This window comes from Geodermatophilus sp. SYSU D00079, assembly GCF_054050635.1.
This window is the reverse complement of sequence record NZ_JBJGZS010000020.1, coordinates 1-56,707: the sequence shown is the minus strand read 5'-3', so window position 1 is coordinate 56,707 and position 56,707 is coordinate 1. Positions and strand designations below refer to the sequence as shown.

50 protein-coding genes (1 of these 50 cut by a window edge) are annotated in these 56,707 nt (G+C 74.4%); 32 read left to right on the top strand and 18 right to left on the bottom strand.

What is annotated here, in order from left to right:
- The 7 genes from ACI79E_RS15985 to ACI79E_RS15955 form a co-directional block, all read left to right on the top strand.
- Positions 1-81, top strand: partial view of an NAD(P)/FAD-dependent oxidoreductase gene (locus ACI79E_RS15985; protein ID WP_456933553.1) — the 3' end only. Its footprint begins 1,158 nt before the window's first position; the window shows 81 of its 1,239 coding nt (coding positions 1,159-1,239); its start codon lies off the left edge, out of view; the stop codon is at positions 79-81.
- A 111-nt stretch (positions 82-192) separates the two neighbouring features.
- Positions 193-1,533, top strand: coding sequence for a type I glutamate--ammonia ligase (gene glnA / locus ACI79E_RS15980; RefSeq protein WP_456933552.1), 1,341 nt, complete (start codon positions 193-195; stop codon positions 1,531-1,533).
- Between the two features lie 65 nt (positions 1,534-1,598).
- A complete protein-coding gene (locus tag ACI79E_RS15975) occupies positions 1,599-2,330 on the top strand; it encodes a type 1 glutamine amidotransferase (RefSeq protein WP_456933551.1) in 732 nt (243 codons plus the stop codon).
- 5 nt (positions 2,331-2,335) lie between these two features.
- Positions 2,336-5,437 (top strand): bifunctional [glutamine synthetase] adenylyltransferase/[glutamine synthetase]-adenylyl-L-tyrosine phosphorylase, encoded by a 3,102-nt coding sequence (locus ACI79E_RS15970; RefSeq protein WP_456933550.1) that lies wholly within the window; start codon positions 2,336-2,338, stop codon positions 5,435-5,437.
- Between the two features lie 110 nt (positions 5,438-5,547).
- Positions 5,548-6,357 carry an MIP/aquaporin family protein gene (locus ACI79E_RS15965; RefSeq protein ID WP_456933549.1) on the top strand — a complete coding sequence of 270 codons (810 nt, stop codon included), beginning with the start codon at positions 5,548-5,550 and terminating at the stop codon, positions 6,355-6,357.
- A gap of 85 nt (positions 6,358-6,442) precedes the next feature.
- Complete coding sequence (locus ACI79E_RS15960; RefSeq protein WP_456933548.1) at positions 6,443-6,730, top strand: hypothetical protein; 288 nt, start codon at positions 6,443-6,445, stop codon at positions 6,728-6,730.
- A gap of 60 nt (positions 6,731-6,790) precedes the next feature.
- Positions 6,791-7,102, top strand: coding sequence for a CDGSH iron-sulfur domain-containing protein (locus ACI79E_RS15955; RefSeq protein WP_456933547.1), 312 nt, complete (start codon positions 6,791-6,793; stop codon positions 7,100-7,102).
- A gap of 9 nt (positions 7,103-7,111) precedes the next feature.
- On the opposite strand, the gene ACI79E_RS15950 is transcribed toward ACI79E_RS15955, so the two are convergent.
- Entirely contained in the window at positions 7,112-8,668 is a 1,557-nt protein-coding gene (locus ACI79E_RS15950) for a methyl-accepting chemotaxis protein (RefSeq protein WP_456933546.1), read from the bottom strand.
- 104 nt (positions 8,669-8,772) lie between these two features.
- Entirely contained in the window at positions 8,773-9,783 is a 1,011-nt protein-coding gene (locus tag ACI79E_RS15945) for an iron-containing redox enzyme family protein (protein WP_456933545.1), read from the bottom strand.
- Positions 9,784-9,857: 74 nt separating this feature from the next.
- Between ACI79E_RS15945 and ACI79E_RS15940 the strand changes: the two genes are divergently transcribed.
- From ACI79E_RS15940 to ACI79E_RS15910, 7 genes are all read left to right on the top strand, one after another.
- Complete coding sequence (locus ACI79E_RS15940; protein ID WP_456933544.1) at positions 9,858-10,718, top strand: SDR family oxidoreductase; 861 nt, start codon at positions 9,858-9,860, stop codon at positions 10,716-10,718.
- A gap of 60 nt (positions 10,719-10,778) precedes the next feature.
- The gene (locus ACI79E_RS15935) at positions 10,779-12,512 is read left to right on the top strand and encodes a bifunctional metallophosphatase/5'-nucleotidase (RefSeq protein WP_456933543.1); all 1,734 of its coding nucleotides are present in this window, start codon (positions 10,779-10,781) and stop codon (positions 12,510-12,512) included.
- A 58-nt stretch (positions 12,513-12,570) separates the two neighbouring features.
- Positions 12,571-12,918, top strand: coding sequence for a cupin domain-containing protein (locus tag ACI79E_RS15930; RefSeq protein ID WP_456933542.1), 348 nt, complete (start codon positions 12,571-12,573; stop codon positions 12,916-12,918).
- Positions 12,919-13,032: 114 nt separating this feature from the next.
- Positions 13,033-13,893: an FAD binding domain-containing protein gene (locus ACI79E_RS15925; RefSeq protein WP_456933541.1), complete on the top strand. Its 861-nt coding sequence runs from the start codon at positions 13,033-13,035 to the stop codon at positions 13,891-13,893.
- The gene (locus ACI79E_RS15920; RefSeq protein WP_456933540.1) at positions 13,893-14,357 is read left to right on the top strand and encodes a (2Fe-2S)-binding protein; all 465 of its coding nucleotides are present in this window, start codon (positions 13,893-13,895) and stop codon (positions 14,355-14,357) included. The genes ACI79E_RS15925 and ACI79E_RS15920 overlap by 1 nt, the downstream gene beginning before the upstream one ends.
- A complete protein-coding gene (gene pucD, locus ACI79E_RS15915) occupies positions 14,354-16,636 on the top strand; it encodes a xanthine dehydrogenase subunit D (protein ID WP_456933539.1) in 2,283 nt (760 codons plus the stop codon). The genes ACI79E_RS15920 and pucD overlap by 4 nt, the downstream gene beginning before the upstream one ends.
- 63 nt (positions 16,637-16,699) lie before the next feature.
- The gene (locus tag ACI79E_RS15910; RefSeq protein ID WP_456933538.1) at positions 16,700-17,254 is read left to right on the top strand and encodes a DUF1353 domain-containing protein; all 555 of its coding nucleotides are present in this window, start codon (positions 16,700-16,702) and stop codon (positions 17,252-17,254) included.
- A 4-nt stretch (positions 17,255-17,258) separates the two neighbouring features.
- Here ACI79E_RS15910 and ACI79E_RS15905 read toward each other — a convergent pair whose 3' ends face one another.
- Positions 17,259-17,849, bottom strand: a complete 591-nt coding sequence (locus ACI79E_RS15905) for a ComF family protein (protein WP_456933537.1) — start codon at positions 17,847-17,849, stop codon at positions 17,259-17,261.
- A gap of 278 nt (positions 17,850-18,127) precedes the next feature.
- Here ACI79E_RS15905 and ACI79E_RS15900 point away from each other — a divergent pair, with 278 nt between their 5' ends.
- The 3 genes from ACI79E_RS15900 (at position 18,128) to ACI79E_RS15890 (ending at position 21,855) form a co-directional block, all read left to right on the top strand.
- Positions 18,128-19,255: a 5-methyltetrahydropteroyltriglutamate--homocysteine S-methyltransferase gene (locus tag ACI79E_RS15900; RefSeq protein WP_456933536.1), complete on the top strand. Its 1,128-nt coding sequence runs from the start codon at positions 18,128-18,130 to the stop codon at positions 19,253-19,255.
- Between the two features lie 186 nt (positions 19,256-19,441).
- Positions 19,442-21,664, top strand: coding sequence for a carbon starvation CstA family protein (locus ACI79E_RS15895; RefSeq protein WP_456933535.1), 2,223 nt, complete (start codon positions 19,442-19,444; stop codon positions 21,662-21,664).
- Entirely contained in the window at positions 21,661-21,855 is a 195-nt protein-coding gene (locus ACI79E_RS15890; RefSeq protein WP_456933534.1) for a YbdD/YjiX family protein, read from the top strand. The genes ACI79E_RS15895 and ACI79E_RS15890 overlap by 4 nt, the downstream gene beginning before the upstream one ends.
- Positions 21,856-21,902: 47 nt before the next feature.
- On the opposite strand, the gene ACI79E_RS15885 is transcribed toward ACI79E_RS15890, so the two are convergent.
- Genes ACI79E_RS15885 through ACI79E_RS15870 form a run of 4 tightly spaced genes read right to left on the bottom strand, consistent with a single transcriptional unit; the run spans position 21,903 to position 27,460 of the window.
- A complete protein-coding gene (locus ACI79E_RS15885) occupies positions 21,903-23,606 on the bottom strand; it encodes an AMP-binding protein (protein WP_456933533.1) in 1,704 nt (567 codons plus the stop codon).
- Positions 23,603-24,034, bottom strand: a complete 432-nt coding sequence (locus ACI79E_RS15880; RefSeq protein WP_456933532.1) for a hypothetical protein — start codon at positions 24,032-24,034, stop codon at positions 23,603-23,605. The genes ACI79E_RS15885 and ACI79E_RS15880 overlap by 4 nt, the downstream gene beginning before the upstream one ends.
- On the bottom strand, positions 24,031-25,941 hold the full coding sequence (locus ACI79E_RS15875) for a primary-amine oxidase (RefSeq protein WP_456933531.1): 1,911 nt from the start codon (positions 25,939-25,941) through the stop codon (positions 24,031-24,033). Before ACI79E_RS15875 ends, ACI79E_RS15880 begins: the two co-directional genes overlap by 4 nt.
- 34 nt (positions 25,942-25,975) lie before the next feature.
- Positions 25,976-27,460: an APC family permease gene (locus ACI79E_RS15870; RefSeq protein WP_456933530.1), complete on the bottom strand. Its 1,485-nt coding sequence runs from the start codon at positions 27,458-27,460 to the stop codon at positions 25,976-25,978.
- 237 nt (positions 27,461-27,697) lie between these two features.
- On the opposite strand from ACI79E_RS15870, the gene ACI79E_RS15865 reads away from it, so the two are divergent.
- A complete protein-coding gene (locus ACI79E_RS15865; RefSeq protein ID WP_456933529.1) occupies positions 27,698-29,182 on the top strand; it encodes an APC family permease in 1,485 nt (494 codons plus the stop codon).
- Positions 29,179-29,934 (top strand): IclR family transcriptional regulator, encoded by a 756-nt coding sequence (locus tag ACI79E_RS15860; RefSeq protein WP_456933528.1) that lies wholly within the window; start codon positions 29,179-29,181, stop codon positions 29,932-29,934. The genes ACI79E_RS15865 and ACI79E_RS15860 overlap by 4 nt, the downstream gene beginning before the upstream one ends.
- 6 nt (positions 29,935-29,940) lie before the next feature.
- Here ACI79E_RS15860 and ACI79E_RS15855 read toward each other — a convergent pair whose 3' ends face one another.
- The gene (locus ACI79E_RS15855) at positions 29,941-31,530 is read right to left on the bottom strand and encodes an acyl-CoA synthetase (protein ID WP_456933527.1); all 1,590 of its coding nucleotides are present in this window, start codon (positions 31,528-31,530) and stop codon (positions 29,941-29,943) included.
- Between the two features lie 241 nt (positions 31,531-31,771).
- On the opposite strand from ACI79E_RS15855, the gene ACI79E_RS15850 reads away from it, so the two are divergent.
- Genes ACI79E_RS15850 through ACI79E_RS15835 form a run of 4 tightly spaced genes read left to right on the top strand, consistent with a single transcriptional unit; the run spans position 31,772 to position 35,728 of the window.
- Complete coding sequence (locus tag ACI79E_RS15850) at positions 31,772-32,800, top strand: iron-siderophore ABC transporter substrate-binding protein (protein WP_456933526.1); 1,029 nt, start codon at positions 31,772-31,774, stop codon at positions 32,798-32,800.
- Positions 32,797-33,840, top strand: coding sequence for a FecCD family ABC transporter permease (locus ACI79E_RS15845; protein ID WP_456933525.1), 1,044 nt, complete (start codon positions 32,797-32,799; stop codon positions 33,838-33,840). Before ACI79E_RS15850 ends, ACI79E_RS15845 begins: the two co-directional genes overlap by 4 nt.
- The gene (locus ACI79E_RS15840; RefSeq protein ID WP_456933524.1) at positions 33,837-34,889 is read left to right on the top strand and encodes a FecCD family ABC transporter permease; all 1,053 of its coding nucleotides are present in this window, start codon (positions 33,837-33,839) and stop codon (positions 34,887-34,889) included. The genes ACI79E_RS15845 and ACI79E_RS15840 overlap by 4 nt, the downstream gene beginning before the upstream one ends.
- Positions 34,886-35,728, top strand: a complete 843-nt coding sequence (locus ACI79E_RS15835) for an ABC transporter ATP-binding protein (protein ID WP_456933523.1) — start codon at positions 34,886-34,888, stop codon at positions 35,726-35,728. The genes ACI79E_RS15840 and ACI79E_RS15835 overlap by 4 nt, the downstream gene beginning before the upstream one ends.
- Positions 35,729-35,884: 156 nt before the next feature.
- On the opposite strand, the gene ACI79E_RS15830 is transcribed toward ACI79E_RS15835, so the two are convergent.
- Entirely contained in the window at positions 35,885-36,409 is a 525-nt protein-coding gene (locus tag ACI79E_RS15830; RefSeq protein ID WP_456933522.1) for a DUF421 domain-containing protein, read from the bottom strand.
- 71 nt (positions 36,410-36,480) lie between these two features.
- Here ACI79E_RS15830 and ACI79E_RS15825 point away from each other — a divergent pair, with 71 nt between their 5' ends.
- A complete protein-coding gene (locus ACI79E_RS15825; RefSeq protein ID WP_456933521.1) occupies positions 36,481-37,347 on the top strand; it encodes a potassium channel family protein in 867 nt (288 codons plus the stop codon).
- Between the two features lie 9 nt (positions 37,348-37,356).
- Here ACI79E_RS15825 and ACI79E_RS15820 read toward each other — a convergent pair whose 3' ends face one another.
- Positions 37,357-38,613: a cation:proton antiporter domain-containing protein gene (locus ACI79E_RS15820; RefSeq protein WP_456933520.1), complete on the bottom strand. Its 1,257-nt coding sequence runs from the start codon at positions 38,611-38,613 to the stop codon at positions 37,357-37,359.
- Positions 38,614-38,931: 318 nt separating this feature from the next.
- Positions 38,932-40,296, bottom strand: a complete 1,365-nt coding sequence (locus ACI79E_RS15815; protein WP_456933519.1) for a DUF2254 domain-containing protein — start codon at positions 40,294-40,296, stop codon at positions 38,932-38,934.
- Between the two features lie 151 nt (positions 40,297-40,447).
- Between ACI79E_RS15815 and ACI79E_RS15810 the strand changes: the two genes are divergently transcribed.
- From ACI79E_RS15810 to ACI79E_RS15790, 5 genes are all read left to right on the top strand, one after another.
- Positions 40,448-42,898: a molybdopterin oxidoreductase family protein gene (locus ACI79E_RS15810; protein WP_456933518.1), complete on the top strand. Its 2,451-nt coding sequence runs from the start codon at positions 40,448-40,450 to the stop codon at positions 42,896-42,898.
- Complete coding sequence (locus ACI79E_RS15805) at positions 42,895-43,377, top strand: hypothetical protein (protein ID WP_456933517.1); 483 nt, start codon at positions 42,895-42,897, stop codon at positions 43,375-43,377. Before ACI79E_RS15810 ends, ACI79E_RS15805 begins: the two co-directional genes overlap by 4 nt.
- A gap of 2 nt (positions 43,378-43,379) precedes the next feature.
- Positions 43,380-44,045 carry a hypothetical protein gene (locus tag ACI79E_RS15800; RefSeq protein ID WP_456933516.1) on the top strand — a complete coding sequence of 222 codons (666 nt, stop codon included), beginning with the start codon at positions 43,380-43,382 and terminating at the stop codon, positions 44,043-44,045.
- A 144-nt stretch (positions 44,046-44,189) separates the two neighbouring features.
- Positions 44,190-45,104, top strand: a complete 915-nt coding sequence (locus ACI79E_RS15795; RefSeq protein WP_456933515.1) for an ATP-binding cassette domain-containing protein — start codon at positions 44,190-44,192, stop codon at positions 45,102-45,104.
- Positions 45,101-46,741: a hypothetical protein gene (locus tag ACI79E_RS15790; protein WP_456933514.1), complete on the top strand. Its 1,641-nt coding sequence runs from the start codon at positions 45,101-45,103 to the stop codon at positions 46,739-46,741. The genes ACI79E_RS15795 and ACI79E_RS15790 overlap by 4 nt, the downstream gene beginning before the upstream one ends.
- Positions 46,742-46,808: 67 nt before the next feature.
- On the opposite strand, the gene ACI79E_RS15785 is transcribed toward ACI79E_RS15790, so the two are convergent.
- The gene (locus tag ACI79E_RS15785) at positions 46,809-47,216 is read right to left on the bottom strand and encodes a four-helix bundle copper-binding protein (protein WP_456933513.1); all 408 of its coding nucleotides are present in this window, start codon (positions 47,214-47,216) and stop codon (positions 46,809-46,811) included.
- Positions 47,217-47,661: 445 nt separating this feature from the next.
- On the opposite strand from ACI79E_RS15785, the gene ACI79E_RS15780 reads away from it, so the two are divergent.
- Positions 47,662-48,444, top strand: coding sequence for a hypothetical protein (locus ACI79E_RS15780; protein WP_456933512.1), 783 nt, complete (start codon positions 47,662-47,664; stop codon positions 48,442-48,444).
- Positions 48,445-48,702: 258 nt separating this feature from the next.
- On the opposite strand, the gene ACI79E_RS15775 is transcribed toward ACI79E_RS15780, so the two are convergent.
- The 3 genes from ACI79E_RS15775 to glnA (ACI79E_RS15765) all read right to left on the bottom strand — a co-directional run bounded on the left by ACI79E_RS15775 (position 48,703) and on the right by glnA (ACI79E_RS15765) (position 51,872).
- Positions 48,703-49,410 carry an ANTAR domain-containing protein gene (locus tag ACI79E_RS15775; protein ID WP_456933511.1) on the bottom strand — a complete coding sequence of 236 codons (708 nt, stop codon included), beginning with the start codon at positions 49,408-49,410 and terminating at the stop codon, positions 48,703-48,705.
- Between the two features lie 286 nt (positions 49,411-49,696).
- Positions 49,697-49,897, bottom strand: a complete 201-nt coding sequence (locus ACI79E_RS15770; protein ID WP_456933510.1) for a hypothetical protein — start codon at positions 49,895-49,897, stop codon at positions 49,697-49,699.
- Positions 49,898-50,438: 541 nt separating this feature from the next.
- A complete protein-coding gene (gene glnA / locus ACI79E_RS15765; RefSeq protein WP_456853161.1) occupies positions 50,439-51,872 on the bottom strand; it encodes a type I glutamate--ammonia ligase in 1,434 nt (477 codons plus the stop codon).
- A 157-nt stretch (positions 51,873-52,029) separates the two neighbouring features.
- Between glnA (ACI79E_RS15765) and ACI79E_RS15760 the strand changes: the two genes are divergently transcribed.
- A complete protein-coding gene (locus ACI79E_RS15760) occupies positions 52,030-52,449 on the top strand; it encodes an RDD family protein (RefSeq protein ID WP_456933509.1) in 420 nt (139 codons plus the stop codon).
- A 67-nt stretch (positions 52,450-52,516) separates the two neighbouring features.
- Here the strand turns inward: ACI79E_RS15760 and ACI79E_RS15755 are convergent, their stop codons facing one another.
- The 3 genes from ACI79E_RS15755 to ACI79E_RS15745 form a co-directional block, all read right to left on the bottom strand.
- A complete protein-coding gene (locus ACI79E_RS15755) occupies positions 52,517-53,380 on the bottom strand; it encodes a DUF4191 domain-containing protein (RefSeq protein ID WP_456933508.1) in 864 nt (287 codons plus the stop codon).
- Between the two features lie 54 nt (positions 53,381-53,434).
- Positions 53,435-54,409, bottom strand: a complete 975-nt coding sequence (lipA, locus tag ACI79E_RS15750; protein WP_456933507.1) for a lipoyl synthase — start codon at positions 54,407-54,409, stop codon at positions 53,435-53,437.
- A 72-nt stretch (positions 54,410-54,481) separates the two neighbouring features.
- Positions 54,482-55,597 carry a hypothetical protein gene (locus ACI79E_RS15745; protein ID WP_456933506.1) on the bottom strand — a complete coding sequence of 372 codons (1,116 nt, stop codon included), beginning with the start codon at positions 55,595-55,597 and terminating at the stop codon, positions 54,482-54,484.
- Positions 55,598-55,678: 81 nt separating this feature from the next.
- Between ACI79E_RS15745 and ACI79E_RS15740 the strand changes: the two genes are divergently transcribed.
- Positions 55,679-56,608 (top strand): LLM class F420-dependent oxidoreductase, encoded by a 930-nt coding sequence (locus tag ACI79E_RS15740; RefSeq protein ID WP_456933505.1) that lies wholly within the window; start codon positions 55,679-55,681, stop codon positions 56,606-56,608.
- The last annotated feature ends 99 nt before the right edge of the window (positions 56,609-56,707 follow it).

The following is a 56,707-nucleotide window of genomic DNA, read 5'->3' as shown; positions in this document are numbered from 1 at the left end:
CGGTCCCGGCGCCCGGTCGACCCGGCCCGGCTGGCCGACCCCGGCGTCCCCCTGGCCGAGGTGGGCGCAGCGGCGGGCTGAGCGCGACACGACGACGATCCCGGGGCCCCGACCCGTGTGTCCGCCGCCGGCAGGGGGCAGGCTGGACACGACGTCACACCCCGGAAACGACTGGACGCGAACATGCCGAGCATGGACCGACAGCAGGAGTTCGTCCTGCGCACCCTGGAAGAGCGCGACATCCGCTTCGTGCGGCTGTGGTTCACCGACGTGTCGGGCTACCTCAAGGCGGTGGCCGTCGCACCGGCCGAGATCGAGGCGGCCTTCGCCGAGGGCATCGGCTTCGACGGCTCGGCCATCGAGGGCTTCGCCCGCGTCTACGAGTCCGACATGCTGGCCAAGCCCGACCCGGGCACCTTCCAGGTGATGCCGGCTGCCAAGGGCGAGCCGAGCGACACCGCGCGGATGTTCTGCGACCTCACGCTGCCCGACGGCTCGCCGTCCTGGGCCGACCCCCGGCACGTGCTGCGCCGGACCCTGTCCAAGGCCGCGGACATGGGCTTCACCTTCTACACCCACCCCGAGGTGGAGTTCTTCCTGCTCAAGGACCTCCCCACCGACGGCAGCCCGCCGCAGCCGGCCGACAACGGCGGCTACTTCGACCTGTCGACCCACAACGTCGCCCACGACTTCCGGCGCGAGGCGGTGTTCGCGCTGGAGGCGATGGGCATCTCGGTGGAGTTCAGCCACCACGAGGTCGCCCCCGGCCAGCAGGAGATCGACCTGCGCTACGCCGACGCGCTGTCGATGGCCGACAACATCATGACCCTGCGGCACGTCGTCCGGGAGGTGGCGCTGGCCCAGGGCGTGCACGCCACGTTCATGCCCAAGCCGTTCACCGACCTGGCCGGCTCGGCGATGCACACCCACCTGTCGCTGTTCGAGGGCGACCGCAACGCCTTCCACGACCCGGCCGACCCGATGAAGCTGTCGACGACCGGCCGGCAGTTCATCGCCGGCCTGCTCGCCCACGCCAAGGAGTACACGGCCGTCACCAACCAGACGGTGAACTCCTACCGGCGGCTGCTGGCCGGCACCGAGGCGCCGACGGCCGCGACCTGGGGCCGGGCCAACCGCTCGGCGCTGGTGCGGCTGCCCTCGTACAAGCCGAGCAAGGCGCAGTCGGCGCGGGTCGAGGTGCGCTCCCCGGACTCCGCGTGCAACCCCTACCTCACCTTCGCCATCCTGCTGGCCGCCGGGCTGCGTGGCATCGAGAAGGGCTACGAGCTCCCGCCGGAGGCCGAGGACGACGTCTGGTCGCTCACCGACACCGAGCGGCGCGCCGCCGGCTACGAGGACCTCCCGGTCTCCCTCGGTGAGGCCCTCACCGCGATGCAGGGCAGCGAACTGGTCGCCGAGACCCTCGGCGAGCACGTGTTCCAGTTCTTCCTGCGCAACAAGTGGGCCGAGTTCAACGCCTACCGGCAGAACGTCACCCCGTGGGAGCTCACCCGCTACCTGCCGGGCCTGTGAACGGTCGCCGAGGGGCGTTGACGGCCGTCTCCGCCCCTCGGCTCGGGGCTGACTACGCTCGTCCGGTGGCCCGCCTGCTCGTCGTCGTCCCGCACGAGACCGACCCGCCCGCCCGCCTCGCCGAGTGGCTGCGCGAGGCCGGGCTCGAGCTCGACGAGCGCCACCTGGGCACCGGCGACGAGCTGCCCGAGACGCTCGCCGCCGTCGACGGGCTGCTGGTGCTCGGCGGCCCGCAGTCGGCCATGGACGACGAGGAGACCAGCCCGGAGCTGGTCGGGGTCCGCCGGCTCCTGGCCGAGGCCCTGCAGGCCGACGTCCCCACGCTGGCGGTCTGCCTCGGCGCGCAGCTGCTGGCCGAGGTCGGCGGCGGACGGGTGCGCACGGGCGTCGAGGGCCCCGAGGTCGGCGCCCTGCTGGTCGCCAAGCGCGACGCCGCGGACGCCGACCCGCTGTTCCGGCCGCTGCCGCTGAGCCCCGACGTCATCCAGTTCCACCACGACGAGATCGCCGAGCTGCCGGCCGGCGCCACGCTGCTGGCGAGCAGCCCGGTGTACCCGCACCAGGCCTTCCGCGTCGGCCGGCACGTCTACGGGGTCCAGTTCCACATCGAGACGACGCCGGAGATCGTCGCCGAGTGGGCGCAGCGCGACGTGGTCGGCGTGGCGGCCAGCGGTCTGGACCGGGAGACCATCTGCGCCCGGTCGGCCGCGGTGCACCCGGACCTGGCGGAGGTGTGGGCGCCGTTCGCCGGCCGCTTCGCCGACCTGGTGCGCGCCCGCGCCCGCGCGGCGGCCTGAGCGCCGTGACGACGAGCGACGCGACGGAGGTGCCGCGCCGGGCCGTGGTGCGGCTGGTCCGGTTCGGGTTCCTGGACGGCGAGCGGGCCGCCCGGCTGCTGTCCGAGCCGGCCATGGGGCTGTGGGACCTCGAGCGCAACGAGCCCGCCGACCCCGAGGCCGGCCCCGTGGTGTCGGCGCTCGCGCGCACCGGCGACCCCGACCTCGCCGTCCGGTCGCTGCGCCGGCTCGTGGAGTCCCTGGACCGGGAGGACCCCGCCGGCGGCTCGGCCGCCGCGCTGCTGGCCCGCCTGCGCGGCTCGGCGGCGCTGCGGGCCCGGCTGCTGGCGGTGCTGGGCGCCAGCTCCGGCCTCGCCGACCACCTGGCCGCGCACCCCGGTGACTGGACGGTGCTGGACTCCGACGGCCGCGGCCCGTCCCGGCCCACCCCGCAGGCGCTGGAGCGGCAGATGCTGATCGCCGTCGGCGCCGACCCCGACGACCCGCCGTGGGGCGTGCGCCTGGGCAAGGCCGCGCCCGACGCGAGCCCGCAGCGCATCGGCGAGCTGCGGCTGGCCTACCGGCGGGCGATCCTCTCCCTCGCCGGGCGGGACCTGGGCGAGGGCCTCACCGCCGACGAGGTCGCCGCGGAGCTGGCCGACATCGCCGCCGCCGTCCTCACCGCCGGGCTGGCCCTGGCCGTCGCCGAGCAGCCGGCCGACGCCGCGGCCTGCCGGCTGGCGGTCATCGCGCTGGGCAAGACCGGCGGTCGCGAGCTGAACTACGTCAGCGACGTCGACGTGGTCTTCGTCGGCGAGCCGGTCGACCCCGCCGAGGCCGAGACCGGGGCGATCCGCAGCGCCACCCGGGTGGCCGCCGCGCTCATGCGCATCTGCCGGGAGGCCGCCTGGGAGGTCGACGCCGCCCTGCGCCCCGAGGGCAAGGCCGGCGCGCTGGTGCGCACCCTCGCCGGGCACGCCGCTTACTACGCGCAGTGGGCGAGCACCTGGGAGTTCCAGGCGCTGCTGAAGATGCGCCCGGTCGCCGGCGACCCGGACCTCGGCCGCTCCTACGTCGAGGAGCTGTGGCCGCTGGTGTGGAAGGCCGGCGACCGGCCTGGTTTCGTCGCCGAGGTGCAGGCCATGCGCCGCCGGGTGCTGGAGAACATCCCCCCGGCGCAGGCCGAGCGCGAGCTCAAGCTGGGTCGCGGTGGGCTGCGCGACGTCGAGTTCGCCGTCCAGCTGCTGCAGCTCGTGCACGGCCGGGTCGACCCGTCGCTGCGGGTGGGCGGCACGGTGCCGGCGCTGATGGCGCTGTCGGCCGGCGGCTACGTCGGCCGGGACGACGCCGCCACCCTGATCGCCTCCTACCGGTTCCTGCGCACCGTCGAGCACCGGCTGCAGCTGCTGCGGCTGCGGCGCACCCACCTGCTGCCCACCGACGAGCAGCAGCTGCGCTGGCTGGCCCGCTCGCTGGGGTACAAGCCCGACCACCGGGGGGAGGCCGTCGACGTCCTGGACGCCGAGCTGGCCCTGCACACCCGCGAGGTCCGCCGGCTGCACGAGAAGCTCTTCTACCGGCCGCTGCTCTCGGCGGTGGCGCGGGTGCCCGGCGACGCCGCGCAGCTGGGTTCGAAGGCGGCCGGCGACTGGCTGCGCGCGCTCGGCTTCGCCGACCCCGACGGCGCCCTGCGGCACATGGGCGCCCTCACCGGCGGGGTGTCCCGGTCGGCGTCGATGCAGAAGTACCTGCTGCCGGTGGTGCTGCAGACCCTCGCCGACAGCGCCGACCCCGACGCCGGGCTGCTGGCCTACCGCAAGGTCAGCGAGGCCCTCGGCGGCAACCAGTGGTACCTGCGGCTGCTGCGCGACGAGGGGCAGGTCGCCGAGCGGCTGGCGCAGCTGCTCGGCTCCAGCCAGTACGTCGCCTCGCTGCTGACCCGCACCCCCGAGGCGCTGCGGATCCTCGCCGACGACGCCGAGCTGCAGCCGCGCAGCGCCGCGACCCTGGCCGGGGCGTGGCGGCAGGCCTCGGCGCGGGCGGCCGACCCGCAGGACGGCGTCCGGGTGCTGCGCGGGCTGCGCCGCTCCGAGCTGCTCCGGGTCGCCGCCGCGGACCTGCTGGGGATGCTCGACGTGCAGCAGGTCGGGCAGGCGCTCACCGACATCGCCGTCGCCACGCTGCAGGTGGGCCTCGACGCCGCGATCCGCGTGCACGCCGCGGAGGCCGGCACCGACCCGGCCGACGTGCCCACCGACGTGGCGGTCATCGGCATGGGCCGGCTCGGCGGTGGCGAGATGGGCTACGGCTCCGACGCCGACGTCCTGTTCGTGCACCGGCCCCGGGAGGGGGCCGAGGACGCCAGGGCCACCGCCGCGGCCAACGCGATCGCGCACACCCTGCGCCGGCTGCTCGGTGAGCCGGCGCCCGACCCCGCCTTCGAGGTCGACGCGGACCTGCGGCCGGAGGGCCGGCAGGGCGCGCTGGTGCGCAGCCTGGACTCCTACCGCGAGTACTACCAGCGCTGGATGTCGGTCTGGGAGGTGCAGGCGCTGCTGCGCGCGGTCCCGGTCGCCGGCGACGAGGCCCTCGGGACGGCGTTCGTGGAGCTGGTCGACCCGATCCGGTACCCCGCCGACGGGCTGACCGCCGAGCAGGTCGCCGAGATCCGCCGGATCAAGGCGCGTGTCGAGCGGGAGCGGCTGCCCCGCGGCGCGGACCCCGCCACGCACACCAAGCTCGGCCGCGGGGGGCTGGCCGACGTCGAGTGGACCGTCCAGCTGCTGCAGCTGCAGCACGCCGCCGAGGTGCCCGCGCTGCGGCTGCCCTCGACGGTCGGTGCCCTGGTGGCGCTGCGGGAGGCCGGCCTGCTGGGCGCCGACGACGCCGACGCCCTGCGGACGGCGTGGGAGCTGGCCTGCCGGGCGCGCAACGCGGTGTTCCTGGTCCGCGGCCGGCCCAGCGACCAGCTGCCGCGGCCGGGGACGGAGCTGGCCGGGGTGGCCCGCGCCAGCGGCTACGGCCCCGACGCCGATCCCGGGCAGTTCCTCGACGACTACGGCCGCGCGACGCGGCACGCGCGGGCGGTCGTCGACGCGGTCTTCTACGGCCGGCCGGCCGGGGGCTGAGGGACGGAGGTCCCTGGTCGCCGACTGCGGACCGGAGCAGCCTGGTCACCATCCGCACCGCGGTCGTGGGGAGCACGGGGGCGTGGATGCGGCCGCACGGAGGAGAGCTGGTGCCCGCCACCTTGACCCGGTCCCTGTTCGCGGAGTTCCTCGGCACCGCGCTGCTGGTGTTCATCGCCGTCGGCTCGGCCGTCGCCGGCATCGAGCAGCTGGGCCCCACCGGCGTCGCGCTGGCCTTCGGCCTGGTGCTGCTCGCCCTCGCCTACGCCATCGGCCCGGTCTCGGGCTGCCACATCAACCCGGCGGTGACCCTCGGCGTCCTGCTGTCGCGGGGGATGACGCTGCCCGAGGCCGTCGGCTACTGGGTGGCCCAGTTCGCCGGCGGCATCGCGGGGGCGGCGCTGCTGCGGCTGCTGGCCAGCGACTTCGGCGGCGTCACCGACCAGACCGGGGCGCTGGGCAGCAACGACTACGGGGCCACGATCAGCGCTGGGGGCGCCTTCGTCCTCGAGGCGCTGCTCACCGCCGCGTTCGTCCTGGTCATCCTGCTGGTGACCGGCAAGACCGCCACGCCCGGCTTCGCGGGCCTCGCGATCGGCCTGACCCTCACCGCCGTCCACCTGGTGGCCATCCCGCTGACCGGCACGTCGGTCAACCCCGCGCGCTCCCTGGGCCCGGCGCTGTTCGCCGGAGGGGACCCGTTGTCCCACGTGTGGCTGTTCGTCGTCGCCCCGCTGGTGGGCGCGGTCCTGGCCGTCCTCGCGGCGCGGGCGTTCACGGTGCCGCTGGCACCGGAGGAGGCGGGGACGGAGGAGGGTGCCGCGGTGGACCGGACCGGGGTGGAGCTGCCCGCGGAGACGGCGTCGTCGACACGTACGCCGTCCGGGTCCGAGCGGTCCGAGCGGGGGCGCCGGGAGTGAGGGCCGCGGTGGTTGCCCCCTCCGGACGAGCAGGCGGACCATGGGGCCACGGGGGCAGGCGCACCGACCCGGAGGAGTGAGCGTGATGTCAGACCCCGCCCGCCGCACGCCGGAGCGGCCGTTCGTCGACATGTCCCCGGCGGAGAAGCTGATGTGCGAGTGGGAGGCCCGCCACGACGTGGCCGCCCGAGGCGGCCGGTTCGACCCCGCGGCGGCACTCCTGCACCACCTGAGCTCCACCCGCCGGGAGGAGATCATGCACCACCACGAGCACCCCGAGCGCCGGGCGCGCCAGCGCCAGGCGCGGGAGGCGTTCGCCGCGGAGCACCCGCTCCTGGCGTCGTGGGTGCGGTGGGGCGAGGACCCGCGCTGACCGGTTCCCCGGGTGGGTGACCCGGGTGTGACGCCCGGCCGGGCGGGGCAGGGGAGCGGGGTGCCGCAGCCCCTGCCCGCCCGACCCGACCCGACCCAGCCGGACGACGACGTCCCGGCCCGCGGCGACGGCGCCACCATCACCCCGTACCGGGACGGCCCGCTGATCGTGCGCGGCGACTTCCGGCTGGTCGACCAGGACGGCGTGGAGATCGACCCCGGTCGCGACACGGTGGCGCTGTGCCGCTGCGGGCGGTCCGGCATCAAGCCGTTCTGCGACGGCACGCACAAGCGTGCCGGCTTCACCGCGCCGAGCGCGCCGGCCCGACCCCGGCCGGCCGCGCGCATCGGGCGCGCGGGCCGGCCGGGGTAGCCCGCGGGTTCAGCCGCGGGCGTCGAACGCCTTGGCCATCCGCTCCTGCTCCTCCAGCACCTCGCCGATGCGGGCCTGGACGGCGTCGAGCTGACCGATCACCTCGCTGGTGGCGTGGATGCCGGCCGACACCGACGCGGTGCTGGTCTGGATGCCGGTGATCTGGGTGGCCACCCGCTGCGTGGCCGCTGCGGTCTCGCGGGCGAGGTCCTTGACCTCCCCGGCGACGACGGCGAACCCGCGGCCCAGCTCCCCGGCGCGCGCGGCCTCGATGGTCGCGTTGAGCGCCAGCAGGTTGGTCTGGTCGGCGATCGAGGAGATGATCCGGATGACGTCGCTGACCGACGCCGACGCCCGGCCCAGGGCCTCCACCTCCTCGGTCATCGACGACGCCTTGCCGACGGCGCTCTCGGCCACCCGGCCGGCGTCCGCCGCGGCGTCCCGCAGGCGGGCCACGGTCTCCAGCAGCTCGCGGGAGTTGGCGGCGTCGGCCTCGGCCCGGCGGAGGATGTCCAACCGCTGCGACACCAGCTGCTGCACGTTGCGCAGCGCCGAGGCCCGCGACGCCGACAGGTCGATGGTCTCGGTGACGAAGAAGTCCATCGTCCCGATGACCTGGCCGTCGGCCATGATCGGGAAGCACACGCCCGAGCGGACGCCGGCCCGCTGCGCAGCGGGAGCGCGGACGCAGTCGGTGACCTCGGCTAGGTCGCGGACGAAGACCAGGTCCCGCGCGCGCCAGGCCCGCCCGGAGAGCCCGACGCCCTCGGCGAAGCTGGCGCTGAGGGTCACCCGGCGGAACTCCTCGCCGGCGGAGCCGGACTCCACGCTGAAGCGGAGCACGTTCTCCTGCGGGTCCAGGGCCCAGAACGAGCCGTAGGCCCAGCCGAACGCCGTCCGCACCGTCTCCAGCGCGGTCCGCAGGGCCGAGGCCTGGTCGTGGGCCTGGCCGACCTGACCGACGACGGTGGTCACCGCCTCGCGGTCGTCGAGGGTCTCCTTGAGCTGGGCGGCGGCCAGCGCCTGGCGGCGGGCGTGCGCCGCGACCCGCGAGATCGCCCGCCACTTCTCCGCCCGGCCGCCGAAGAAGGGCAGCTCCCCGCGGGTGTAGTACTCCTGGACGGCGATCACGCGGCCGTCCTCGACGATGGGCAGGAAGCAGCCGCGGGTCGCCCCGGCCGCCGCGGCGGTGGTCCAGCGCAGGCAGCTGCTGGCCCGGCTGGACCCGTCGCACAGCACCTCGCGCTGCTCGCGGACCGCCTGGCCACCGAAGCCGTCGCGGCTGGTCATCACGTCGTCGGCCGCCCAGCGGCGCGACATCGCGGGCACCAGCTCGCCGAGCTGCGCCTCCAGCCGGAACCCGCCGTCGGCCGGCAGCCACACCGCGCCGTAGGCCATGTCCAGGGCGTCGACCAGGGCGGTGACCACCTTGACGTGGGCGTCGGTCTCACTGGTGACGCCCTGGTCGAGGACGTCGAGCACCTTCTCCAGCGCCTCGACGTCGCGGGGCATCGCGACGGGGGCCACGCCCGTGGAGGGGGGCTGGGGGTCGGTGCGCCGCCACATGGGAGTCCTCCGTGGTCCGGGCCGGGTGCGGCCGCAGCCGCCCGGGGGTGTCCCGGTTGACTTCGGCAGCGCACAACCGGAATCCAGTCGGGGCGCCCCCGGGTTCAGGCGGCGAGGGCCCCCTGTCCGCGCAGCCCCGAGCGGCCGGCCTCCCAGGCCGCCAGCAGGTGGCGCGCCGCCAGCCCGTCGACGGCCAGCGCGCAGGCGGCGCCGAACAGGACGTCGCCGGCCAGGTGCGGCTCCTCGTCGACCAGCGAGCCGCACATGTCCACCGACGCGATCTGCTCGTGCACGGCGTCGGCCTCGACGTGCTCGTCGTAGAAGACGCGGGTGGCCTCGCCGTACCCGAGGCGCCGCAGGCCGGCCGAGTAGCGGCGGGAGGGCTCCGAGGAGGTCATCTCCACCGCGGTGAGGTGGCCCAGCGCGGCGCCGCGCCACCGCCGGTGCAGGCCGAACAGCGACATCGTGTTCACCGAGGCGAACGCGCAGGCCGGCGCGTCGTCCCACAGCGCGCCGTACGTGGCGTCGAGGTCGAGGTCGCGCAGCAGGCCCGCGAACAGCTCGCTGTGCATGCGGGCGGGCGCCCCGCCGCCGTACTCGTCGGCCTGGATCTCCACCATGGCCGCCTTGGCCCGGCCGCTGAGCCGGGGGACGGCGAAGGTGTGCGGGTCGCCCTCCTTGAGGTGGTACACCGACCGCAGGGTCAGGTACTCCCGCCACTGGGTCAGGGAGCCGGAACGGGCCAGGTACGACGACAGCGACGGGCTGTCGTCGGCGGCGATGAGCTCGGTGAGCTGCCGGTCGATCGGCTCGCCGGTGGCCTGCGGGTCGCCGACGAGCCCGCGCAGCGCCGTGGTGTGCCGGCGCTCGAGGTGCGCACGCAGGGTGAGCAGCGCGGGGTCCCACTCCCAGGCCTCGTCGACGCCGTCGAAGCCGCGGTAGTGCAGCTCGTAGCAGACGGCGAGGGCCAGCTGGAGGTCCTCGTCGGCGAGGGGGTCGGCCGAGGCGTCCGCGGTGCGGGCGGCCAGCTGGACGGTGCCGTCGGAGAGGGCGCCGGCACGCAGGTCGGCGGACAGGCCGGCGGTGAGCGGGCCCCGGGGCGCGGGCAGGTGCATGGGCCCAGCATGCCCACGCCCTGCCGGTTCGATGCACCCGCGCGTGCGGTGTCGCCCGGGGGTAGGACACCGGCATGAGTGCCTCCCTCGCCGACCGCGTCGTCCTCGTCACCGGCGGCAGCGCCGGCATCGGCCGCAGCACCGTGGCCCGGCTGGCCGCCGGCGGCGCGCGGGTGGTGACCTGCGCCCGGGACGGGGACCGGCTGGCCGAGGCGCTCCGGTCACTGCCGGCCGGCGTCACCGGCGTGGTGGCCGACGTCGCCGACGCCGGTGACCGCGCCCGGCTGGTCGAGCGGGTCGTCGACGAGCACGGCCGCCTCGACGCCGTCGTCCTGAACGCGGGTCTGGGCTGGGCCGGGCTGGTCGAGGACATGCCCGGGGAGGTGGTGGAGGGCATGGTCGCGCTCAACCTCACCGGGGTCGTCGAGGTCACCCGGCTCGCGCTGCCGCACCTCCTCGAGGCGGCGGCGCAGCGGGGGCGGGCCGACGTGGTGACCGTCGCGTCGGCGGCGGCCTGGTCCCAGGTGCCGCCGCTGACCGTCTACTCCGCGACCAAGGCCGGGGTGCAGGGGTTCGTCAAGGGCCTGCGCCGGGAGGTCACCGCCCGTGGCGTGCGGGTGCACACCGTCAACCCGGGGCCGGTGGCCACCGAGTGGCTGGCCCGCGGGCACGGTGCCCCGCCCGCCTCGGACGCCGACGCCCCCGGCCGGCTCTCCCGGGGCATCCGCAGCGAGCGGGTCGCCGACCAGATCAGCCGGTGCCTGACCACGCCGTGGTCGCGCACCGTCGCGGTGCCGCGGTGGATGGGGCTGGCCCGGCTGGGGGAGGTACCGCCGGTGGACCGGGCGCTGGACGTGCTGCTGTCGCGGCAGGCCGACCGCATCCGCCGGATCGCCGCCCGGTCGGTCGAGCGGCGGACCGGTCCCCGCGTTTGACGGGCCCGCCCCGCTCGACCACGGTGGGTCGTCCGGCCCCGCACCCGTCTGGAGAGCCGCATGCCCCGAACCGTCCGCCGCCGCGCCGGTGCCGCCGCCGCGACCACCACCCTGGCGGCGCTGACCGTCGCCGTACCCCTCGGCGTCGCCGCCCCGGCCGCGGCCACCCCCGGGCCCGGCCCCGTCGAGGTGCAGCTGCTGGCCCTCAACGACTTCCACGGCAACCTCGAGCCGCCGACGGGGTCCGGCGGCCGCATCCAGGTGGGCGTCGACGCCGACGGCACGCCCCGGACGGTGGACGCCGGCGGGTCGGCGTACCTCGCCACGCAGCTGGCCCAGCTGGCCGCCGCGCAGCAGCAGGGCAACACGGTCACCGTCGCCGCCGGCGACCTGATCGGCGCCTCACCCCTGCTGTCGGCGGCCTTCCACGACGAGCCGGCGATCGAGTCCCTCGGCCTGGCCGGCCTGGACTACGCCAGCGTCGGCAACCACGAGTTCGACGAGGGCCCGGCCGAGCTGCTGCGCATCCAGGACGGCGGCTGCCACCCGGTCGACGGCTGCGCCGACGGGACGCCGTACGAGGGTGCGGCCTTCCAGTACCTGTCGGCAAACGCCTTCGTCACCGACACCGGCGAGCCGCTGCTGCCGCCCACCGCCGTGCACCGGGTGCAGGGGGTGGAGATCGGCTTCATCGGCATGACCCTGGAGGGCACCGGTGCCATCGTCAGCCGGGAGGGCACGGCCGGCCTGGAGTTCCGCGACGAGGTGGAGACGGCCAACCGGTACGCCGCCGAGCTCCAGGAGCAGGGCGTCGAGGCGATCGTCGTCCTGCTGCACGAGGGCGGCGTGCAGACCGGGGAGAACGCCTGGGACGTCAACGGCTGCTCCGGGCTCACCGGCCCGGTCGTCGACATCGCCGCCGGCATGGACGACGCGATCGACGTCGTCGTCAGCGGCCACACCCACCAGGCGTACAACTGCGAGCTGTCCGGGAAGCTGGTCACCAGCGGCAGCTCCGCCGGCCGGCTGGTCACCGACATCGACCTCGCGGTCGACCGGCGCAGCGGGGACGTCGTCTCCGCGGCCGCCGAGAACGTCGTCGTGACGCGGGACGTCGCCGCCGACCCCGCGCAGACCGAGCTGATCACCCGCTACCGGGAGGCGCTCGGGCCGATCGCCAACGAGGTGGTCGGGACGGCCGCGGTGGACCTCACCCGGGCGCAGGAGCCGATCCTCGACGGCGCGGAGTCCACCCTGGGCAACGTCGTCGCCGACGCCCAGCTGGCGGCGACCGACGACGAGGCCGGGGCGGTCGCGGCGTTCATGAACCCCGGTGGGGTGCGCGCGGACCTGCTGGCCGGCGAGGTCACCTACGAGGAGGCGTTCACGGTGCAGCCGTTCGCCAACAACCTGGTGACCCTCGACCTCACCGGGGCGCAGCTGAACTGCCTGCTCGAGCAGCAGTTCGCGGTGGAGAGGGTGCTGTACCCGTCGGCGAGCGTGCGCTACCGGGTGGACCCGGCCGGCGTGCCGGCCCCTGTGGGCGGTGACCCCTGCACCGGTACCCGCGTCCCCGACGACTCGGTGCAGATCGGGGGCCAGCCGGTGCTCGCCGGGTCCACGTACCGGGTCACGGTGAACAACTTCCTCGCCGGCGGGGGTGACGGCTTCACCGTCCTGACCGGCGGCACCGCCCCGGTCACCGGGCCGATCGACCTCGACGCCCTCACCGCGTATCTGGGGGCGAGCTCGCCGGTCGCGGCACCGGCGCTGGACCGCATCGGCGCGGTCTGACGCGGCGGGTCCGCCGGCGGGCCTGTCCGAGCCGTCCCGACAGGGCTAGCGTCGCGGCATGGGCGAGGACCCGACGGTCACCGACCCGGGCGCGTACCGGGTGGTGTTCGAGAACGAGCGCGTGCGCGTGCTGGAGTACACCGACGAGCCGGGGTACCGCACCAGGCCCCACCGGCACCCCGACAGCGTCATGATCACGCTGAGCTCGTTCCAGCGGCGGCTGTACGGCGGCGGTCGCGAGGTGGACGTCGAGCTGACCGCGGGCCAGGCCCGGTGGGTGTCGGCGCAGGAGCACTCCGGCGAGAACACCGGCAGCACACCGAGCCACTCGATCTTCGTGGAGCTCAAGGAGCCGCGGCCGGCCGCGCCCGAGGTGTCCGCGTCGCTGGGGCCGAGCGGCCCCTGACCGCGGCGCCGGAACGCACCCGGCCGGTACTCCTTGTCACGACCGGCCGCGGGCGGTTTCCTCCTCGACACGTCCCTCGTGCAGCGCCGCGCGCGGGGCGCCGAGGAGGGCGCCGTGGACTTCCTGCAGCCGACGTCGTGGGCCGACGCGCTGGCCGCCCGGGCCGAGCACCCCGACGCGCTGCCCCTTGCGGGCGGCACGGACGTCATGGTCGACCTGACCTTCGACCGGCGCCGTCCCGCCGGCCTGCTCGACCTCACCCGGGTGCCCGAGCTGCAGGAGTGGACGACCGACGGGGAGGTGGTCCGGCTCGGCGCCGGCGTCCCCTACGCGCGGGTCGTCGGTGAGCTGCGCACGCGACTGCCGGGGCTGGCGATCGCCGCCCGCACGGTCGGCTCGCCGCAGATCCGGGCGCGGGGCACCGTCGGGGGCAATCTCGGCTCGGCGTCCCCGGCCGGCGACGCGCACCCGCCGCTGCTGGCCGCCGGTGCGCAGGTCGAGCTCGCCTCGGCCGCCCGGGGTGCCCGCCGCGTGCCGGTCGCCGACTTCTTCACCGGTGTGAAGCGGACGGTGCTCGCCCCCGACGAGCTGATCGCCGCGGTCCTCGTGCCCGCGGCCGCCGGGCCGCAGCAGTTCTGCAAGGTCGGCACCCGCAACGCGATGGTCATCGCGGTGTCGGCCTTCGCCCTGGCCCTGCACCCCGACCGGCAGGCGGTCGGCACCGGCATCGGCTCGGCCGCACCCACCCCGCGGCGGGCGCCGGAGGCCGAGGCGTTCCTGGCCGCGGAGCTGGACTGGGCCTCCCGCGGTCCGCTGCCGGACGCCGTGGCCGCGGAGTTCGGGCAGCGGGTGGCCGCCGCCGCCGCGCCCATCGACGACGTCCGGGGGAGCGCGGCCTACCGGCGGCACTCCCTCGCGGTGATGGCGCGCCGCGCCGCCACCTGGGCCTGGGACGACCTGAGGAGGGCGGCCTGATGCGCGTGGCCACGACCGTCAACGGCACCCCGCAGGAGGTGGACGACGTCTGGCCGGGGGAGAGCCTGCTGTACGTGCTCCGGGAGCGGCTGGGCCTGCCCGGCGCGAAGAACGCCTGCGAGCAGGGCGAGTGCGGGTCGTGCACGGTCCTGCTCGACGGGGAGCCGGTGTGCGCCTGCCTGGTCGCCGCGGGTCAGGCCACCGGCCGGTCGGTGACCACCGTCGAGGGGCTGGCCGACGGCGGTGCCCTCTCGCCGGTGCAGGAGGCGTTCGTCGAGGCCGGCGCGGTGCAGTGCGGTTTCTGCACGCCGGGCCTGGTCGTCGCCGCGCACGACCTGCTGGCCCGGGTGCCGCGGCCGAGCGACCCGGAGATCCGGGAGGCGCTGGCCGGCAACCTGTGCCGCTGCACCGGCTACGAGAAGGTCCTCGACGCCGTCCGGCTGGCCGCGGAGCGCCGTGCATGACCGCGACCGGGGCCGGGGTCCGCACGACCGGGCGCGTCGGCGAGAGCGCCCCGCGCCCCGACGCCACGCTCAAGGTCACCGGCGAGTTCGCCTACGCCAGCGACCTGTGGCACGACGACATGGTCTGGGGCGTCACGCTGCGCAGCCCGCACCCGCACGCCCGCATCCGCGGCATCGACGTCTCCGAGGCGCTCGCCGTCCCCGGGGTCACCGCCGTCCTCACCGCCGACGACGTGCCGGGGGAGAACGCCTTCGGCCTCGAGCACGCCGACCAGCCGGTGCTCGCCGCGGACGTCGTCCGCTACGAGGGGGAGCCGGTGGCGCTGGTCGCCGCCGACCACCCCGAGACCGCCCGCCGCGCGGCCCGGCGGATCCGCGTCGACTACGAGGTGCTGCCCGCGCTGACCGACCCCCGCCGCGCGCTGGACGACGACGCCCCGCAGGTGCACCCCGGCGGCAACCTGGTCCGCCACCTGCGGCTGCGCCGCGGCGAGGAGCACCCCACCGCCCCGGTCGTGGTCTCCCTCGACTTCGAGGTCGGCATGCAGGACCAGGCCTTCCTCGGCCCCGAGGCCGGGCTCGCCGTCCCGGCCGAGGACGGCGGCGTGGACCTGTTCGTCGCCACCCAGTGGCTGCACGTCGACCAGCGCCAGGTCTGCCTGGCCCTCGGCCTGCCGCCGGAGAGGGTGCGGCTGACCCTCGCCGGCGTCGGCGGCGCGTTCGGCGGCCGGGAGGACCTCTCGGTGCACGTGCACGCCTGCCTGCTGGCGCTGCGCACGGGCCGGCCGGTGAAGATGAGCTACGGCCGCGAGGAGTCCTTCCACGGGCACGTGCACCGGCACCCGGCCACGATGACCTACGAGTTCGGCGCCGAGCGCGACGGCACCCTGCGCTACGCGCGGGCCCGGGTGCTGCTCGACGGCGGCGCCTACGCCTCGTCCACCGCCGCGGTCGTCGGCAACGCCGGGCTGCTCGGCCTCGGGCCCTACCGCTTCCCCTCGGTGGCCGTCGACGCCTACGGCGTGTTCACCCACAACCCGCCGTGCGGGGCGATGCGCGGCTTCGGCTGCGTGCAGACCGCCTTCGCCTACGAGGCGCTGATGGACGAGCTCGCCGCCGCCGTCGGCGTCGACCCGGTGGAGATCCGGCGGCGCAACGGCCTGCGCGAGGGCGACCGCACCGTCACCGGCCAGCTGGTCGACTCCGCCGCCCCCGTGGCCGAGCTGGTGACGCGCGTGGCCGCGATGCCGCTGCCGCCGCCCGCGGACACCGGCGACCTGCGGGCCCTCCCCGGCGCCCTCGGCAACACCACCCACGGCGAGGGCGTCCGCCGGGGGGTCGGGTACGCGGTCACCGTCAAGAACGTGGGCTTCTCCGAGGGCTTCGACGACTTCTCCACCGCCCGGGTGCGGCTGGAGGTGGTCGGCGGGGAGCCCACCGTCAGCGTGCACACCGCCGCGGCCGAGGTCGGTCAGGGCCTGGTCACCGTGCAGCAGCAGATCGCCCGCACCGAGCTCGGCGTGGACCGCGTGGTGGTCGTCCCCGCCGACACGTCGGTCGGCTCGGCCGGGTCGACCTCGGCGTCCCGGCAGACCTACGTCACCGGCGGCGCGGTCAGGGCCGCCTGCGAGGCGGTGCGCACGGCGGTGCTGCAGCGGGCCGCCGTCGCGCTGGACCGGCCGGTCGCCGGCCTCCGGCTGGACGGCGAGGAGGTCGTCGGCCCCTCGGGCGAGGTGCTGGCCGGGCTCGGCGACCTGCTCGGCGACGACGCGGTCGAGGAGACCGTCGAGTGGCGGCACCGGCCCACCCACGCCGTCGACCCGCAGACCGGCCAGGGCGACGCGCACGTGCAGTTCGCGTTCTCCGCGCACCGTGCGGTGGTGGACGTCGACGTCGAGCTCGGCCTGGTCAAGGTGGTCGCCCTCGACACCGCCCAGGACGTCGGGCGGGCGGTGAACCCGGACGCCGTCGTCGGCCAGGTCCACGGCGGGTCGGCGCAGGGGATGGGCCTGGCGCTGATGGAGGAGGTGGTCGTGGCGGACGGGCACGTGCGCAACCCCTCGTTCACCGACTACCTCCTGCCCACCGTCCTCGACGTGCCCCCGATGCGGGTGGAGCTGCTGGAGAACCCCGACCCGCACGCGCCCTACGGCGTGCGCGGGGTGGGGGAGCCACCGACGATCTCCTCCGGTCCGGCGGTGGCCGCCGCGGTGCGCGACGCGTGCGGCCGGCCGCTGCGGCGGGTGCCGATCCGCCCCGAGCACGTCACCGGGGTGTGAGCGCACCGGGGTCGCGTCACCGGGTGCCCGCGCGGTCCCGGGCGGTGTGGGCCAGGGTGGGCTGTGCCGTTCGAGACCGCGGACCTCGTCGTCCGCCGGGTGGACGCGGAGTGGTGGGCCGTGGTCGAGCCGCTGGTCTACCGGGGTGACCGCGACCGGTTCGTCGTCCCCGCCGGGTTCCGCACCGACTTCGCCACCGTGCCCCGGCTGGTCACCTGGCTGGTGCCGCGGTTCGGGGCCTTCACCCTGGCGGCGGTGCTGCACGACTGGCTGTGCACCGCGGGGATCACCTCCGGCGTCGTCACCTCCCGGGAGGCCGACGGGCTGTTCCGCCGCGTGATGCGGGAGAGCGGGGTGCCGGTGCTGCGCCGCTGGCTCATGTGGACCGGCGTGCGGTGGGGGGCCCTGGCCGACCCGGTGCGCCGTCCCGGGTGGTGGGCCAGCGCCGGCGGCGTCCTCGCCATCTCGGTGCTGGCCGCGCCGCTCGTCGTCCCCCCGGCGGTGGTGATCCTCCCCGGCCTGCTGGCCTTCGCCGCCGCCGAGTGGGTGGTCGGCCGGTTCGTGCCGGCCGGGACCGAGCCGCTGGTCGTGCCCACCGGGACGGCGTCGCCCTCCTGACCGGTCAGCCGCCCTTGCGGCGGGTGAGCACCAGTCCGGCCACCTCGGTCGCGCCGGCGGCCAGCAGCACCCGGGCCATCTCCCGCAGGGAGAAGCCCTCCGAGTAGACGTCGTCGACGACGAGGACCCGCCTGCCGGCCACCCGGTCGGGCTCGGGCACCGACAGCGCGCTGCGCAGCTGCCCCTCGGCGATCTCGCGGCGGGCCTCGGCGCTGATGCCGAGGAAGCGGCCGGTGGGCCCGGACTTCGCGATGAGGCCGGGGGCGAACGGCCACCCGGGGCCCGCCCGCTCGGCCGCCTCGAGGACCAGCCGCAGGTAGTCCCACAGCCGGATCGCCCGGGGCCCCACGTAGATGGCGCCGGTGGTGATGACGTCGAAGCGGGCCATCTCCTCCCGGTGTGCGTCGAGGAACCCGACGAGGACGCGGCCCAGCACCTCCGCCCAGCTGCGGTCCTCGTCGTACTTGTAGCGGTGGACGGCTCGCCACATCGCCTCCGGCTGTTCGGAGACGGTGTGGATGCGGGTGAAGCAGCGGTCGTCGAACCCGCACACGGTGTTCGGGCAGGAGCCCCGGTCCAGCCGCTGTCCGCACACCGGGCAGCCGCCCCGTCGTGGAGCGGCCGGGCCGCGGCAGCACGCGAAGCACAGTTCCGGCGTCCCGCACGTCCGGTAGGCGCACGTCTCGCAGGAGTCGAGACCGGCCGCGGGTGGCTGCAGCCTCGCCGGGTCGATCGGCATCGGGCACCTGCCTCGGTGGGCCGCTGCTGGCGCAGAGAGGGGAGGTGACCGTAGAGCAGGGACGGTGCCGCGGTCGACGGGGACGGCGACGAAACGGGCACCGCGACCCGGCCGGATCGACCAAGCTGGGCGCCATGACCGACTCCTCCGGGCCGCCGTTCCGCGCCGACCACGTCGGCAGCCTCCTGCGCCCGCAGAACCTGCTCGACGCCCGTGCCCGTTCCGCCGCCGGCGAGATCGACGCCGCCGAGCTGCGCGCCATCGAGGACCAGGCGATCGCCGACGTCGTCCGCCTGCAGGGGGACGTCGGGCTGCGCACCGCCACGGACGGCGAGTTCCGCCGCGCCACCTGGCACATGGACTTCATCTACGCGATCACCGGGATCACGAAGGTGGAGGGTGGGGGTCGCCCGGTCCACTTCCACAACGCCGACGGGGACATCGACTGGGTGCCGGCCGGGCTGCACGTCGACGGGCCGCTGTCGATCGACGAGCCGATCTTCGGCGCCGACTTCGCCTACCTGCAGTCGGTGGTCGGAGAGGGGCAGACGGCCAAGCTGACCATCCCCTCGCCGTCGATGGTCCACTACCGCGGGGGTGCGGCGGCCATCGACCCGGCCGTCTACCCGGACGAGGACGCGTTCTGGGACGCGCTGTCGGCGGCCTACCGCCAGCAGGTGCAGGGCATCGCCGCGCAGGGGTGCACCTACCTGCAGCTGGACGACACGAGCCTGGCCTACCTCAACGACCCCGCGCAGCGGGCGGAGCTGGCCGAGCAGGGCCGCGACGCCGAGCACCAGCACGAGCGCTACATCCGGCAGATCAACGCCGCGCTGGCCGGCCGTCCCGAGGGCCTGGCCGTGACCACCCACCTGTGCCGGGGCAACTTCCGCTCCTCGTGGGTCGCCGAGGGCGGGTACGACTTCGTCGCCGAGGCGCTGTTCGGCGGCCTGGAGGTGGACGGGTTCTTCCTCGAGTACGACGACGCCCGCTCCGGCGGGTTCGAGCCGCTGCGCTTCGTCCCGCCGGGCAAGCGGGTGGTGCTCGGCCTGGTCACCAGCAAGCGCCCCGAGCTGGAGGACAAGGACACCCTCAAGCGGCGGATCGAGGAGGCCTCCAGGTACGTGCCGCTGGACCAGCTGGCCATCTCGCCGCAGTGCGGCTTCTCCTCGACCGTCGAGGGCAACGCGCTGACCCGCGACGAGCAGATCGCCAAGCTGGCCCTGGTCGTGGAGACCGCCCAGGAGGTCTGGGGCTACTGAGGGGACCCCCCTTCCCCCCACGCCTCGCACGCCCGGCGCGGGACCCTGGAGGGTGGCCGTTCCAGTACGTCACCAGGGTCACGGTCCGGACTCGTTCCGGTGGTGGGCCGGGGCCGGACGCAGCATGATCGTCCTCGACCGCGGGCAGCGTCGTCCGGGCGCAGCCTGGCATGCAGGGAGGCGCTCATGTCGACGACCGTCAGCAGGGACGACACCGGCGGAGGTCAGCCCCGCGACGGCGACGTCCGCCGTCGTCCGTCGCTGAAGACCGTGGTGGTCTGGGTGCTGGTCGCCGCGGTCGGCGCGGTGGCGTGGACGGTGCTCGCGCTCTCGCGCGGGGAGACGGTCTCGGCGCTGTGGATCCTGTTCGCGGCGCTGGCCTCGTACGCCATCGCCTACCGCTTCTACGCGCGGTTCATCGCCCGCCGTGTGCTCCGGGTGGACGACACCCGCGCCACCCCGGCCGAGCGGCTGCACAACGGCATCGACTTCGACGTCACCGACCGGCGGGTGCTCTTCGGGCACCACTTCGCCGCGATCGCCGGTGCCGGCCCGCTGGTCGGGCCGGTGCTCGCCGCCCAGATGGGCTACCTGCCGGGCACCATCTGGATCATCGTCGGCGTCATCTTCGCCGGCGCGGTGCAGGACATGACCGTCCTGTTCTTCTCCATGCGGCGCAACGGCAAGAGCCTGGGCCAGATGGTCCGCGAGGAGATCGGGATCGTCGGCGGCATCGCCGCGCTCATCGCCGTCTTCGCCATCATGATCATCATCCTGGCGGTGCTCGCGCTCATCGTGGTCAACGCCCTGGCCGAGTCGCCGTGGGGCGTCTTCTCCATCGCGCTGACCATCCCGATCGCGCTGTTCATGGGCGTGTACCTGCGCACCATCCGGCCCGGCCGGGTGCTCGAGGCCACCGCCATCGGCGTCGTCCTGCTGCTGCTGGCCGTCATCGGGGGCGGCTGGGTCGACGACACCGGGCTCGGCGAGGCGCTGACGCTGTCCAAGGAGTGGCTGGTCCTCGCGCTGGTGGTCTACGGGTTCGTCGCCTCGGTGCTGCCGGTGTGGCTGCTGCTCACCCCGCGCGACTACCTGTCGACGTTCATGAAGGTCGGCGTGATCGTCCTGCTCGCCATCGGGCTGCTCCTGGCCCGCCCGGTCCTGCAGGCCGACGCGGTCACCGAGTTCGCCCGCGAGGGCACCGGCCCGGTGTTCGCCGGCTCGCTGTTCCCGTTCGTGTTCATCACGATCGCCTGCGGCGCGCTGTCGGGCTTCCACGCCCTGATCTCCTCGGGGACGACGCCGAAGATGGTGGCCAAGGAGAGCCAGGTCCGCCTGATCGGCTACGGCGGCATGCTCATGGAGTCCTTCGTCGCGATCAGCGCGCTGATCGCGGCCGTGGTCATCGACCAGGGGCTCTACTTCGCGATGAACAGCCCGGCCGGTGCGACCGGCGGGGAGGCGGCGTCCGCGGCGGCCTACGTCAGCGGCCTGGGCTTCCCGACGTCGGCGGAGGACCTCGCCGCGGCCTCGGCGGCCGTGCAGGAGCCGAGCCTCGTCTCCCGTACCGGCGGCGCGCCCACGCTCGCCGTCGGGATCGCGAACATCCTGTCCGACGCGTTCGGCAGCGGGATGGCGGCCTTCTGGTACCACTTCGCGATCATGTTCGAGGCGCTGTTCATCCTGACCGCGGTCGACGCCGGCACGCGGGTGGGGCGGTTCATGCTCCAGGACACCATCGGCAACGTCTGGAAGAAGTTCGGCGACCTGTCGTGGCGGCCGGGCAACCTCATCGCCAGCGCGATCACCGTGGGCCTGTGGGGCTACATCCTCTACGTGGGCGTGACCGACCCCCTCGGCGGCGTGAACCAGCTGTTCCCGCTGTTCGGCATCGCCAACCAGCTGCTGGCCGCCATCGCGCTGACGCTGGTCACCGTGCTGCTCATCAAGCACGGGCGGTTGAGGTACGCCTGGGTGACCGCGATCCCCCTGGCCTGGGACCTCGTGGTCACGATGACCGCGAGCTTCCAGAAGGTGTTCTCCTCCGACCCGGCCGTCGGGTACTTCGCCCAGCGGCAGCGCTACGCCGACGCCCGCGCGGCGGGGGAGGTCCTGGCCCCGGCCCAGGACGCGGCACAGATGGACAAGGTGGTCTTCAACTCCACCCTCAACGGCGTCCTGCAGGCGCTGTTCGCCGTCCTCGTGCTGGTCGTCGTCGTCAACGCGGTCGTGGTCATCGCGCGGGCCATCCGGGCCGGCGGGCCGGTGCCCACCACCGAGGAGCCGCCGGTCCGGTCGGAGATCGTCGAGCCGGCCGGCCTGTTCGCCACCGCCGAGGAGAAGCGGGCGATGGCCGAGCACGAGCGGCTGGTCGGGGCGGGGCGGCCGAGCGACGGGGGAGTGGCGTGAGCGCGGGCGACCTCGCCGTCCGGGCGTGGCGCGGGGTGCGCTGGTACCTGCGCGAGTGGAGCGGGGAGGCCCGCTGGGACGACTACCTGCGGCACTGCGCCGAGCACGGGCACGAGCCGGTCAGCCGCCGGGAGTTCGAGCGGCGCCGGGCCGACGCCCTGGAGCGGACGCCGGTCAGCCGCTGCTGCTGACGCCGTGCCGGGGGCCCCTCACCCGGGGGCCCCGGCACGGCCGGGACTCAGCCGCGCAGCGCGGGGAACTGGTCGTCGCGCCACTCGCCGGGCCGCGGCCCCTCGACCCCGGCGAGCTGCTCCTCCCGGCCGCGCAGCTCCACCCGGCGGATCTTCCCGGAGATGGTCTTGGGCAGCTCGGCGAACTCCACGCGGCGCACCCGCTGGAACGGCGCCAGGTGTTCGCGGGCGTACCGCAGGATCGCCAGCGCCGTCTCCTCGGTCGGCTCGTGCCCCGGCGCCAGCGCCACGTACGCCTTGGGCACGGCCAGGCGCACCGCGTCCGGCGCGGGGACGACGGCGGCCTCGGCGACCGCCGGGTGCTCGATGAGCACCGACTCCAGCTCGAACGGGCTGATCTTGTAGTCCGAGGCCTTGAAGACGTCGTCGGTGCGCCCGACGTAGGTGATGTAGCCGTCGGCGTCCCGGCTGGCGATGTCACCGGTGTGGTAGTAGCCGCCGGCCATGGCCTCGGCGTTGCGCTCGGCGTCGCCCTGGTAGCCGGTCATCAGCGGCAGCGGGGACTGCGCGAGGTCCAGGCAGATCTCGCCCTCGCCGGGGCCCTCGACCGGCCGGCCGGTGAGCGGGTCGACCAGCGCCACCGGGACGCCGGGCAGCGGGCGGCCCATCGAGCCGGGCAGCACCCGTGCCTCGGGGGTGTTGCCGACCTGCGCGGTGGTCTCGGTCTGCCCGTAGCCGTCGCGGATGGTCAGCCCCCAGGCGCGCCGCACCTGCTCGATCACCTCGGGGTTGAGCGGTTCGCCGGCGCCGATCACCTCGCGCAGGGCGCCGGGCCCGCCGGAGAGGTCGGCGTTGATGAGCATCCGCCACACCGTGGGCGGCGCGCAGAACGACGTCACCCCGTGGGTGCGGATGCTCTGCAGCAGGGTCGCGGGCTCCAACCGCTTGTAGTTGTGCAGGAAGACCGTCGCCTCGGCGATCCACGGGGCGAAGAAGCAGGACCAGGCGTGCTTGGCCCAGCCGGGGGAGGAGACGTTGAGGTGGACGTCGCCCGGGCGCAGGCCCAGCCAGTACATCGTGCTCATGTGCCCGACGGGGTAGGAGACCTGGGTGTGCTCGACCAGCTTGGGCCGCGACGTCGTGCCGGAGGTGAAGTAGAGCAGCAGCGGGTCGCCCGGGGCGGTGCCCGGGTGCGCGGCCGGCCCGGCGTCGAGCTGCGCGGCCTCGTGCAGGTCGGCCCACCCCTCGGCCGGGCCGACGCTGAGCCGGGTGTAGTCGCCGGGCACGGAGTCGAACTTGGCGGTGTCGGCGACGTTGCAGAGCACGTGGCGGGCCCCGCCGCGGCCGACCCGGTCGACGAGGTCGTTCGGGCCCAGGGCGGTGGTCGTCGGCATGATGACCGCGCCCAGCTTCATGATCGCCAGCATCGACTCCCACAGCTCGACCTGGTTGCCGAGCATGAGCAGCACCCGGTCGCCCCGCTGCACGCCCCGGGCGGCCAGCCAGGCGGCGACCTGGTCGGAGCGGCGGGCCATCTCGTCGAAGGTCCGCGTGGTGGTCGTGCCGTCGTCCTCGGCCAGCACCAGTGCCGGCCGGCCGTTGCCGCGCGCGATCGTGTCGAACCAGTCCACCGCCCAGTTGAACCGCTCGCCGAGGTCGGGCCAGCGGAACTCGGCCACGGCTCGGTCGTGCTGGCCCCGCAGGGCCAGCAGCTGGTCACGGGCGGCGCGGTAGGCATCGGTCGCGGTCATGGTCGGGGAGTCTGCTCTCCGTCGGCGGTCAGGGCGAGGCGCTCGGCCGCCGTCCGGACGGCGAGGACGCCGAGGACGGCGAGGCCGAGCAGCAGGGACGCGGTGACGAGGACGACCCCGGTCTGCGCCGTCCCCGACCCGCCGTGGACGTGGCCGCCGGAGCCCGCCGCCACCGGCGCGTGGACGGCGAGCATGCCGAGGTCCAGCGCGACGGTGGTGGCCCACACCCGGGGCGCCGGCGCCCGCCACAGGTGCCAGGCGCAGGGCAGGCACGCCAGCGCCATCCCCACCATGGCCAGCGAGGTCAGCGAGCCGGTGTCCACCGCGGCCGCGTGCACCCCGGCGGAGGCGAGCGCCAGCACGGCGGCCGCCCGGCCGGCGACGGTCGGGAGCCCGACCGCCGCCGGGCGCAGGGGGGAGGTGCTCACTCGTGGGCGCAGTGGGACGACGTCGACCGCGGCGTCCCCAGCGCGGGGTTGCGGTCGAAGAAGCCCACCGGCTTGAGGGTGAACCCGGCGTAGTCGGTCGGCATGACCGGCCAGTCCTCCGGGCGCGGGAAGTGGGTGAGCCCGAAGGTGTGCCACAGGACGACGTCCTGGCCCTCCAGGGGGCGGTCGGCCTGGACGAAGGCCGGCAGCCCCGCGGCGCCGGGGTGCTGGTTGACGAAGTCGCCGGCCGCGTAGCGCTCGGCCGGGTCGTACTGCGTCACCCACAGGCTCCGGGTGCCGAAGGTGGCGCGCTGGTGGATCGAGGAGGACTCGTCGGCCAGCATCAGCGGCAGGTTCTCCGGGTGCAGCGCGTAGCCGACCGGCTGGCCCAGCCGGTTGGTCTTCTCCGGGTTGAGCACGTGCCAGACCCGCCCGACCGTGCCGTCGGCCACCCGCGCGGCCTCGGACTCGCGGGTGATCGGGGTGGAGCGGCGGGTGAAGGCGTTGCCGTAGGGGTTGGTGTCGCTCACCGGCACCCGGACGGCGTCCACCTCGTGCACGGTGTTGCGGTCGCCGTCGACGGCCATGTCCAGCCGCGCCGAGAACAGGTGCTGGTGGAACGGCGCCCCCAGACCCGGCGCGATCTCGGTCGCGTACGGGTGCTCGTCCCCGCGGTAGGACGACGTGAACACGATGCCGGTGGCCTTGGACTCCAGCTGGATGGTGCCGTCGAGGTAGAGGTACCAGTAGAAGCCGTAGTCGTAGTTGCCGATGGTGGTGAAGAAGCTGACCACCAGGCGGCGGGAGCGGCGGGTCTCGGCCATCCCGTTGAACAGGTCGGTGTGCTTCCAGCCCACGCCGTAGTCCTCCTCGTGGAGGCAGATGGCGTTGCGCAGCACCCGCGGGGCGCCGTCCTCGTCGGCGATCGTGGCGTCGAAGTAGTGGATCTCGCCGAGGCAGTCGCAGCCCAGCTCCAGGGCGTTGGTGTACCGGGCGAAGAGGTACTCGCCGGTGTCGAAGTAGTTCTGCCAGAAGCGCACCGGCGAGGGGTCGGCGTAGGGCACGACCATCTCCGAGATCGACGCGCGGTAGACCACCGAGCGGCCGTCGATGGAGACCTGGTGCAGGGTCAGCCCCTCGCGGACATCGAAGCCGACACGGAACTCCCACCCGGCCCACCGGACGACGTCGTCCTCGACGGTGAAGCTCGGCCCCTCGGGCTGGGTGATCTCCAGCGGCTTGAGGTCGCGCACCGGGTGCGGGTGGGTGGCCTGGTCCAGGTCGGCCCGCTCGGCCGGCACGGGCAGGTCGTAGTGGTCGTGCACCGCGGTGGTGACCCCGCGGGTGATGTCCACGTAGGCCACGACGCCGTCCACCGGGTGCGCCCAGGGCAGGTCGGTGGGGTCGGCCTGGTGGAAGCCGAGGACCCGGACGACGCGGTCGCCGAACTCCTCGGGGAAGTACGAGCCGGCCGACAGCGGGACCGCGCGGACCTCGGCGACGTCCAGGCCGCGCTTGGCCATGGCGGCCACCCAGCGCTCGTCGGCGGCGAGGATCGGCTCGATCGCCTCGAACTCGGCGTCGAGGATCGGCACCTGGCCGTCGGCCACGCCGTCGATCTCGACGTCGCGGACCACGCTGCGCGCGGGCAGCGCGACGGTGAGGTCCCGGCCCTGGCCGGTGGCCCGGTCCAGCAGCAGCACCCGCAGCCGGCGCTCCACCGGCTGCCCGGGCCGCCACGCGAGCACCTCGCGCTTGTGCGGCTCGTCCAGGCCGACGTAGACGAACTTGGTCGTGTCGCCGAGCAGCCCGGCCGCCTCGACGGCCTCGCGGGCGGCGGTGATCTCCTCGGCGGTCAGCCGCGCCAGCGGGTGGGTGGCGGTGGTGGTGGGGGCGGTGAGGGTCATGGCGTCTCCGTTTCGGTGGTGCGGGTGCGGACGGTCAGATCTGGGGGGCGTCGTCGGCGGGGGCGGTGGTGGTGAGGGCGCGGGCGGCCTGCGATCGGGCCGCGGCCAGCGCCCATCCGGCGGCGAGGGCGAGGGCGAGCAGGACGCCGGCGCCGACGCCGAGGACCGTCGAGCCGCCCATGAGCAGGGGCAGGTTCTCGACGAGGAGCACGAGGATCGCGGCGAGCCCGAGCAGGCCGAGGGACGGCGCGACGAGGGTGTGCCAGGGTCGCCGGTCCACGCGGGTGCGGCGGAAGAAGACCAGCACCGCCAGGCAGGCCAGCAGCATCAGCACGACGATGCCGACGCTGGCGATGCCGGCCAGCCAGGTGAAGATCTCCAGCACCGGGTCCAGGCCCGCGACCACGCAGACGGCCATGAGCAGGGCGCCGACGGCCGAGGTGACCAGTGAGGCGACGTGCGGCGAGGCGTGCCGGGCGTGGCTGCGGCCGCAGGCGGCCGGGAGCACGCCGGTGTTGCCGAGGGAGAAGAAGTAGCGGGACGTCACGTTGTGGAACGCGAGGATGGCGGCGAACAGGCTGGTCACGAAGAGCACCTGCATGACGTCGGCGGCGATCGTGCCGACGTACTGCTGCGCGGTGGCCACCACGATGCCGCCCGGGTCCGCGGCGGACTCCGCGACGATGCGGCTGTCGCCCCACGCGCTCACGATGCACCAGGCGGAGACGGTGTAGAAGACCGTGATGATCGCCAGTGCCGCGTAGGTCGCGATCGGGATGGTGCGGTCGGGGTCGCGGGCCTCGTCGCGGAAGATCGCGGTCGCCTCGAACCCGATGAACCCGGCGATGGCGAACATCAGGCCGATGCCGGGGGCGCCGGAGAGCACGTCGCCGGGGGTCACCAGCGCCGACGACAGGCCCTCGTCGCCACCGCCGCGGCCGATGACGGCGACGTCCAGGACCAGCACGATGCCGACCTCGGCGACCAGCAGGACGCCGAGCACCTTGCTGGACAGCTCGATGTGCCGGTAGCCGAGCAGCCCGGTGACGGCGAGGACGGCGGCGGTCCACAGCCACCACGGCAGGTCGGGCCCGCCGTAGCCGGTGACCAGGTCGTCGAGCAGGAAGCCGACGTAGCCGTACACCGCCCCCTGGACGGTGAGGTAGCTGATCAGGGCGACCAGCGCGCTGCCCAGGCCGGCGCCGCGGCCGAGGCCGGTGCCGATGTAGGAGTAGAAGGCGCCGGCGTTCGGCACGTGCCGGGTCATCGCGGTGAAGCCGACGGCGAAGAACGCGAGGACGACGCCGGCGACGACGTACATCGCCGGGTAGCCCGCCCCGTTCCCGGCCGCGATGCCGATGGGGAAGGAGCCCGCGACCACGGTCAGCGGCGCCGCGGCGGCCACCACCATGAGCACGATCGAGGCCGGACCCAGGGCACCCCGCAGCCGGTGGGTGGTGCCCGGGTCCGGGCGCGCGGTGCTGGTCGTGCTGGGGGGCGGGTCGGAGACGGTGGCCATGCGGACCTCCGGGGGGCGGCAGCGCGGCGCTGCCGGAGTGGGAGCGACGCGGCCACCCTGTCCGCCCGCGTGGCCTGCCCGGTCACACGGCCGTAACTTCGCAGAAACATCCGTGTAACCCCGAACGAGATCCCGATCACACTTTTCTCATTCGACCCGCACGGGCGCGCAACGCCCACGGCGCCGGAGCCGCCCCAACTACGCTGCCCGCCCAGCGAGGACGGGAGACGGGTGCTCATGGGGCAGCGGAGCGGGTCGGGCGCACGCCGCCGGGTGCTCGCGCGCCTGCCCGCCCGCTCCCCGGTCGCGGGGCTGCGCCGTCGCGGTCTGACCTTCCCCGAGGTCCTGGCGCAGTCGGTGTCCGCGCTGGCGCCCTCGGCGGCGATGGTGGTGGTGCCCTCGATCGTGCTGGTGCAGTCGGGGGCGGCCACGCTGCCGGCCTTCGTCGCGGCGACGGCGCTGGTGCTGCTGGTCGGCTGGTGCCTCACCCAGTTCGGCCGCCGCATGGCCGCGGTCGGCGGCACCTACAGCTACACCGCCAAGGGCCTCGGCCCGGTCGCCGCCCTGGCCGGCGGCTGGGCGCTGCTGGTCGGCTACGCCGCGGTGGCCATGTCGGCCCTGGTCGGCGCGTCGCTCTACCTCGCCGGCGTGGCCGGGCTGCGGCCCACCCCCCTGGTCGTGGCCGGGCTCGCCGTGCTGCTCGGCCTGCTCGCCACCCTGTTCACCGTCCGGGGCATCCAGCTCTCCGCCCGGGTGGCCCTCGCCCTGGAGCTGCTGTCCACCGCGGTGGTGCTCGCCGTCCTCGGGGTGCTGCTGCTCGCCCCGCGGGGCGGGCCGGGCAGCGCCGCACCGGTGGTCGACGCCGGCGTGGAGTGGGGCGGGGTCGCGGTGGGCGTGGTCCTCGGGGTGACCGCCTTCATGGGGTTCGAGAGCGCGGCCACCCTCGGCGTCGAGGCCCGCCGGCCGCTGGTCGCCGTCCCCCGGGCGGTGCTGTGGACGCCGGCGGTGGCCGGCGTGCTGTTCGTCGCCGCCGCCGCCGCGCAGGTGGTGCTGCTGCGCGCGGCGCCCCTCGACGTGCTGACCAGCCCCGTCCCGGTGGCCGAGCTGGCCGACCGCGAGGGGCTCGGGCTGCTGCGCCGGGTGCTCGACCTCGGCATCGCCGCGTCGTTCTTCGCCTGCGTCACCGGCTCGACCAACGCGCTGGGCCGGGTGCTGTTCTCGACGGGCCGCGAGGGTGTCCTGCCGCGGGCGCTGGGTCGCACCCATCCGCGGTTCGACACGCCCCACGTCGCGCTCGGCGTCGTCCTGCCGGCGGTGGTGGGGGTGCCCGTCGTCGCGCTCGCCCTCGGCGGCGGGCCGCGGGCGGTGCTGACCGCCTCGCTCACCGTCTCCGTCTTCGGCTACGTCGTCGCCTACGTGCTGGCGTGCCTGGCGATGCCGGCCTTCCTGCGGCGGATCGGCGAGCTCACCCTGCTGCCGGCGGTCGGCGGGCTCGTCGCCGGCGTGGCCGGCTTCCTGGTCCTGGTGGCCGGGATGGCCGGCGTCTGGTCCGGCGGGCGCACGGTGGTCGTGGTCTTCCTGGCCGCCATGGCACCGGGCCTGGCCTGGACCGCCTGGCTGCGTCGCCGCGACCCGGGCCGGCTGGCGGCGGTGGGCGTCTACGACCAGGCCACCGCCAGCAGCGTGCTGCCGGGCAGCGTGCCGGTGGAGCCGCGGCGGTGACCCCGGCGGTCGACCGCGGACTCACCGGCCGCCAGCCCAAGGCGGTGCAGAGCGCGCTGGCCATCCTGGAGGCGGTGGCCCGGGCCGGCGCCGGGGTCACCGCCAAGGAGGTCGCCGAGGACGTCGGCCTCCCCCCGGCCACCACGTACCGGCTGCTGAACCTGTTGGTGGGGGAGGAGTACCTGGTCCGCCTGCCCGACCTGCACGGGTTCGCGCTCGGCCGCAAGGTCGCCGGGCTCGCCGGCGGGCCGGGGCCGGGGCCGGTCTGCACTGCGGCACGGGAGGTGGTGGGTGAGCTGCGGCAGCAGGTGCGCTTCGGCGTCCACCTGGTGCTGTACTCGGGGCCGGTGCTGCGCTGCGCCGACGTGGACCCGGACCACCCGCTGCGGTCCACGGCCGAGGTGGAGCGGCACCTGCACGCCAGCGCCGTGGGCAAGCTGCTGCTGGCCGAGCAGCCTGACTGGCGCGACGTCGTCCCCCCGCGCCGGCTGGTGCAGCTCACCGGCCGGACGGTGACCCGCCCGGCCGACCTGGACGCCGAGCTGCGCGCCATCGCCGACGGCGGGACCGCGGTGCAGGCCGGTCAGCTGCACGAGGGCGTCTCCTGCGCCGCGGTGCCGGTGCGCACGCCGTCCGGGGTGCTCGTCGGGGCGCTCGCGGTGACCGGCGCCGGCGAGGACGTGACCGTCGCCGCCGACCGGGCCGTGATCGCGGTCGAGTACGCCCGGCGCCTGGGCCCCCTCCTCGGCTAGGGCCGGTCAGGCCGACGCGTCCTGCTGGGCGAGGCCGGCGTGCTGCTGGCGGAGTTCGCGCTTGAGGATCTTGCCGCTGGGGTTCTTGGGCAGGGTGTCGGCGAGGACGACGTACTTGGGGCGTTTGTAGCCGGCCAGCCGGTCGCGGGTGTGGGTGTGGATGTCGTCGGGGGTGAGGGTGGCGCCGGGTTTGGGGACGACGACGGCGGTGACGGCCTCGACCCAGTAGGGGTGGGGGATGCCGAAGACGGCGACCTCGGCCACGCCGTCGAGGGCGTAGAGGGCCTCCTCGATCTCGCGGCTGGCCACGTTCTCCCCGCCGGTCTTGATCATGTCCTTCTTGCGGTCGACGACGGTCAGGTAGCCGTCGGTGCTCATCACGCCGAGGTCGCCGGAGTGGAACCAGCCGCCGGCGAAGGCCTCGGCGGTCTTGTCGGGGTCGTCGTGGTAGCCCAGGGTGGCGTGCGGGCTGCGGTGCACGATCTCCCCGACGGTGCCCGGGGGCACCGGGGTGCCGGAGTCGTCGACCAGGCGGGTCTCGACGTTGAGCGCGGCGCGGCCGGCCGAGCCGGCCCGCTCCAGCTGCTCGGAGGGGCGCAGGATGGTGGCCAGCGGGCTCATCTCGGTCTGGCCGTAGAAGTTCCACAGCGCCACGTCGGGCAGCCGGTGTTGCAGTTCGCGCAGCACCTCCACCGGCATGGGGGAGGCGCCGTAGTAGCCCTTGCGCAGGCTGGACAGGTCGGTGGTGGCGAAGTCGGGGTGCCGCAGCAGGGAGATCCACACCGTGGGCGGGCAGAACAGCTTGGTGACCCGTTCGGCGGCGATGGTGGCCAGCAGGGCGGCGGGGTCGGGGCCGGGCAGGATGATGCTGGTGGCGCCGAGGTAGACGTCGACGGAGAAGAAGCAGTCCAGCTGGGCGCAGTGGTACATCGGCAGCGCGTGCACCTCGACGTCCTCGGTGCTCATCCCGCCGTCGATGGCGCAGGAGACGTACTGGCTGATCAGTGAGCGTGACGAGAGCAGCACGCCCTTGGGGCGGGACTCGGTGCCGGAGGTGTACATCAGCCGCAGCGGGTCGTCGTCGGCGACGGCCACCGCCGGTGGGCTGACCTCGCCGCTGCGCCACCAGGTGTCGACGTCCTCCCAGCCGGCCGCGGGCGCGGTACCGGACAGGCCGATCCAGCCGCGGACGCCGCCGGTGGTGCCGGCGGTGGCCAGCGCCTTGTCCGCGGTGGCGGCCAGGGCGTCCTCGGTGACCAGCCCACTGGCGTCGCAGTGGCGCAGGATGTAGGCGATCTCCTCGGGGCCGAGCATGAAGTTCACCGGCACCAGGACCACGCCGAGCTTGGCGGTGGCGAAGGCGAGCACCGCGTACTGCCAGCAGTTGTGGCTCAGCAGCGCCAGCCGGTCGCCTTTGGTGAGGCCGCGGTCGGCCAGTGCGTGCGCGGTGCGGTTGACCGCGGCGTCGAACTCCGCGTAGGACACCCGCAGGTCCCCGGCGACCACCGCGAGCTTGTCGGGGTACCGCTGCGCGGTCCGGTGCAGCAGGTCACCCACCGAGTGCTGCCGGGCACGGACGACATCGGTGCTGGTCATGGCTGGTCCTCCCGGTGGCGGCGGTCGCGTGGGCAGTCTGTCGCGTGCGGCCCCGCGGGTCACGCCGTCCGGCGACGCCGGCCCCGTCCGATCGTTACCGCACCGTGATCATGTGTCGGGCAAGGACACCCTAAGTTCGGTAAGGCAACCCTCATCTCGGTCGGTGTCCCGTGCACCGCCGCCGACAGCAGGAGCACGGCGGCGCGGTCCGTCCGGCGCTGCTCAGACCCGGAAGGACACCATGCGTTCCGCACCACGCCTCCTCGCCCTGTCGACAGCCGCCCTGCTGGCCGGCGGGCTGGCCGCCTGCTCGTCGTCGTCGGCCTCCTCGGGGGAGGAGCCCGAGAGCGCCGCCGACTCCGCGCCGGTGACGATCGAGCACGCGTTCGGGACGACGACGATCGAGTCCGAGCCCGAGCGCGTCGCGACGGTCAACTGGGCCAACCACGAGGTGCCGCTGGCCCTCGGCGTCGTCCCGGTCGGCATGGCCGCGGCCAACTTCGGGGACGACGACGGCGACGGCCTGCTGCCCTGGGTCTCCGAGCGGCTGGAGGAGCTGGACGCCGAGACGCCGGTGCTGTTCGACGAGACCGACGGCATCGACTTCGAGGCCGTCGCCGACACCGACCCCGACGTCATCCTCGCCGCCTACTCCGGGCTGACCCAGGAGGACTACGACACGCTGAGCGAGATCGCGCCGGTCGTGGCCTTCCCCGAGGCCCCGTGGGCGACGCCGTGGCGGGAGGTCATCGAGGTCAACGCCGCCGGCATGGGCATGGCCGAGGAGGGCGAGCAGCTGGTCGCCGACATCGAGCAGGAGATCGCCGACACGGTGGGCCAGCACCCGCAGCTCGCGGACAAGGCCGCCATGTTCATGACGCACGTCGACACGACCGACCTCAGCGAGGTCAGCTTCTACACGCCGTACGACACGCGCAGCGCCTTCTTTGAGGACCTCGGCCTGTCGACGCCGTCGAGCGTCACCGCCGCGTCCACCGACAGCGAGCAGTTCTCCGGCACGGTCAGCGCCGAGCAGGTCGACGCCTTCGACGATGTCGACATCATCGTCACCTACGGCGACCAGGCCCTGGTCGACGCCCTGAACGCCGACCCGCTGCTCTCGCAGATCCCCGCCGTCCGGAACGGGGCGCTCGTCCTGCTGCCCGACACCCCCCTGGGCACCGCGGCGAACCCGACCCCCCTGGCCATCTCGTGGGTGCTCGAGGACTACGTCGCGATGCTCGCCGAGGCAGCCGACAAGGCCCCGTGACGACGCTCCGCCCTGCCCCGACCCCGGACGCCGCCGTCGCGCGGCGTCCGGGGTCGGTCCGGCTGCTGTGGCTGCTGGTGGTCGTCGCGGTCCTCGTCCTGCTGATGGCCGCCTCGGTCACGATCGGCTCCCGCGCGGTCGACTGGTCCGACGTCGTGGCCGCTGTCGGCGGATCCTCGGACACCATCGGCCAGGCGGCCGTCACCAAGCGCGTCCCCCGCACCCTGCTGGCGGTGGTGGTCGGCGCGGCGCTCGGGCTCTCCGGCGCGGTCATGCAGGGCGTCACCCGCAACCCGCTGGCCGACCCGGGCGTCCTGGGCATCAACATGGGCGCCTCGCTCGCCGTGGTCGCGGGGCTGGCCTGGTTCGGGCTGTTCTCGGCCACCAGCATCATCTGGACGGCGATCGCCGGCGCCGCCCTCGCCGCGGTGTTCGTCTACGCCGTGGGGTCCCTCGGCCGCGGCGGCCCGACCCCGCTCAAGCTGGCGCTGGCCGGCGCGGCCACCTCGGCCGCGCTGGTCTCCTTCGTCACCGCCATCGCGCTGCCGCGCGGCGACATCGCCGAGAGCGTCCAGTCCTGGGAGATCGGCGGCGTCGGCGGCGCCACGTACAGCAGCATCACCACCGTGCTGCCGTTCCTGGTCGCGGGGTTCGCGGTCAGCCTGCTGTCGGCGCGCAGCCTCAACTCCCTCGCCCTGGGCGACGAGCTCGCCGCCGGGCTGGGCGAGCGCGTCGCCGTCGCGCGCGGTGTCGCGGCCGGCGGTTCGGTCCTGCTGTGCGGCGCGGCCACCGCCGTCGCCGGGCCCATCGGGTTCGTCGGGCTGGTCGTCCCGCACCTGTGCCGGCTGCTGGTGGGGGTCGACCACCGCTGGCTCCTGCCGTTCTCGGCGCTGACCGGGGCCGGCCTGCTCACCGCCGCCGACGTGCTCGGCCGCATCGTGGCCCGGCCGGCCGAGATCGACGTCGGCATCGTCACCGCCCTCGTCGGCGCCCCGTTCTTCATCGCCATCGTCCGCCGGCAGAAGGTGCGTGAGCTGTGACCGCGGGCCTCGTCCCACCGCCGGCGGTCGTCGACGCCGTCGCCCGCGGGCGGGTTCGCCGGGCCGCCCGGTGGCGGCTGGTCGTGCTCGCGCTCGCCGTCCTCGTCGTCGTCGCCTTCGCCGTCACGCTGATGGTCGGGCAGACGTTCTACCCGCCCGGCGACGTGATCCGGGTCGTCCTGGGCCAGGACGTGCAGGGCGCCACCTTCACCGTCGGCCGGCTGCGGCTGCCCCGGGCGGTGCTGGCGGTCGTCGCGGGGCTGAGCTTCGGGCTGGCCGGCGTCACCTTCCAGACGATGCTGCGCAACCCCCTGGCCAGCCCGGACGTGATCGGCATCAGCGCCGGGGCGAGCGCCGCGGCGGCCTTCGCGATCGTGTTCCTCGGCTGGAGCGGGACCGCCGTCTCCGTCACCGCGATCGTCGCCGCGCTCGTCGTGGCGGTGCTCGTCTACGTGCTGGCGTTCAAGGACGGCGTCGCCGGGACCCGGCTGATCCTCATCGGCATCGGTGTGGCCGCCATGGCCAGGAGCTCCATCGCCTACGTCCTGGACCAGGCCGGGGCGTGGGACTTCGCCGAGGCGCTGCGCTGGCTGACCGGCAGTCTCAACGGCAGCACCTGGGAGGCGACGGTGCCGGCCCTCGTCGCCCTGGTGGTGCTCGGGCCGGTGCTGCTCACGCAGACGCGCGAGCTCTCCGCCCTGCAGCTCGGTGACGACACCGCCTCGGCCGTGGGGGTCCGGGTCGAGCGCACCCGCGTGGTCGCGATCGTCGCGGCGGTCGGGCTGATCGCCTTCGCCACCGCCGCGTGCGGCCCGATCGCCTTCGTGTCGTTCCTCGCCGGGCCGATCGCCGCCCGGATCGTCGGGCCCAACGGGTCGCTCCTGGTCCCGGCCGCGCTGGTGGGGGCCGTGCTCGTGCTCGTCGCCGACCTCGTGGGCCAGTTCGCCCTGGGCACCCGCTTCCCGGTCGGCGTCGTCACCGGCGTGCTCGGCGCGCCCTACCTCATCTACCTGATCGTGCGCACCAACCGCGTAGGAGGCTCGCTGTGACGACGGACCACTCGCTGGCGGCCGAGGACCTCGTCCTCGGCTACGGCGAGCGCACGGTCATCGACGGTCTGGACCTCGCGGTGCCGGCGGGCCGGATCACCGCGATCGTCGGCGCCAACGCCTGCGGCAAGTCGACGCTGCTGCGGTCGATGTCGCGGCTGCTCAGCCCCCGCGGCGGCCGGGTGCTGCTCGACGGCAAGGCGGTGCACCGCCTGCCGGCCAAGGAGCTGGCCCGCACCCTCGGCCTGCTGCCGCAGTCGCCGATCGCCCCGGAGGGCATCACCGTCGCCGACCTGGTCGGCCGCGGCCGGCACCCGCACCAGCGGGTCTTCTCCCGCTGGAGCCGGGACGACGACGTCGCGGTGGCCGCAGCCCTGGAGGCGACCCGGACGACCGAGCTGGCCGACCGCCCGGTCGACGAGCTCTCCGGCGGCCAGCGCCAGCGGGTGTGGATCGCGATGGCGCTGGCCCAGCAGACCGACCTGCTGCTGCTGGACGAACCGACCACCTTCCTGGACGTCGCCCACCAGGTGGAGGTCCTCGACCTGCTGACCGACCTCAACCACACCCGCGGGACGACGATCGTCATGGTCCTGCACGACCTCAACCTGGCCGCCCGCTACGCCGACCACCTCGTGGCGCTGGCCGAGGGACGGCTGCACGCGGCGGGCGACCCGGCGGCGGTGCTCACCGAGGACAACGTCCGTGCGGTGTTCGGGCTCGACAGCCGGGTCGTCGTCGACCCCACCTCGGGGCGGCCGCTGATGCTCCCGATGGGCCGGCACCACATGACGCCGTCCGCCGAGGTGCACGGCGCCGGGGTCGCGCACCTGGGCTGACCGCGGGCCCTCCGGGTCCGTTCCGACGCACCGCGGCCCCCGGCCGAGGAGAAGATGAACCGTCTTGCTCCGGGCGACCCCGGTCGGGAACCGCTGACGTCGCCGGCTGGGCGGCGGTTGGGTGTCCCCTGCCGGGGCGGCGCCGCCCACGTTGGGTCATCTCCTGCGCTCGGTCGCTCCGGTGACACCTTCGAGGGCCGACCGGTTCCCGGCCTGCTGGGTGGAGATGACGCTCAGGGAACCGTCGGTCTCCAGGACGACGGCGGCCACCGAGGACAGGTCGCCGGAGCCGGTGGCACGGATGGCCTGGCGCAGCTCGCTCATGGTGATCCGCTGCCGGTCGAGCGCTTCGGGGACGGGGCGGCCGTCCTCCAGCAGGAGGGTCGGACGGGCGGTGACCATGCTGCGGCCGCCCGGCAGCCAGGTCGTCGTCCGCGCGACGACGAACTGGAGGGCGGCGAGCAGGACCAGGGCGACGGCTCCCTCGCTCCAGGAGACGTCGCTGCTGAGCAGGATGGTCGCCAGGGTGGAGCCGAAGGCCACGCTGACCACCCAGTCGAAGGCGTTCAGCTTGGCCAGCGTCCGCTTGCCGGACACCCGGAGCAGGACCACGAGCGCGAGGTAGGCCGCCGCACCGACGGCGAGGATCCGGACGATGTCAGACCAGGAGTCGAACCACATGCTGGCCCTCTACCCGCGCCGCTCCCGGCTCCTGGCAGGCTCGGCGGGTGACGGGTGTTCTGGGATGGGTCGTGACCGCGGTCGGCGCAGCGCTGGTGTTCATGGCGCTGCGCGACATCTTCCACACGATCTGGCACCCCACCGGCCGCGGTGGGCTCAGCCGGCGGCTCATGGCGGCGGTGTGGCGCGTCGGGCGTCGGCGCCGGGCGCTGGGGGCGTTGGTCGGGCCGCTGGCGATGGTCGTGGTCGTGCTGGCCTGGGTGCTGCTGATCCTGCTCGGGTGGGCGCTGGTGTACTGGCCGCATCTGCCGGGCGGCTTCGTCTTCGGCAGCAGCCTGGACCCCGCCACCCGGGCCGGGTTCCTGGACGCCGTCTACCTGTCCACGGTCACCCTGGCCACGCTCGGCTTCGGTGACATCGTCCCGGCGGCGGACTGGCTGCGGATCGCGGTGCCGGTGCAGGCGCTCGTCGGTTTCGGGCTGATCACCGCTGCGGTCTCGTGGGTGCTGCAGGTGTACCCGGCGCTGACCCGGCGCCGTGCGCTGGCGGTGCGGCTGTCGCTGCTGCGCCGGGTCGACACCCTCGGGCTGGTGGCCGACCCCCAGTCGGCGCTGGCCGCGCCCCTCCTGGAGGACCTGGCGGTCGGGCTCGCGCAGCTGCGGGTCGACCTGACCCAGTACGCCGAGACCTACTACTTCCGGGACGGCGAACCCGAGGCCTCCCTGCCGGCGATGCTGGGGGTGGCGCTGCACCTGAGCGAGCACGCCCGGCGCACGCCGGGTGCGGACGCGCGCTACGCCGGGGAGCTGCTGGACACCGCGGTGGGGGACTACCTGCACGTGGTGGACGAGCACTTCCTCCACGTCGGTGGCCCGGCCAGGGCGATCGCCGCGGCGTACGCGGAGGACCACGGGCAGGAGCTCGCCCGCGCCCGGTGAGGTCGGGGCTCATCCCCGCCGGTCGGACCGTCCGGGGGCGGCCGACGTGGCGGGGCGGCTCTCGTGCCGGGTGGCGGCCCGGTAGGCGGCCCGGCCCGGCGCGGCGGTCACCCCGTGGACGACGACGCTGGCCACCACCACGAGGCTGCCGGCGGCGAGCACGGTGGGGTCGGCGCCGAGCCGCTCGGCCTCCAGCGCGAGGTAGAACAGCGCCGAGACGCCGATCGGCCCGAACCAGCCCAGGTGGAGCGCGTCCGGCCGGCCCAGCCGCAGCGGGCGGCGCAGCGCGACGAGGACGGGCAGCCGGCGGAGCAGGAGCACGGCCGCGGCCAGGAGCAGTCCACGCCAGCCGAGGTCGGCCCAGGCCGCCCACGGCAACGCGGCACCGACGCCGATGAACAGCGGCAGGACGAGGAAACGGTTGACGGCCTCGTCGATCGGCACCTCCGACGTCCGTTCGGAGCCGGTGCTCACGCCGTTGAAGGTCAGCCCGCAGACGAACACCGCCAGCACGCCGTCGACGTGGATCAGCCCGGACAGCCCGAGCACCGTGAGAGCCAGGACCGCGGTGAACAGGGCGAGGGGCCCGGGGTCGGTGGAGCCGTGTTCCTCGCCGGCCCTGAGCGCTCGCCCGCCGAGCCACCCGGTGACCACCCCGACGACGACGGCCCCGGCCACCTGCCAGAGGGACTCCAGCGCGGCCTCGGCTCCGGTCAGGGGGCCGGCGATGGCGATGGCGACGAGCACCAGGGGCAGTGCCAGGCCGTCGTTGGCGCCGGACTCCAGCGAGAGGACCTGCCGGTCCCGGGCGGGCAGGTCCTCCTCCGCCGGGCCTCCGGTGACGACGCTGGACGCGAGGACCGGGTCGGTCGGGCACAGTGCCGCGCCGAGCAGCGCCGCGGCGCCGAGTCCCACGCCGAGCACCCATGCCGACAGGCCGGCGGTGATGAGGGCCATGAGCGGCATGGCGACGGCCAGGAGGATCAGCACGGGACGAAGCCGCGACCGCACCGCGCCCAGTGGATACCGCAGGGCCACCGCCATCACGGAGATCGCCAGCAGGAGCCGGGTGGCGGTGTGCAGCCAGGTGTGGTCCTCGGTCAGGGGCCGCACGTCGAGGACACCGGCGACGGACGGGCCCAGGACGATGCCCGCGAGCAGGCCGAGCAGCGGCTCGGAGACGGGCAGCCGCCGCAGGCGCTCGGACAGGGCGGCGACGCCGAGCGCGATGAGTCCACCGGCGAGCAGGACGAGGTCCGTCTTCACGGGCCCCCCGTGCCCGCTGCTGGACGGGTCGAAGCGGCGGCAGCGGAACCGCGTGGAGGGCCGGTCGGGTGCCGGTCCTCGAGGAAGTAGGCGCCCAGGGCCCCGGGAGGGTGGCGGACACAGCGACCGGGTGGACGGCCAGGACCACCTCGAGGATCCGGGCGAGCCCTGTGTCGACGGTCAGCGGCTGGCCGGTGGCGAGGGCGGCCTCATGCGGTGCGGGACCGACCGAGACGGTCGTAGGTGCCGCCGGCGCAGAGGAGCTGGCTGCTGCGAGCACGACCACACCGGTCACCGCGGCCGGCCAGCCGGTCCGAGTCAGCCCGGTCGTTCAGCGGGCCACACCCCGGCGAGGGCGGAGTCGAGCGCCGCTTCCCAGGTGCGGCGTTCCGACGTGGTGATCCGGGTGGACTCCGCGGCGAGGTCCACGGCGGAACGGAGCCGGTCGCGCAGCGTGTGGTCCAGGACGCCACGGGGCGCGCGCCACGCCACCTCCCGCAGCAGGGCCGCGATGCGGCGCAGGACGACCGGCTGACCCGAGGCGTAGTGGAGGGGTTCCTCCAGGACGAGTTCGACCAGGTCATCGGGGGTCCACTGCGGCACGACCAGGCGCACGACCCCGTCGTCGTCGACACGGCAGTCGGGTCCGACCGGCCGGGAGACGAGGTCACCGAGCAGCGCCGAGGCATGGGACAGGGCATGCACGGCCGTCGTGGGGTCGTTGATGCCGGGCGACAGCGCACGGACGGCGATGTCGACGACCTTGCGCAGGCTGTAGGCGATGTCGCGAACGGGGGAGCGCTCGAAGTCCAGTCGTACCGAGCGGCCGAGGGCCTCCCTCAACGCCGCTGTGTCGGGATGGTGGACGCCGTCCCCGGCCCAGACGTGCGCGAGAGGTGTGCCGGCCACCACGGAGTCACCGATCCGGGCGGCCAGGAGGACAACGACGTCGGAGCCCGCCGCAGCGGACACCAGGCGTTCCTCGTCCACGTCGACGATGAAGCCGCTGGACGGGGAGGCGACCGGGATCCCGGGTCCGGGAGGCAGCCGGACGGGCGTCGCTGGGAGTTCGAGGTCATGGGGCAGCTCCCGATCGTGGGTGGCCCCGGCCTCCTCGTGGACGTCGCGGAGCATCGTCTCGACCCGGAGGGCGCGGGCCAGGTGCCCGAGGAAGAGCACCACGGCCAGGACGCTGCCGAGCGTCAGCACGTAGGCCACGGTGATCGAGAGGCGTGGGACGAACGCGGTCTCCCCCTCGGTGGCGCTCTCGGTGCGCACGGTCCGCAGCACGGTGAGCGCGTACACGAACGTGGCCGTCAACTGCGCCAGGGTCAGCTGGACGACCCGGTCGGTGGCGAAGGTCTGCAGCAGCCGGGGCGAGTACTGGCTGCTGCCCAGCTGGAAGGCCACGACGGTCAGCGAGAAGATCAGCCCTGTCACGGAGATGAGCGATCCGGCGATCGCGGCGAGCAGGTCGCGTGCCGCCGACGGCCCGCCGCCGAAGACGAAGGTCAGGGGATGCCCTGCGTCGCGGCTCTCGAGCAGTCCGTCCACCGCCGGCAGCCCGATGCCGACGCCGACCGCGACGACGACGGTGACGACCGGGATGGGCCAGAGAGCCCCGCGCAGCCGCGCGGCGATGGCACGGACCGCACTGCGTCGCCTGGGCCTCCTGGAGTTCACCGGGAGGACCCGTCCGGGGCTTCGGTCAGCACGCTGGGAGCGTCCCGCAGCGGGGCGATCCGCGCCCGAGCACGCCGAACTCCGGGCTGCGGGAGGCCGGACCGGCGGCGAGACTCGGCGGGCACCCACCCCGTCCGGCAGGAGGACCGCCGTGCCCAGGATCGACCGGATCGCCGAGCCGTGGGGGACGCGGACGCCGTACGGACCGGGGGAGACCTGGCCGACGCGGGTGGACTCCTACCTGGCCGACGGGTTGACCGAGGACGACGTGGACCGCTGGGTCCAGACTGCGTCGATCCTGCACTCCAACGGGGACGCCTACGACATGGCGGTCAAGGACGGGCGGATCGTCGGCGTCCGCGGCCGGGCGGTGGACCGCGTGAACCACGGTCGGCTGGGGCCGAAGGACCTGTTCGGGTGGCAGGCCAACAACTCACCGGACCGACTGACCCGGCCGTTGATCCGGCGGGACGGCGAGCTCGTGGAGTGCGACTGGGACACCGCGATGGACGCCGTCGCCGGCCGGTGCCGGGAGCTGCTCGACGAGCAGGGGCCCAGCTCGATCGCGTTCTACACCACCGGGCAGCTGTTCCTGGAGGAGTACTACACCCTCGGGCTCATCGCGCACGGGGGGATCGGGACCAACCACGTCGACGGCAACACCCGGCTGTGCACCGCCACCGCCGCTGCAGCACTCAAGGAGTCGTTCGCCTCGGACGGGCAGCCGGGGTCCTACACCGACATCGACTCGGCCGACGTCATCTGCCTGTACGGGCACAACATGGCCGAGACGCAGACGGTGCTGTGGACCCGGGTGCTCGACCGGCTGGCCGGCCCGAACCCACCGACGATCGTCTGCGTCGATCCGCGGGAGACGCCGGTCGCCCGGGCGGCCACGGTGCACCTGGCGCCGCGACCGGGCACGAATGTGATGCTGATGAACGCGCTGCTGCACGAGATCGTGGCCAACGGCTGGGTCGACTCCGGCTACGTCGAGGCGCACGCGGTGGGCTTCGAGGAGCTGGCCAAGCGCGTCGGTGACTACCCGCCCGAGGTCGCCGCGGAGGTCTGCGACGTCCCCGTGGAGCAGATCCGCGAGGCCGCGCGGCTCATCGGCACCGCCGACCGCCTGGTGTCCACCGTGCTGCAGGGCTTCTACCAGTCCCACCAGGCCACCGCGGCCGCCGTGCAGGTCAACAACGTGCACATCCTGCGCGGCATGCTCGGCCGGCCCGGCTGCGGGATCCTGCAGATGAACGGTCAGCCCACCGCGCAGAACACCCGCGAGGCCGGCGCGGACGGCGACCTGCCGGCCTTCCGCAACTGGTCCAACGACCAGCACATCCAGGACCTGGCCCGGGTCTGGAACGTCGACCCGATGGACATCCCGCACTACTCACCGCCGACGCACATCATGCAACAGCTGCGCTACATCGAAGAGGGCTCGATCCGCTTCTTCTACGTCACCGCCACCAATCCCGCGGTCTCCCTGCCGGAGCTGCGCCGGGTGCGCGAGCTGCTGAGCCAGGACCGGCTCTTCCTCGTCGTCCAGGACATCTTCCTGTCCGAGACGGCACAGCTGGCCGACGTCGTCCTCCCGGCCGCGACGTGGGGGGAGAAGACCGGCACGTTCACCAACGTCGACCGCACGGTGCACCTGTCGGAGGAGGCCGTCGACCCGCCCGGCGAGGCCCGCCCGGACCTGGACATCCTCATCGACTTCGCCCACCGGCTCGGCCTGAAGGACAAGGACGGCGACCCACTGGTGAAGTGGTCGGACCCGGAGGGTGCGTTCGAGGGCTGGAAGGAGTGCAGCCGCGGGCGTCCGTGCGACTACACCGGCCTGTCCTACGACAAGCTGCGCGGCGGCAGCGGCATCCAGTGGCCCTGCACCGACGAGCACCCCGAGGGCACCGAGCACATCTACGTCGACGGGCGGTTCTGGGCCGCACCGGACTACTGCGAGAGCTACGGCCGGGACCTGGTCACCGGCGCGCCGCTGTCGGAGACCGAGTACCGGGCGCTCAACCCGGCGGGCAAGGCGGTCCTCAAGGCGGCCGAGTACCTGCCCCCGCACGAGCTGATCAGCGAGCAGTTCCCGTTCCAGCTGATCACCGGCCGGACCCTCTACCACTTCCACACCCGCACCAAGACCGGCCGCGCGCCGCAGTTGCAGGCCGCCGCCCCCGAGGTGTGGGTGGAGATGTCAGCCTCCGACGCCGCCGACCGCGGGCTCTGGGAGGGCGACCTCCTGGAGATCCGGACCCCGCGCGGTCGGGTGGAGGCCCGGCTCCGGATCAGCGGGATCCGTCCGGGTGTGGTCTTCCTGCCGTTCCACTACGGCTACTGGGACCGACCGGGCGGACACCAACCCCACGACGGGCACGGGCGGGCGGCCAACGAGCTCACCCTCACCGACTGGGACGCCTGCTCCAAGCAGCCGGTCTTCAAGACCGCGGCCGCGGCGGTGAGCCGGCTGGCGGAGGGTGACGGGCCGGCCCCGGCGCCGACGACGACCGGGTCGCGCCCCGTCAGCGGCACCGTGCCGCCGACGACGGGCGGCGACGAGGCGCTGGCCACGGAAGGCGGAGGTGCCCGGTGAAGCTCGGCCTGGCCATCGAGGAGCTGCACCGCTCGGAGAACCACCTGCACCGGGTCCTGCTCGCTGTCTCTGACCGGCACAAGGTCGACCACGAGGTCTTCTACGTCGCCCGCGACATCGCACGTTGGTCTCAGCGGCACGTCACCGAGCTCGCACGGATCGGTGCCGAGTTCGGCGTCGACCTCGATCCCGCACCCGAGGGGGAGCCGGGCATCCTCGAGAGGATCCAGCAGGCGACCTCCGACCTGCTCGGTCGTCGTTCTGAGCCCGGTCTGCTGCTGCTCGCCGACCTCCGCCACGTACACCGCGAGGCGGCCGGGGTGTCACTGGACTGGGAGCTGCTCGCCCAGGCCGCCCAGGGCGCCCGGAAGCGCGAGCTGCTGCAGCTGGCGGAGCGCTGTCATCCGGACACGCTGCGGCAGATGCGCTGGGCCAACGCCAAGCTCAAGGAGTCCGCGACCCAGGCACTGGTGAGCTGACGATGACCACTCCGCAGACCGCGACCCGCGTCGTCCTCCGGCCGCTGGCCACGCCGCTGCCACTCGGCTTCCTGGCCCTGGCCCTGGCCACGACCGTCTTCGCGACCGTCCAGCTGGGCTGGATCCCGCCCACCGAGGGCCGGGTGGCCGCCCTCACCGCGCTGGTCGCGACCGTGCCGCTGCAGCTCACCGCGGCGGTCATCGGCTTCCTGGCGCGCGACCCGGTGGCCGCCACCGGGATGGGGGTCCTCGGTGGCACGTGGGCGGTCGTCGGTCTCACCACCGTGACCTCCCCGCCCGGCACCGCCAGCAAGGGCCTCGGGGTCCTCCTGATCGTCGCGGGGCTCTCGATGTTCGTCCCCGCGTCCGCCGGTGCGGCCAAGCTCGTCCCGGCCGCCGTCATGGCGCTGGCCGGCGCCCGTTTCCTGGTCACCGGTGCCTACGAGCTCACCGGGTCTGCGAGCTGGAAGACGACGGCTGGCTGGGTGGGCCTGGCCCTCGCGGTGCTGGCCCTCTACGCGGCGGTCGCCCTCGAACTCGAGGGCGCCCGCGGGAGGACCGTCCTCCCGGCCGGCCGGCGCGGTCCGGCCGAGGCCGCGGTCCGCGGCGAGGGGTCACTCGAGCCCGACGCGCTGGCCGGAGAGCCGGGGATCCGACCGCAGCTCTGAGGAACCCGCGCCGTTGAGCAGTCCCGGGATCGCCCCCGTCCGCGCCCCGGGGCCTTCCCGACCCACACCGGCGGGGCTACGGTCTGTCCCGGTGCGCCGGGAAGTCTGGTCGGCAGTCGTGTAGCCGACTGTCAGGAGCCCGCATTGGCCACCATCTCGTCGTCCGTCCCTGCGCTGCGCGCGGAGGGGCTGAGCAAGCGGTTCGGCACCACCGACGCGGTGGTCGACGTGTCGCTGGACGTGGCGCCCGGGGAGGTGTTCGGGTTCCTCGGGCCCAACGGCGCGGGGAAGTCGACGACGATCCGCCTGGTGTTGGGCCTGCTGCGGCCGACCGAGGGCGCCGCCGAGGTGTTCGGGGTGCCGGCCGGTGACGTGGAGAAGGCGCACCGGCTGCTGGCGTACGTGCCCGCCGACGTCGCGCTGTGGCCATCGCTGACCGGGCAGGAGTGCCTGGACCTGCTGGCCGGTGTCGGTCCCGGCACCGATCTGGCCTATCGCGACGAGCTGGTGGAGCGGTTCGCGCTGGACCCGCATCGCCGGGCTCGCACCTACTCCACCGGCAACCGGCAGAAGGTCGCGCTGGTCGCCGCGTTCGCCACCCGGGCGCCGCTGCTGGTCCTGGACGAGCCGACCAGCGGGCTGGACCCGCTGATGGAGCGGGAGTTCCGCGCCTGCATCGCCGAGGCGGCCGCGCGGGGGCAGACGGTGTTCCTCAGTTCGCACCTGCTGGCCGAGGTCGAGGCGGTGTGCTCCCGGGTGGGCATCCTGCGCCGCGGCCGGTTGGTGGAGGTGGCCGGGCTCGCTGAGCTGCGTCGGCTGCGGCGGATGGAGGTGGTCGCCGACCTCGCGGCGCCGGCGCCGGGCCTGCAGCGCTTGGCGGACCTGCCGGCGGTGACCGGGGTGCGCTGGCCGACGCCGCTGCGGGTGGAGCTGTCGCTGACCGGCCCACCGGGGGCGGTGCTGCGAGCCCTGGCCGACGCCGACGTCCTCCGCCTGGAGGTGCGGGAGCCGTCGCTGGAGGAGATCTTCCTCGACTACTACGGGCAGGTCCCGGCATGAGCACCAGGACCGTTCCCGAGCTCGCGCCGGCCGCCAGCGGGCCGCGGCCGCCGCGCTCTACTGGGCGGACGGTCACCAGGGCGGTGCTCCGGCAGGTCCGGCGCGGGACCGTGATCGTGGCCGTCGTGTGCGCCGGGATGAGCGCGCTGGTCGTGGTGCAGCACCGCAGCCTCGGCGGCGCCCTCGGCACGGCGTCGGTGGCGGCGCTGGCGGAGAACCCGGCGATCCGCACGCTGTTCGGCCCGCCGGTCGCGCTCGACGACCCCGGCGGCTTCACCGTCTGGCGCGTCGGTACCGGGCTCGCCGCGCTGGTCGGCATCTGGGCAGCCCTGACCGCGACCCGGCTGACCCGGGGCGATGAGGAGGCCGGCCGTTGGGACCTCCTGCTGGGTGGGCCGCTGCGGCTGCGTTTCCTGACCGCGCGCGTGCTCGGCGTGGTGCTCGTCGGCGCCGCCGCAGCCGGCGTGGCGACCGCCGTCGCGATGATGCTGGCGGGAGCCGGCGTGACCGGGTCGGTGCTGTTCGGAGCCGTGCTGGCCGGGACGGGGATGCTCGGGGCGGCGCTGGGTGTGCTGGCCGCCCAACTGCTGCCAGAGCGCCGGTCGGCGTCCGGCCTGGCGGTCGCCGTCCTGCTCGCGGGCCTGCTGGCCCGGATGGTCGCCGACGGCGCGCCGACCCTGGGCTGGCTGTCCTGGACCAGCCCCTTCGGACTCCTCGGACACGTGGCGCCGTTCGCCCAGAACCGGGTGGCGCCGCTGCTGGTCCTCGCCGCCCTCGCTGCCGCACCGGCCGTCGCCGCGGTCGCGCTCGCGTCCGGTCGCGACGTCGGCGGTGCCCCGGTCGCCGGCACGGACCGGCGGACCTCCCGCAGCCGGCTGCTGCGGTCGCTGCCCGGCCTGGCCGTGCACCGCACCCGCCGGCCGCTGACCGTCTGGGCGGCCGGTCTGGTGGCGTACTTCCTGCTGATCGGCCTGCTCGCCACGTCGATGACGACGTTCCTGCGGGACAACCCGGTCTTCGCCCGGATGGCGGCCCAGGCCGGCTTCGCAGAGCTGGGGTCGGTGCAGGGGTACGTGGCGGCGCTGTACTCGCTGCTGGCCATCCCCATCGGGGCCTTCGCCGCGGCCCGGATCGCTGCGCTCGCCGCCGACGAGACCGCCGGTCGGCTGGCGCTGCTGTACGCGCTCCCGGTGTGCCGGGCCCGCTGGGCCGCGATCGAGGCCGCCGCGGTCGCCGGCGCCGCGATCCTGCTCGCGGCCACCGCGGGCCTGGCGACCTGGGCGGGTGCCGCCTGGGTCGGGGCCGGGCTCTCGCTGGGCGAGGCGCTGGTCGGCGCGCTCAGCGTCGTCCCGGCAGCGCTGGTGTGCCTGGGGGCGGCACTGGCGGCGCTGGGCTGGGCACGGTCGGCGGTGCTCGCCGTGGGCGTGCTACCGGCGGCCGGCGGCTTCCTGCTGCTGGTGCTCGCCGACACCCTCGACTGGCCGGGCGCGGTCCGCTGGCTCTCCCCGTTCGCCCACCTGAACGGGGTCCCGGCCGAGCCGTGGAACGCCGCAGGGGCAGCCGGCATGCTGACCGCCGCCGCGGTGCTCGCCGTGGCCGGCTGCCGCCGCTACGGCCGCCGGGACCTGACCACCTGAGCCACGGGAGGAGAGCCGCGCCCCGGATGTGTCGCCCGAGCCGGGTGCCTGTGGGGCGACGACGACGTCAGCCGAGACTGCTGATGAGGTCGCGGCAGGCCTGCTCACAGCGGCGGCAGGCCTCCGCGCACACGCGGCAGTGCTCGTGCATCTCGGCGTGACGGCCGCACTCGTCGCCGCAGGCCTTGCAGGCGGCGGCGCAGGCCTCGAGCACCGCGCGGGTGAGGTTGGCGTCGTAGCCGGTGTGCCGGGACAGCACCCGGCCGGTGGCGTCGCAGACGTCGGCGCAGTCGGCGTTGGTCCGGATGCACTTCGTGAGGTCGGCGACCGAGTCCTCGCTCAGGCAGGCGTCCGCGCACGCGGTGCAGGCCTGAGCGCACTCGAAGCAGGCCTCGATGCAGGCCCGCAGCTTGTCCCGGTCGATCCCGCCGAGGTCCTTCGGGTACGTGTCCAGCATCTGGGCGGCGACGGTCACGGGAGGCCTCCTCGTGGTACCGGCGGCGGGATGCCCGTACGGCCCCGCTTCGTGTACCGGTCCACAGCCCCTACCCCTGAGCGCCGCGCACTGCACACGTCGTCATCAGCTCGACATGTGGGGATCGGCCCGGAGATCAGCATCATGGTCCGTCCCGCCTGTCCGGCCGGGCCAGCTCCTGAACGCCTCCGCGACCGAGTGCCGCTGCAGGTCATGTGCGCCCTCCGGCGGATCCGGGCACCGTCGCCGACGACGGGTACGGGATGCGTGACGTCGCCTGGCCGGGGCACGCCTGGTCGCGTCGTTCGCGCGTTGCGGGCGGGTGGTGCACCTCTGGAGCGTCGGGGTGACGCCGCAGCGCTCACCGGCGCGCAGTCGGCAACGCGTGCCAGCTGTGGGTCGGATCCCGCGGAAGGGCGCCTGCCGGCGCATCGGGGGAAGGGTGATGTGCGGAGTGGACGACGGGCTCACGACCGGCGAGGCGCTCGTCGGCGCTCTGGTCATCACCCTGCTGTTGGCTGGTCTGCACGCGGCGGCGCCGCGGATCCGCCGGTTGCCGTTCGTCCCCGAGCGGGTGACCGGCTCCTTCGCCGGCGGACTCGCGGTGGCCTATGTGTTCCTGCACCTGTTGCCGGAGCTGGCGGAGGGCAACGAGGCGATCGGCGAGGCCCTCAGTGACGTGGTGGAGCCCACACCGCTGCTCGACCTGGGCGTCTTCCTGGTGGCGCTCGCCGGGTTCGCCGCCTTCTACGGCCTCGAGAGTCTGGCGCGAGCGCGAGCCGCCACCGGTCCGGGGGCGCGGGAGTCCGCAGGGGTGTACTGGCTGCACCTGGGGTCGTTCATGGTCTACAACGGCCTGATCACCTACACGATGGCGTTGCGCCTGCGGACGGGGCTGGCCTTCGCCGTCCTGTTCGCCATCGCGATGGGCTTGCACTTCGTACTCACGGACCGCTCGTTGGAGGAGCACTACCCGCGCCGGTTCCCTCGCAGCGGACGGCTGTTTCTCGCCGCCGCCCTCTTGCTGGGCTGGGGCCTGGACGCGCTGTTCGCCCCGACGAGCACCGTCGTCGTGGCACTGCTGACCGCCCTGCTCGGCGGCTCGATCCTGCTCAACGTGTTCAAGGAGGAGCTCCCCTCCAGCGGGAGGTCCAGCTTCGGCTGGTTCCTCGTCGGTCTGGCCCTCTACGCCGGGCTGCTCACCGCGGTCACCGCGCTGGGGGAGTGACGTCGTGGGCACGCGACATCACGATCGGGCACTGTCCGCGTCGCCCTCTGCGGCAGGACGCGTCTTGCCCGTCCGCCCCCTTCACGGTCAGGTGGGATGGCGTCCTGCGAGCGGAGCCGATGGACTGACTCCTTGCCCGCAACATGATGGCCCCGGCAGGGCCGGGGGTAGCTCACGAGGACGATTGCGCAGGATCCCGGGGGCCTGCGCGATCCAGACCCGGTGGTCCTAACCCGTGGCCACCGGGTCGCCCTGATCTCAGCGCTGCGGCCGGTCGGGGATCTCCCCGGTCTCCACCAGCCGCCGCGCCACCTCCCGCAGCTTGGTGTTGCTCTCCTGCGACAGCCGGCTGAGCACCGCGAACGCCTGTTGGGGCGGGAGCCGTAGCCGCTCCATGAGGATGCCCTGGGCCATCCCGATCAGGTTGCGGGTGGCCATCCCCGAGCGCAGGTTCTCCTCGGTCTGGGCGCTGTGCAGCGCGACCGCGGCCTGCGCGGCGAACGCCAGCGCCTCGCCCCGGGAGTCGGCGTCGAAGGCGCTCGGCTCCGGCGAGTACAGGTTCAGGGCGCCGAGGCTGCGCTGTTCGGCGTCGGTGAACAGCTGCAGCGACAGGCTGCTGCGGATGTCAGTCTGCTCCGCAACCGCCCGGGCCCAGCGGGGATAGCGTTCGTCGGCGCTCATGTCGTCGATCTGGAAGGTCTCCTGCTCCCAGATCGCATCCAGGCACGGCCCTTCCTCCAGCTCGTACTGCAGCTGGTCGGCCTGGCCCGCACGGTCGTCGCTGACGGCCGGGGTCTGCACCTCGCGGCGGTCCTTCACGAGCGACACGCTGGCCCACACCTTGCCGTCGAGGTTCTGCGCGGCGGCCTCAACCACCGCCTGCAGCGTGTGCTGCATGTCCGGCTCGTTGACCAGCTCGCGGGCGATCGCGGCCAGCCGCTCGTTGAAGTCCGCCATGTCGGACATCAGCCGTTCCTCCCACTGCCATCGGTCAGCGACCTCGACCCGCCGGGGAGGGGTCTTACCCGGACCGAGCCTCACACCGCGCCGCATGGGCACGGTTTCAGGTCACGCCCGTGTCGGACGATGCCACGAGGACGGGGTCTGCCATCACGCTACGGCGGAAGCGCGCTGAGAGCCGGACGCCCATGAGGCGCCCGGCTCTCAGTCCCTGTCCGAACAGTGCAAGGCCGCTGTTGCTGTGCTCCTCGCCGCTCTTGTAGTACCGGTTCGACACCGTCTGCTCGTTCTCTCAGCCGCCGAGCGCCATCAGCTGTCCCTTCGTCGCGTTGTGGACGTCGATCATGGTGCGGGCGAAGCGGTGACGCAGCGAGTGCCAGGGGAGCAGAGCGGTGGTCCGGTCCCGCTCGATCCGGGTGTACTGCCGGGTGTGCTCGGACCACTGGCCGCGGACCTCTGTCCAGGACTGCAGCGGCCAGCCCGCCCGCCGCATCGCCGGGAGGAGCGCCTTCGCCTCGAACGACGTGTACCACAGCAGCCCGCCGCGCTGGGCCGGGAACAGCAGGGCCTGCGGGTTGGTGCCGGCCTACTGCTCCTTGAGCGCCGCATCCACCCGCGCCCGCAGCGAGTCGCGGTGCGGGCGACGGCGGCGGTGCTGACCGTGCCCCGCCCGCCGCGGCCGCGCGGCTTGCCCGGCAGCGCGGTGAACCACGCGAGGACCTCCTCGCGGGTCCACAGGTTGCGGGAGAACCCGGCCCGCGGGCGGGGGAAGTCCTCCCGGTAGGTGTACTCGCGGACGGTGTCCACCTCGAGGTGGAAGGCGGCCGCGACGTGCTCGATGGTCCAGAGCGGGACCGACAGGTCGATGTCCACCGGACTGTCGGTCCGGATCCCGGCGAGCACGGCAGTCGCCCGGACAGTCCATGTCCCACGGGTCCCGTCCATCGCGCCGGTCACGGGGGTCCTCGCGCCTGGTACCGGACGCACCGCGGCCCCCGCCCTCGGACGAGGACGGGGGCCGCGGTCGGGTCGGCTCAGATGTCGTAGTACATCGCGAACTCGTGCGGGTGCGGGCGGAGGCGGATCGGGTCGATCTCGTTCTCCCGCTTGTACTCGATCCAGGTCTCGATCAGGTCGGGGGTGAACACCCCGCCGTCGATCAGGTACTCGTGGTCGGTCTCGAGGTTGTCGAGGACGGCGTCCAGCGAGGCCGGGACCTTCTCGATGCCGAGGGCCTCCTCGGGCGGCAGCTCGTAGAGGTCCTTGTCGACCGGCGCCGGCGGCTCGATCTTGTTCTTGATGCCGTCGAGGCCGGCCATCAGCATCGCCGAGAAGGCGAGGTAGGGGTTGGCCGACGGGTCGGGCACGCGGAACTCGATGCGCTTGGCCTTGGGGCTGTCACCGGAGATCGGGATGCGGCAGCAGGCCGAGCGGTTGCGGGCCGAGTAGACCAGGTTGATCGGGGCCTCGTAGCCGGGCACCAGGCGGTGGTAGCTGTTGACCGTCGGGTTGGTGAAGGCCAGCAGCGACGGAGCGTGGGCCAGCAGGCCACCGATGTAGTGGCGGGCGGTGTCGGACAGGCCCGCGTAGCCGGTCTCGGCGTGGAAGAGCGGCTCGCCGTCCTTCCAGAGGCTCTGGTGGCAGTGCATGCCGGAGCCGTTGTCGCCGTAGAGCGGCTTGGGCATGAAGGTGGCCGTCTTGCCGTGGGCCCAGGCGGTGTTCTTGATGATGTACTTGAACAGCATCAGGCTGTCGGCCGACCGCAGCAGCGTGTCGAACTTGTAGTTGATCTCCGCCTGGCCGCCGGTGCCGACCTCGTGGTGACCACGCTCGAGCTCGAGGCCGGCGTTGGTCAGGTTGGTCATCATCGTCGACCGCAGGTCGCTGTAGTGGTCGTAGGGCTCGACCGGGAAGTAGCCGCCCTTGGCGCGGGTCTTGTAGCCCAGGTTGGGGCCACCGTTCTCACCGGTCAGGGCGCCGGAGTTCCAGGAACCCTCGACCGAGTCGATGTGGTAGTAGCCCTCGTTGATGCCGGTCGAGTGCCGGATGGAGTCGAAGATGTAGAACTCCGCCTCCGGGCCGAAGTAGGCGGTGTCGGCGATCCCGCTGCTGGCCAGGTAGGCCTCGGCCTTCTTCGCCACGTTGCGCGGGTCGCGGCTGTAGGCCTCGCGCGTGATCGGGTCGTGGATGAAGAAGTTGACGTTCAGCGTCTTGTGCACGCGGAACGGGTCGAGGAAGGCGCTGTTGGCGTCGGGCAGCAGGAGCATGTCCGACTCGTTGATCGCCTGGAACCCGCGGATCGAGGAGCCGTCGAAGCCGAGCCCCTCGGTGAAGGTGTCCTCGCCGAACGTCGACGCCGGGATGGTGAAGTGCTGCATGACGCCGGGCAGGTCGCAGAAGCGCACGTCGACGTACTCGACGTCGTTGTCGCGGATGTAGGCGGCGACCTCGTCGGGACTGGTGAACATCGATCCTCCGGGAGTGGGCGGACAGCCGAACGGAAAACTACGAGCGCGGAGTTGCCCCGCAGTGTCTCCGGTGTTTCAGAGCGGTAACAACGGCGCGGGCGTGTCGCCGGGCGCCGGTCGCGGGGGCCCGCCGCAGGACGGTCCTACGCTGGCGGGCATGGTCGGGAACGTGCAGCCACCCTCTCAGGAGCGTCGCCGCGGTGCGTCGCTGGGGCTGCCGGCCGAGGGCCCCGGCTCGCTGGCCACCTTCAGCAGCCGTACCGGTGCCTTCCTCGTCGACGTCATCGCCTCGGCCCTCGTCGCCGGCCTGGTCACCGCGCCCGATCTGCCGGGGAACTGGAGCCTGCTGTCCTTCGGGCTGGTCACCGTGGTGGCACTGGTCATCTTCGGCCAGACGCCCGGCATGCGCCTGTTCGGGCTGCGCATCGCGCACCCGCGGCCGGGGGCGCGACTGGCCCCGTGGCGGGCCGTCGTCCGGACCGCACTGCTCATGCTGCTGGTGCCCGCGCTGGTCGTGGACGCCGACGGCCGCGGCCTGCACGACCGGCTCACCGGCACCGCCGTCGTCCAGGACTGAGCAGCCGGGCCCCGGACGCACGAGAGCCCCCGCGCCGGCCGGCACGGGGGCTCTCGTGGGGATCGGCCTAGCGGCGGCGGACCTGCCGCTGGCTCACCGACATCTGGCGGCCGCCGGGCAGCGGGCCACCGGGGACGGGCATCCGGGCACCGCCGAGGGCGGCCAGCCGCTTGCGCAGGGCGTTGAGCTCGGCGCCGGAGAGGTTGCGCGGCAGCTTCATCACGTGGGTGCTGAGCTTGCGCAGCGGCACCTGCCCCTCCTCGTCACCGACGAGGATGTCGTAGATGGGGGCGTCGCCGGAGATGCGGGCGACCTTCTTCTTCTCCTGCGCCAGCAGCGGACGGACGCGGGACGGCGCGCCCTCGCCGACGAGGATCACCCCGGGGCGGCCGAGCACCCGGTGGACGGCGTCCAGCTGCGTGGTGCCCGCGACGCCGGAGGAGACCTGCCAGTCGCCGCGCATGCCCTCCAGCACCCAGGCCGCCGCACCGGGCTGGCCCTCCACCTGCCGGTACGCCGAACCCTGCGCCCGGCGGCCGAACACGATGAGCGCGACCAGCGCACCGAGCAGGATCGCGAGGGGGATGAACAGGAACGGCGAGCCGAAGAGGATGCCGAGCAGCTCCACGACCGCGGCCACCGCCACGAAGGCGATGAGCATGATCCAGGGCAGCTTCGGGTCGTTCTTGCGGGTCAGCGAGTAGGCCTGCTTGAGCATGCGGACCTGGTTGCCGACCCGCTTGAGCCGGCCGACCTTCGGCTGCCCGTTCTTGTCGAGCTTCGGGGCCTTGCCGCCGCCGGCCTTGCCCTGGGGGACGGCGGCGGCCTTGGCCCCGGCGGCCGTCGACCCACCCCGGCCGCGGGCGGCGGTCGGGCCCCGCCCGGCCTTGCCGGTCGGGGCGGGGGAGTCGGGGGACTTGCTGCGCGCCATGCCCACAGGATAGGGGCGCGGCCGGGCCGGTCCGGTGGACCGGCCCGGACTCCCTCAGACGGAGGGGGTCAGACCCCGCGCCGCGACGGCCTGCTGGTAGAGCCGGCCGGCCCGGTAGGAGCTGCGCACCAGCGGCCCGGCGAGCACCCCGGGGAAGCCGATCTCCTCGGCCGTCCTCTGGAACTCCACGAACTCGTCGGGCTTGACCCAGCGGATGACCGGGTGGTGCCGCGGCGAGGGGCGCAGGTACTGGGTGATGGTCAGCAGGTCGCAGCCGGCCTCGTGCAGGGCCCGCATCGTCTCGACGACCTCGTGCGGTTCCTCGCCCATGCCCAGGATCAGGTTGGACTTGGTGACCAGCCCGGCCTCGCGGGCGGCGGTGATGACCGCCAGGGACCGCTCGAAGCGGAAGCCGGGGCGGATGCGCTTGAAGATCCGCGGCACCGTCTCGACGTTGTGCGCGAGCACCTCGGGCCGCGACGAGAACACCTCGGCCAGCTGGCCGGGGTCGGCGTTGAAGTCGGGGATGAGCAGCTCGACGCCGCACCCGGGGACGGCGGCGTGGATCTGGCGGACCGTCTCGGCGTAGAGCCAGGCGCCGCCGTCGGGCAGGTCGTCGCGGGCGACGCCGGTGACCGTGGCGTACTTCAGCTGCATCGTCGCGACGCTCTCGGCCACCCGGCGCGGCTCGTCGGCGTCGAAGTCCGCGGGCTTGCCGGTGTCGATCTGGCAGAAGTCGCAGCGCCGGGTGCACTGGTCCCCACCGATGAGGAAGGTGGCCTCGCGGTCCTCCCAGCACTCGTAGATGTTGGGACAGCCGGCCTCTTCGCAGACGGTGTGCAGGCCCTCGCGGCGCACCAGGGACTTCAGCTCGGTGTACTCGGGGCCGGTCTTCAACCGGGTCTTGATCCACTCGGGCTTGCGCTCGATCGGCACCTGGCTGTTGCGGACCTCCAGCCGCAGCAGCTTGCGACCGGCCGGTGCGATCGGGGAGTCCGAGGAGGGGGTCGGGGCCACCGTCTCACTCATGATCGGCCACGGTACTCGCCGACGCGCGCCGCCCCCGTCGCGTCGGCGACGGGGGCGGCGTGGAGGGGTGGGTCAGGGCTGCTGGCCGCGGGGGCCGGCGGTCGGGCCCTCGTCGGCGCCACCGCCGCCGCTGAACGGCTGCGGCGCGTCCGAGCCGTTCACGGTCTCGGTGTCGGGGCCGTCGCCCTCGACCAGCTGGGCGTCGCGCACCCCCATGTCGGACTCCGCCGGCGCGGAGTCGCCGGGCACGTCCTGGGCGGTCGAGACGGTCTTGCCGCTGTTGCTCGGGGAACTGGGCACGGGGTCCTCTCGGTAGCTGGGCACGGGCCCGTCCCCGGTGGGGGCGGGGGTCCACAGGTCGTCGTCCTTGCGCCGGCGGAGTGCGGCGAAGGCCGCGGCGCCGACCACCAGGACGGCGAGCAGCCACGGCCAGCGGCGGGGCGCGGGCTCGGCCTCCACCGTCCGCCGGATGTCCTTCCTCGTCCTCGCCGCCTTCCTCTCCAGGGCCCGCCGCCGCTTGCCGGCCTGCTTCTTGGCCTTGGTCGTGGTGGCCATGAGCTCCTCGCGGCGGGCGTCGAGCTCCTCCAGCGCCGTGTGGAGGCCGGCCGCGATGGACTCGCGGGTGGACTCCAGCACGGGGGTGACCGCCTCGCGGGCGGCCAGCACCCTGGGTGCGGCGTAGGCCAGGGTGGCCGCCTGGGCGGCGGTCAACCGGGGGACGACGTCGTGCTCGAGGGCCTTGTGCGCCGCCTCGCGGGCCGCCTCCACCCGCGGGGCCAGGTCGGCCGCGGCCTTGCTGGCGGCCAGCTGCGCGGCGGTGAGCGCCGACGCGACGCGCGGTGCGGCCGCCTCGCGGGCGGCCTCCACCCGCGGGGTGAGCGCCTCGCGGGCGGCCTCCACCCGCGGGGACAGGGCGTCACGGGCCGAGGCCACGGCCGGCGCGGCGACGGCCACCGCGGCCGCCACCTTCGGCGCCACGGCGACCCTGGCCGCGTCCAGCGCCGGGCCGGTCGCCTCGCGGGCGGCCTCGACGCGCGGTGCGAGCTGTTCCGCCGCCGCCCGACCGGCCTCCGCGACCGCCGTGCCGATGTGGCTGAAGCCCTCCTGGAGCTCCTCGCCGATGATCTGGCCGTGCGTCTTCTTGCGGAACACGGGATGCACCTCCGGGTTGATCGTCTCGGCGGCCATCCTGCCCGCTGGCCGCGGCGAGCACACCCCGAGTCCGATCTCGGGACGACGGATCCCCGGAGCCCCGGATAGCGTTCGCGGGTGCAGCTACGCATCTTCACCGAGCCCCAGCAGGGCGCCACCTACGACGACCTGCTCGCGGTCGCACGGCGCACCGAGGAGACCGGCTTCGACGCCTTCTTCCGGTCCGACCACTACCTGACGATGGGCGGGGACGGCCTGCCCGGGCCGACCGACGCCTGGGTCACCCTCGCGGGGCTGGCCCGGGAGACCAGCCGCATCCGGCTGGGGACGCTGATGACGGCGGCGACCTTCCGCCTCCCCGGCCCGCTGGCGATCTCGGTGGCGCAGGTCGACCAGATGAGCGGCGGCCGGGTCGAGCTCGGCATCGGCGCCGGCTGGTACGAGGAGGAGCACCGGGCCTACGGCATCCCCTTCCCGGAGGTCGGGGAGCGCTTCGACCGGTACGAGGAGCAACTCGCCGTCATCTCCGGGCTGTGGGCGACGCCGCCGGGGGAGACGTTCGACTTCGCCGGCGAGCACTACCGGGTGACCGGGTCGCCGGCCCTGCCCAAGCCGGTGCAGGCGGGAGGGGTCCCGATCCTCGTCGGCGGCCGCGGCAGGCGGCGCACCCCGCGGCTGGCGGCCCGCTACGCCGGTGAGTTCAACGTGCCCTTCGCGCCGGTCGAGGACAACGCCCGGCTCTTCGCCGGGGTGCGGGAGGCCTGCGAGGAGGCCGGTCGCGACCCGGCGTCCATGGTGTTCAGCTCCGCGCTCGTGCTGTGCGTGGGCCGGGACGAGGCCGAGCTGGGCCGCCGGGCGGCCGCGATCGGCCGCGAGGTCGGCGAGCTGCGGGAGCACGGGGCCGCGGGCACGCCCGCCGAGGTCGTCGACACCCTCGGCCGGTACGCGCAGGCCGGGGCCTCGCGGATCTACCTGCAGGTGCTGGACCTCGCCGACCTCGACCACCTGGACCTCGTGGCCGCAGAGGTGGCGCCGCAGCTCGGCTGACCACCCCGGGGGGGGGGGGGGGGGGGGGGGGGGGGGGGGGGGGGGGGGGGGGGGGGGGGGGGGGGGGGGGGGGGGGCGCGCGGGGGGGGGGGTCGTGAG

Bases quoted from the DNA above. Each gene is read 5' to 3' on its own strand.
- glnA (WP_456933552.1), top strand. From the start codon at position 193: ATGGACCGACAGCAGGAGTTCGTCCTGCGCACCCTGGAAGAGCGCGAC.
- ACI79E_RS15960 (WP_456933548.1), top strand. From the start codon at position 6,443: ATGTCAGACCCCGCCCGCCGCACGCCGGAGCGGCCGTTCGTCGACATG.
- ACI79E_RS15950 (WP_456933546.1), bottom strand. From the start codon at position 8,668: ATGTGGCGGCGCACCGACCCCCAGCCCCCCTCCACGGGCGTGGCCCCC.
- ACI79E_RS15945 (WP_456933545.1), bottom strand. From the start codon at position 9,783: ATGCACCTGCCCGCGCCCCGGGGCCCGCTCACCGCCGGCCTGTCCGCC.
- ACI79E_RS15940 (WP_456933544.1), top strand. From the start codon at position 9,858: ATGAGTGCCTCCCTCGCCGACCGCGTCGTCCTCGTCACCGGCGGCAGC.
- ACI79E_RS15935 (WP_456933543.1), top strand. From the start codon at position 10,779: ATGCCCCGAACCGTCCGCCGCCGCGCCGGTGCCGCCGCCGCGACCACC.
- ACI79E_RS15930 (WP_456933542.1), top strand. From the start codon at position 12,571: ATGGGCGAGGACCCGACGGTCACCGACCCGGGCGCGTACCGGGTGGTG.
- ACI79E_RS15920 (WP_456933540.1), top strand. From the start codon at position 13,893: ATGCGCGTGGCCACGACCGTCAACGGCACCCCGCAGGAGGTGGACGAC.
- pucD (WP_456933539.1), top strand. From the start codon at position 14,354: ATGACCGCGACCGGGGCCGGGGTCCGCACGACCGGGCGCGTCGGCGAG.
- ACI79E_RS15900 (WP_456933536.1), top strand. From the start codon at position 18,128: ATGACCGACTCCTCCGGGCCGCCGTTCCGCGCCGACCACGTCGGCAGC.
- ACI79E_RS15895 (WP_456933535.1), top strand. From the start codon at position 19,442: ATGTCGACGACCGTCAGCAGGGACGACACCGGCGGAGGTCAGCCCCGC.
- ACI79E_RS15885 (WP_456933533.1), bottom strand. From the start codon at position 23,606: ATGACCGCGACCGATGCCTACCGCGCCGCCCGTGACCAGCTGCTGGCC.
- ACI79E_RS15875 (WP_456933531.1), bottom strand. From the start codon at position 25,941: ATGACCCTCACCGCCCCCACCACCACCGCCACCCACCCGCTGGCGCGG.
- ACI79E_RS15870 (WP_456933530.1), bottom strand. From the start codon at position 27,460: ATGGCCACCGTCTCCGACCCGCCCCCCAGCACGACCAGCACCGCGCGC.
- ACI79E_RS15865 (WP_456933529.1), top strand. From the start codon at position 27,698: ATGGGGCAGCGGAGCGGGTCGGGCGCACGCCGCCGGGTGCTCGCGCGC.
- ACI79E_RS15855 (WP_456933527.1), bottom strand. From the start codon at position 31,530: ATGACCAGCACCGATGTCGTCCGTGCCCGGCAGCACTCGGTGGGTGAC.
- ACI79E_RS15850 (WP_456933526.1), top strand. From the start codon at position 31,772: ATGCGTTCCGCACCACGCCTCCTCGCCCTGTCGACAGCCGCCCTGCTG.
- ACI79E_RS15830 (WP_456933522.1), bottom strand. From the start codon at position 36,409: ATGTGGTTCGACTCCTGGTCTGACATCGTCCGGATCCTCGCCGTCGGT.
- ACI79E_RS15800 (WP_456933516.1), top strand. From the start codon at position 43,380: ATGACCACTCCGCAGACCGCGACCCGCGTCGTCCTCCGGCCGCTGGCC.
- ACI79E_RS15790 (WP_456933514.1), top strand. From the start codon at position 45,101: ATGAGCACCAGGACCGTTCCCGAGCTCGCGCCGGCCGCCAGCGGGCCG.
- ACI79E_RS15780 (WP_456933512.1), top strand. From the start codon at position 47,662: ATGTGCGGAGTGGACGACGGGCTCACGACCGGCGAGGCGCTCGTCGGC.
- ACI79E_RS15775 (WP_456933511.1), bottom strand. From the start codon at position 49,410: ATGTCCGACATGGCGGACTTCAACGAGCGGCTGGCCGCGATCGCCCGC.
- ACI79E_RS15770 (WP_456933510.1), bottom strand. From the start codon at position 49,897: ATGCGGCGGGCGGGCTGGCCGCTGCAGTCCTGGACAGAGGTCCGCGGC.
- glnA (WP_456853161.1), bottom strand. From the start codon at position 51,872: ATGTTCACCAGTCCCGACGAGGTCGCCGCCTACATCCGCGACAACGAC.
- ACI79E_RS15760 (WP_456933509.1), top strand. From the start codon at position 52,030: ATGGTCGGGAACGTGCAGCCACCCTCTCAGGAGCGTCGCCGCGGTGCG.
- ACI79E_RS15755 (WP_456933508.1), bottom strand. From the start codon at position 53,380: ATGGCGCGCAGCAAGTCCCCCGACTCCCCCGCCCCGACCGGCAAGGCC.
- lipA (WP_456933507.1), bottom strand. From the start codon at position 54,409: ATGAGTGAGACGGTGGCCCCGACCCCCTCCTCGGACTCCCCGATCGCA.
- ACI79E_RS15745 (WP_456933506.1), bottom strand. From the start codon at position 55,597: ATGGCCGCCGAGACGATCAACCCGGAGGTGCATCCCGTGTTCCGCAAG.